At 70.4% G+C, this 57,159-nt stretch carries 53 protein-coding genes and 1 pseudogene (1 of these 54 running past the window's edge); 24 read left to right on the top strand and 30 right to left on the bottom strand.

Features of this window, described 5'->3' with window-relative positions:
* From BQ9890_RS03070 to glgA, 6 genes are all read right to left on the bottom strand, one after another.
* Positions 1-168, bottom strand: partial view of a bifunctional [glutamine synthetase] adenylyltransferase/[glutamine synthetase]-adenylyl-L-tyrosine phosphorylase gene (locus tag BQ9890_RS03070; RefSeq protein ID WP_075889272.1) — the beginning only. Its footprint begins 2,793 nt before the window's first position; 168 of the gene's 2,961 nt are visible here — the first part of the coding sequence; its start codon is at positions 166-168; the stop codon falls past the left edge of the window.
* Complete coding sequence (locus BQ9890_RS03065; RefSeq protein ID WP_075889270.1) at positions 168-1,502, bottom strand: glutamine synthetase family protein; 1,335 nt, start codon at positions 1,500-1,502, stop codon at positions 168-170. Before BQ9890_RS03065 ends, BQ9890_RS03070 begins: the two co-directional genes overlap by 1 nt.
* 73 nt (positions 1,503-1,575) lie before the next feature.
* Positions 1,576-2,475, bottom strand: a complete 900-nt coding sequence (locus tag BQ9890_RS03060) for an SPFH domain-containing protein (RefSeq protein WP_075889268.1) — start codon at positions 2,473-2,475, stop codon at positions 1,576-1,578.
* Between the two features lie 53 nt (positions 2,476-2,528).
* Entirely contained in the window at positions 2,529-2,990 is a 462-nt protein-coding gene (locus tag BQ9890_RS03055; RefSeq protein ID WP_230297790.1) for an NfeD family protein, read from the bottom strand.
* Positions 2,991-3,045: 55 nt separating this feature from the next.
* Entirely contained in the window at positions 3,046-3,873 is an 828-nt protein-coding gene (locus BQ9890_RS03050; protein WP_075892629.1) for an ABC transporter ATP-binding protein, read from the bottom strand.
* An 82-nt stretch (positions 3,874-3,955) separates the two neighbouring features.
* Complete coding sequence (glgA, locus tag BQ9890_RS03045) at positions 3,956-5,185, bottom strand: glycogen synthase (RefSeq protein WP_075889266.1); 1,230 nt, start codon at positions 5,183-5,185, stop codon at positions 3,956-3,958.
* 177 nt (positions 5,186-5,362) lie between these two features.
* On the opposite strand from glgA, the gene BQ9890_RS03040 reads away from it, so the two are divergent.
* Together BQ9890_RS03040 and serB are read left to right on the top strand one after the other, a co-directional pair.
* Positions 5,363-6,601 (top strand): glucose-1-phosphate adenylyltransferase, encoded by a 1,239-nt coding sequence (locus BQ9890_RS03040; RefSeq protein WP_075889264.1) that lies wholly within the window; start codon positions 5,363-5,365, stop codon positions 6,599-6,601.
* 224 nt (positions 6,602-6,825) lie between these two features.
* Positions 6,826-7,515: a phosphoserine phosphatase SerB gene (gene serB, locus BQ9890_RS03035; protein WP_075892627.1), complete on the top strand. Its 690-nt coding sequence runs from the start codon at positions 6,826-6,828 to the stop codon at positions 7,513-7,515.
* Between the two features lie 25 nt (positions 7,516-7,540).
* Here the strand turns inward: serB and BQ9890_RS03030 are convergent, their stop codons facing one another.
* Positions 7,541-8,044 carry a SixA phosphatase family protein gene (locus BQ9890_RS03030; protein ID WP_075889262.1) on the bottom strand — a complete coding sequence of 168 codons (504 nt, stop codon included), beginning with the start codon at positions 8,042-8,044 and terminating at the stop codon, positions 7,541-7,543.
* Positions 8,045-8,084: 40 nt separating this feature from the next.
* On the opposite strand from BQ9890_RS03030, the gene BQ9890_RS03025 reads away from it, so the two are divergent.
* The gene (locus BQ9890_RS03025) at positions 8,085-8,312 is read left to right on the top strand and encodes a hypothetical protein (RefSeq protein WP_075889260.1); all 228 of its coding nucleotides are present in this window, start codon (positions 8,085-8,087) and stop codon (positions 8,310-8,312) included.
* Between the two features lie 3 nt (positions 8,313-8,315).
* On the opposite strand, the gene BQ9890_RS03020 is transcribed toward BQ9890_RS03025, so the two are convergent.
* Entirely contained in the window at positions 8,316-8,966 is a 651-nt protein-coding gene (locus tag BQ9890_RS03020; RefSeq protein ID WP_075889258.1) for a GNAT family N-acetyltransferase, read from the bottom strand.
* 84 nt (positions 8,967-9,050) lie between these two features.
* Positions 9,051-10,661 carry an ABC-F family ATP-binding cassette domain-containing protein gene (locus tag BQ9890_RS03015; RefSeq protein WP_075889256.1) on the bottom strand — a complete coding sequence of 537 codons (1,611 nt, stop codon included), beginning with the start codon at positions 10,659-10,661 and terminating at the stop codon, positions 9,051-9,053.
* 122 nt (positions 10,662-10,783) lie between these two features.
* Between BQ9890_RS03015 and BQ9890_RS03010 the strand changes: the two genes are divergently transcribed.
* The 5 genes and pseudogenes from BQ9890_RS03010 to BQ9890_RS02990 all read left to right on the top strand — a co-directional run.
* On the top strand, positions 10,784-11,479 hold the full coding sequence (locus tag BQ9890_RS03010; RefSeq protein ID WP_075889254.1) for a queuosine precursor transporter: 696 nt from the start codon (positions 10,784-10,786) through the stop codon (positions 11,477-11,479).
* On the top strand, positions 11,476-12,810 hold the full coding sequence (gene tgt / locus BQ9890_RS03005; RefSeq protein ID WP_078062196.1) for a tRNA guanosine(34) transglycosylase Tgt: 1,335 nt from the start codon (positions 11,476-11,478) through the stop codon (positions 12,808-12,810). The genes BQ9890_RS03010 and tgt overlap by 4 nt, the downstream gene beginning before the upstream one ends.
* Before the next feature lie 25 nt (positions 12,811-12,835).
* Positions 12,836-13,372, top strand: a complete 537-nt coding sequence (locus tag BQ9890_RS03000) for a hypothetical protein (RefSeq protein WP_075889252.1) — start codon at positions 12,836-12,838, stop codon at positions 13,370-13,372.
* Positions 13,373-13,411: 39 nt separating this feature from the next.
* Entirely contained in the window at positions 13,412-14,308 is an 897-nt protein-coding gene (gene ypfJ, locus BQ9890_RS02995; RefSeq protein WP_075889250.1) for a KPN_02809 family neutral zinc metallopeptidase, read from the top strand.
* A 77-nt stretch (positions 14,309-14,385) separates the two neighbouring features.
* Positions 14,386-16,065: pseudogene (locus tag BQ9890_RS02990) on the top strand (AMP-binding protein); the annotation flags it as partial.
* Between the two features lie 644 nt (positions 16,066-16,709).
* Here BQ9890_RS02990 and BQ9890_RS02985 read toward each other — a convergent pair.
* The 16 genes from BQ9890_RS02985 to BQ9890_RS15155 form a co-directional block, all read right to left on the bottom strand.
* On the bottom strand, positions 16,710-17,117 hold the full coding sequence (locus tag BQ9890_RS02985) for a metal-sulfur cluster assembly factor (protein WP_075889248.1): 408 nt from the start codon (positions 17,115-17,117) through the stop codon (positions 16,710-16,712).
* Entirely contained in the window at positions 17,114-17,584 is a 471-nt protein-coding gene (gene sufU, locus BQ9890_RS02980; protein ID WP_075889246.1) for a Fe-S cluster assembly sulfur transfer protein SufU, read from the bottom strand. Before sufU ends, BQ9890_RS02985 begins: the two co-directional genes overlap by 4 nt.
* Positions 17,584-18,879, bottom strand: coding sequence for a SufS family cysteine desulfurase (locus BQ9890_RS02975; RefSeq protein WP_075892623.1), 1,296 nt, complete (start codon positions 18,877-18,879; stop codon positions 17,584-17,586). The genes sufU and BQ9890_RS02975 overlap by 1 nt, the downstream gene beginning before the upstream one ends.
* A gap of 8 nt (positions 18,880-18,887) precedes the next feature.
* Positions 18,888-19,640: a Fe-S cluster assembly ATPase SufC gene (gene sufC / locus BQ9890_RS02970; protein ID WP_075889244.1), complete on the bottom strand. Its 753-nt coding sequence runs from the start codon at positions 19,638-19,640 to the stop codon at positions 18,888-18,890.
* A gap of 71 nt (positions 19,641-19,711) precedes the next feature.
* The gene (gene sufD / locus BQ9890_RS02965; RefSeq protein ID WP_075889242.1) at positions 19,712-20,908 is read right to left on the bottom strand and encodes a Fe-S cluster assembly protein SufD; all 1,197 of its coding nucleotides are present in this window, start codon (positions 20,906-20,908) and stop codon (positions 19,712-19,714) included.
* Position 20,909: 1 nt separating this feature from the next.
* Entirely contained in the window at positions 20,910-22,358 is a 1,449-nt protein-coding gene (gene sufB, locus BQ9890_RS02960; RefSeq protein WP_075889239.1) for a Fe-S cluster assembly protein SufB, read from the bottom strand.
* A gap of 40 nt (positions 22,359-22,398) precedes the next feature.
* Positions 22,399-23,094, bottom strand: coding sequence for a helix-turn-helix transcriptional regulator (locus tag BQ9890_RS02955; protein ID WP_075892621.1), 696 nt, complete (start codon positions 23,092-23,094; stop codon positions 22,399-22,401).
* Between the two features lie 135 nt (positions 23,095-23,229).
* Positions 23,230-23,871, bottom strand: a complete 642-nt coding sequence (locus tag BQ9890_RS02950; protein WP_075889237.1) for an NUDIX domain-containing protein — start codon at positions 23,869-23,871, stop codon at positions 23,230-23,232.
* On the bottom strand, positions 23,871-25,634 hold the full coding sequence (locus BQ9890_RS02945; RefSeq protein WP_075889235.1) for a CTP synthase: 1,764 nt from the start codon (positions 25,632-25,634) through the stop codon (positions 23,871-23,873). Before BQ9890_RS02945 ends, BQ9890_RS02950 begins: the two co-directional genes overlap by 1 nt.
* Before the next feature lie 96 nt (positions 25,635-25,730).
* A complete protein-coding gene (locus BQ9890_RS02940) occupies positions 25,731-26,666 on the bottom strand; it encodes a copper transporter (protein ID WP_075889233.1) in 936 nt (311 codons plus the stop codon).
* Between the two features lie 9 nt (positions 26,667-26,675).
* Positions 26,676-27,869 (bottom strand): putative cytokinetic ring protein SteA, encoded by a 1,194-nt coding sequence (gene steA / locus BQ9890_RS02935; protein WP_230297789.1) that lies wholly within the window; start codon positions 27,867-27,869, stop codon positions 26,676-26,678.
* Positions 27,866-29,539 (bottom strand): DNA repair protein RecN, encoded by a 1,674-nt coding sequence (gene recN, locus BQ9890_RS02930; protein WP_075889231.1) that lies wholly within the window; start codon positions 29,537-29,539, stop codon positions 27,866-27,868. The genes steA and recN overlap by 4 nt, the downstream gene beginning before the upstream one ends.
* The gene (locus BQ9890_RS02925) at positions 29,536-30,393 is read right to left on the bottom strand and encodes an NAD kinase (RefSeq protein ID WP_075889229.1); all 858 of its coding nucleotides are present in this window, start codon (positions 30,391-30,393) and stop codon (positions 29,536-29,538) included. The genes recN and BQ9890_RS02925 overlap by 4 nt, the downstream gene beginning before the upstream one ends.
* Complete coding sequence (locus BQ9890_RS02920; protein ID WP_075889227.1) at positions 30,390-31,229, bottom strand: TlyA family RNA methyltransferase; 840 nt, start codon at positions 31,227-31,229, stop codon at positions 30,390-30,392. Before BQ9890_RS02920 ends, BQ9890_RS02925 begins: the two co-directional genes overlap by 4 nt.
* A gap of 1 nt (position 31,230) precedes the next feature.
* Positions 31,231-31,404, bottom strand: coding sequence for a hypothetical protein (locus BQ9890_RS15610; protein ID WP_154671898.1), 174 nt, complete (start codon positions 31,402-31,404; stop codon positions 31,231-31,233).
* Positions 31,401-34,304 (bottom strand): HAD-IIA family hydrolase, encoded by a 2,904-nt coding sequence (locus tag BQ9890_RS15155; protein ID WP_075889225.1) that lies wholly within the window; start codon positions 34,302-34,304, stop codon positions 31,401-31,403. Before BQ9890_RS15155 ends, BQ9890_RS15610 begins: the two co-directional genes overlap by 4 nt.
* A gap of 1,088 nt (positions 34,305-35,392) precedes the next feature.
* On the opposite strand from BQ9890_RS15155, the gene BQ9890_RS02910 reads away from it, so the two are divergent.
* From BQ9890_RS02910 to arfB, 7 genes are all read left to right on the top strand, one after another.
* On the top strand, positions 35,393-36,094 hold the full coding sequence (locus tag BQ9890_RS02910; RefSeq protein WP_143226217.1) for a hypothetical protein: 702 nt from the start codon (positions 35,393-35,395) through the stop codon (positions 36,092-36,094).
* A gap of 225 nt (positions 36,095-36,319) precedes the next feature.
* Entirely contained in the window at positions 36,320-36,610 is a 291-nt protein-coding gene (locus BQ9890_RS15770) for a hypothetical protein (protein WP_195907611.1), read from the top strand.
* Positions 36,579-37,256, top strand: a complete 678-nt coding sequence (locus tag BQ9890_RS02895) for a response regulator (protein WP_075889217.1) — start codon at positions 36,579-36,581, stop codon at positions 37,254-37,256. The genes BQ9890_RS15770 and BQ9890_RS02895 overlap by 32 nt, the downstream gene beginning before the upstream one ends.
* A 266-nt stretch (positions 37,257-37,522) precedes the next feature.
* Entirely contained in the window at positions 37,523-38,314 is a 792-nt protein-coding gene (locus tag BQ9890_RS02890; protein WP_195907610.1) for an ATP-binding cassette domain-containing protein, read from the top strand.
* The gene (locus BQ9890_RS02885) at positions 38,311-39,633 is read left to right on the top strand and encodes a DUF7224 domain-containing protein (RefSeq protein ID WP_143226216.1); all 1,323 of its coding nucleotides are present in this window, start codon (positions 38,311-38,313) and stop codon (positions 39,631-39,633) included. The genes BQ9890_RS02890 and BQ9890_RS02885 overlap by 4 nt, the downstream gene beginning before the upstream one ends.
* 29 nt (positions 39,634-39,662) lie before the next feature.
* Complete coding sequence (locus BQ9890_RS02880) at positions 39,663-40,214, top strand: hypothetical protein (protein ID WP_075889213.1); 552 nt, start codon at positions 39,663-39,665, stop codon at positions 40,212-40,214.
* A 55-nt stretch (positions 40,215-40,269) separates the two neighbouring features.
* Positions 40,270-40,707: an alternative ribosome rescue aminoacyl-tRNA hydrolase ArfB gene (gene arfB, locus BQ9890_RS02875; protein ID WP_075889211.1), complete on the top strand. Its 438-nt coding sequence runs from the start codon at positions 40,270-40,272 to the stop codon at positions 40,705-40,707.
* 119 nt (positions 40,708-40,826) lie between these two features.
* Here the strand turns inward: arfB and BQ9890_RS02870 are convergent, their stop codons facing one another.
* Positions 40,827-41,264: an AAA family ATPase gene (locus tag BQ9890_RS02870; RefSeq protein ID WP_043534315.1), complete on the bottom strand. Its 438-nt coding sequence runs from the start codon at positions 41,262-41,264 to the stop codon at positions 40,827-40,829.
* Positions 41,265-41,509: 245 nt separating this feature from the next.
* Between BQ9890_RS02870 and BQ9890_RS02865 the strand changes: the two genes are divergently transcribed.
* Both BQ9890_RS02865 and BQ9890_RS02860 read left to right on the top strand, forming a co-directional pair.
* Positions 41,510-43,579: an ABC transporter ATP-binding protein gene (locus BQ9890_RS02865; RefSeq protein ID WP_078062193.1), complete on the top strand. Its 2,070-nt coding sequence runs from the start codon at positions 41,510-41,512 to the stop codon at positions 43,577-43,579.
* The gene (locus tag BQ9890_RS02860; RefSeq protein ID WP_075889209.1) at positions 43,576-45,309 is read left to right on the top strand and encodes an ABC transporter ATP-binding protein; all 1,734 of its coding nucleotides are present in this window, start codon (positions 43,576-43,578) and stop codon (positions 45,307-45,309) included. The genes BQ9890_RS02865 and BQ9890_RS02860 overlap by 4 nt, the downstream gene beginning before the upstream one ends.
* Before the next feature lie 167 nt (positions 45,310-45,476).
* Here the strand turns inward: BQ9890_RS02860 and BQ9890_RS02855 are convergent, their stop codons facing one another.
* The 3 genes from BQ9890_RS02855 to BQ9890_RS02845 form a co-directional block, all read right to left on the bottom strand.
* Positions 45,477-46,025, bottom strand: a complete 549-nt coding sequence (locus tag BQ9890_RS02855; RefSeq protein WP_075889207.1) for an HXXEE domain-containing protein — start codon at positions 46,023-46,025, stop codon at positions 45,477-45,479.
* 69 nt (positions 46,026-46,094) lie between these two features.
* On the bottom strand, positions 46,095-46,496 hold the full coding sequence (locus BQ9890_RS02850) for a hypothetical protein (protein WP_075889205.1): 402 nt from the start codon (positions 46,494-46,496) through the stop codon (positions 46,095-46,097).
* The gene (locus BQ9890_RS02845) at positions 46,493-47,275 is read right to left on the bottom strand and encodes a TetR/AcrR family transcriptional regulator C-terminal domain-containing protein (RefSeq protein ID WP_230297788.1); all 783 of its coding nucleotides are present in this window, start codon (positions 47,273-47,275) and stop codon (positions 46,493-46,495) included. Before BQ9890_RS02845 ends, BQ9890_RS02850 begins: the two co-directional genes overlap by 4 nt.
* A 108-nt stretch (positions 47,276-47,383) precedes the next feature.
* Here BQ9890_RS02845 and BQ9890_RS02840 point away from each other — a divergent pair, with 108 nt between their 5' ends.
* Positions 47,384-47,989, top strand: a complete 606-nt coding sequence (locus BQ9890_RS02840; RefSeq protein ID WP_075889203.1) for a biotin transporter BioY — start codon at positions 47,384-47,386, stop codon at positions 47,987-47,989.
* Positions 47,990-48,116: 127 nt separating this feature from the next.
* Here the strand turns inward: BQ9890_RS02840 and BQ9890_RS02835 are convergent, their stop codons facing one another.
* Positions 48,117-49,472 (bottom strand): hypothetical protein, encoded by a 1,356-nt coding sequence (locus BQ9890_RS02835; RefSeq protein WP_075892613.1) that lies wholly within the window; start codon positions 49,470-49,472, stop codon positions 48,117-48,119.
* 207 nt (positions 49,473-49,679) lie between these two features.
* Here BQ9890_RS02835 and guaA point away from each other — a divergent pair, with 207 nt between their 5' ends.
* The 6 genes from guaA to ispE all read left to right on the top strand — a co-directional run.
* A complete protein-coding gene (gene guaA, locus BQ9890_RS02830) occupies positions 49,680-51,257 on the top strand; it encodes a glutamine-hydrolyzing GMP synthase (RefSeq protein ID WP_075889201.1) in 1,578 nt (525 codons plus the stop codon).
* A gap of 7 nt (positions 51,258-51,264) precedes the next feature.
* Positions 51,265-52,176 (top strand): TatD family hydrolase, encoded by a 912-nt coding sequence (locus BQ9890_RS02825; RefSeq protein ID WP_075889199.1) that lies wholly within the window; start codon positions 51,265-51,267, stop codon positions 52,174-52,176.
* A gap of 166 nt (positions 52,177-52,342) precedes the next feature.
* Positions 52,343-53,509 (top strand): transglycosylase family protein, encoded by a 1,167-nt coding sequence (locus tag BQ9890_RS02820; protein ID WP_326844906.1) that lies wholly within the window; start codon positions 52,343-52,345, stop codon positions 53,507-53,509.
* Between the two features lie 182 nt (positions 53,510-53,691).
* On the top strand, positions 53,692-55,080 hold the full coding sequence (locus tag BQ9890_RS02815; RefSeq protein ID WP_078062191.1) for an aggregation-promoting factor C-terminal-like domain-containing protein: 1,389 nt from the start codon (positions 53,692-53,694) through the stop codon (positions 55,078-55,080).
* Between the two features lie 112 nt (positions 55,081-55,192).
* Positions 55,193-56,203, top strand: coding sequence for a 16S rRNA (adenine(1518)-N(6)/adenine(1519)-N(6))-dimethyltransferase RsmA (gene rsmA / locus BQ9890_RS02810; protein ID WP_075889197.1), 1,011 nt, complete (start codon positions 55,193-55,195; stop codon positions 56,201-56,203).
* On the top strand, positions 56,196-57,159 hold a 964-nt coding region (gene ispE, locus BQ9890_RS02805), incomplete at its 3' end, for a 4-(cytidine 5'-diphospho)-2-C-methyl-D-erythritol kinase (RefSeq protein WP_075889195.1). The genes rsmA and ispE, both read left to right, overlap by 8 nt.

The following is a 57,159-nucleotide window of genomic DNA, read 5'->3' as shown; positions in this document are numbered from 1 at the left end:
GCGGACCGCCTGGAGGAGTGCCAGGTCGGGGTCCGCGCAGCGCGTGAGCACCCCCAGCCAACGACGCGGGTCACCGGGCAGGTCGCGCAGCAGGCCGATGGCCCGCTCGGGCTCGACGAATCCTCCCGAACGGAGGCCACTGGCGGTGGGACGGGACCCGTCGGACATCAGTTGACCTTGATGAACTGTCGGATCTCCTGCGGGGTGATCTGGTTGCGGTACTCCCGCCACTCGTTCTCCTTGTTGCGCAGCACGTAGTCGAAGACCTCCTCGCCCAGCGTGCGCGCCACCAGGTCGGACCCCCGCATGAGTCCCACGGCCGATTTCAGTGACGTCGGCAGGGACTCGATGCCGAGCACCTGGCGTTCGCGTTCGGACAGGTCCCAGACGTTGTCCTCCGCCTCCGGGACCAATTCGGTGCGCTGCTCGATGCCGTCCAGGCCCGCGGCGATGAGCACCGCGAGACCCAGGTAGGGGTTCGCCGCCGGGTCGATGCCGCGGTACTCGATGCGCGCCGACTGCTTCTTGGCGGGTTTGTAGAGCGGGACGCGGACCAGGGCCGAGCGGTTGTTGTGACCCCAGCACACGAAGCTGGGGGCCTCGCCACCTCCCCACAGGCGCTTGTAGGAGTTCACGTACTGGTTCGTCACCGCGCACACCTCGCGGGCGTGGGCGAGCAGACCCGCGATGAAGTGGCGGCCGGTGGCGGAGAGCTGGTACTCGCCCGACGGGTCGTAGAAGGCGTTGAGCTCGCCCTCGAAGAGGGAGATGTGGGTGTGCATCCCGGAGCCGGGCTGGTCGATGAAGGGCTTGGGCATGAAGGAGGCGACCATGTCCTCCCGCAGTGCGACCTCCTCGATCACCGTGCGTGCCGTCATGATGTTGTCGGCCGCAGCCACCGCGTCCACGGCGCGCAGGTCGATCTCGTTCTGGCCCGGCCCGCCCTCGTGGTGGGAGAACTCCACGGAGATGCCCATGTCCTCCAGCATCCGCACCGCGCGGCGCCGGAAGTCGTTGGAGTCCCCACGCGCCACGTGGTCGAAGTAGCCGGCGTTGTCGATGGGGACCAGGTGGTCGACCGTGACGGGCTTGCGGAGCAGGTAGAACTCGATCTCGGGATGGACCATGACGGTGAAGCCCATGTCCCGGGCACGTTCGACCGTGCGCTCGAGTGCCCCGCGCGGGTCCGAGCGGGCCTGGTTCCCGTCGGGGGTGAGCACGTCGCAGAACATCCTCGCCACCTGGTCGTCCGCCCCCCGCCAGGGGAGCACCTGGAAGGTGGAGGCGTCGGGCAGCAGGAGCATGTCGGACTCGTGCACGCGTGTGAGTCCCTCGATGGCCGAACCGTCGAAGCCGATGCCCTCACTGAAGGCGTCCTCCAGCTCGCCCGGATCGATGGCGACGGACTTCAACACCCCCGCCACGTCCGTGAACCAGAGTCTGATGAAGCGGATCCCCCGCTCGGCGATCTCCTGGAGCACACGCTCCTGCTGACGGTCCATGCCCTTGCCTCCTGTGTGCGTACGAGGGCGGCGCCCCGGGGAGTCCGACCCTTCCCCGGGCGCCACCGGTGTGTCAGGCCTTCGTTCCGCCGTCGTCCCCGACACCGAATCCCTTCGAGATCGAGTTGAGTGCGGCGGTGAGCTCGGTGGGGACGACCCAGATCTTGGACGCATTGCCCTGGGCGATCTGGGGCAGTGTCTGCAGGTACTGGTAGCTGAGCAGGTCGGGGGTGGGGTCGCCCTCGTGGATGGCGGTGAAGACGGTCTCGATGGCCTCGGCGTCGCCCTTGGCGCGGGTGACCGCCGCCTGGGCAGCGCCCTCGGCGCGCAGGATCTGGGACTGCTTCTCGCCCTCCGCCTGGAGGATCTGGGACTGGCGCACGCCTTCGGCCGTGAGGATCGTGGCACGCTTGTCGCGCTCGGCGCGCAGCTGCTGCTCCATGGCCTGCTGGATGGTGGGCGGCGGGTCGATGGCCTTGAGCTCGACGCGGTTGACGCGGATGCCCCAGCGCCCCGTGGCCTCGTCGAGGACCCCGCGCAGCTGACCGTTGATCTGGTCACGGCTGGTGAGGGTCTGCTCCAGGTCCATGGAGCCGATGACGTTCCTCAGTGTGGTCACCGTGAGCTGCTCGATGGCCTGGATGAAGTTGGCGATCTCGTAGGTCGCGTGCATGGGGTCGTTGACCTGGTAGTAGATCACCGAGTCGATGGACACCACGACGTTGTCAGCGGTGATGACGGGCTGGGGCGGGAAGCTGGTGACCTGCTCGCGCAGGTCCACACGGGAGGCGATGCGGTCGACGAAGGGGATCACCAGGTGCAGCCCGGCGAACATGACGGAGTGGAACTTCCCGAGGCGCTCGACGACGAGGGCTCGGGACTGTGGGACGACCTGGATGGCACGGGCGATGACGACGATGACGAAGAGGACGACGAGCGCCAGGATGACGGTGCCGACGATGGACTGCTCCATGCGGGACTCCTTCCGGGAGTGTCTGGGAACGGCGGGGGCAGGTTCTGCTCAGGTCAGGTCTGGTCGGGGGGCGGCTCCACGATCGTCTGCAGCGGGCCGACCACGGCGGTGGCCCCGTCGATGCGCACCACCCGCACATGGGTGCCCGCTGGCACCTCTGCGCGGTCCTCGGTGCGGGCACTCCAGGTCTCCCCCGCCAGGCGCACGCGCCCCTCCACGCCGGTGAGGCGGGTGAGTGCCACGGCCTCGCGACCGATGAGGCTCTGGGCGTTGGTGCGGATGTCGGGGGTGGCGCGCGCCAGGTGACGCCGCGCCCAGGGACGCACGAGCAGCAACAGGACCACGGCGGACACCGTGAAGACGGCCACCTGTCCGACCAGGGGAACCCCGAGGGCTGCGGCACCGGCGGCCAGGACGGCCGAGATGGCGAGCATGAGGAAGATCAGGTCCACGGTGACGACCTCGACGATGCCGAGGACCAGACCGGCGGCGAGCCACCAGACGAAAACCATCATTCCTCACTCCCCGGGCGCACTGCGCCCTCTCGGTGCCCACCCGGTCGGGTGGTCATCAGCCCGCAGCACCCCCACGGGTCCCCGAACCCCTGTTCTCGCGGCTCGGGGCATGGGCCCACCACCGCCCGTCCGTGCGTCCTGCGCTGAGCGGGAGGTGGAAGGCCCGCGAGAGGGTGACCCCCGTGATCGTGTCCTCCACAGGACCGGCCGCGAGAATGCGCCCCTCCGTCATGACGGCGGCGTGGGTGAAGCCCTCGGCGATCTCCTCGATCTGGTGCGTGACGAGGATGAGCTGTGGGGAGGCCGGGTCCGAGGTCAGCTCCTGCAGGGCCCCCACGAGCAGCTCACGTGCCCCCAGGTCGAGACCGGCGGTGGGCTCGTCGAGGATCAGCACCTCGGGGTCGGCCATGAGTGCGCGGGCCAGGAGGACGCGCTGGCGCTCCCCCTCCGACAGTGTCCCGAAACGCCGATCGGCCAGGGCCCCGATGCCGAAGACGGCCATGAGGTCCCCTGCGCGGTCCGTGTCGACCTCGTCGTAGGACTCGCGGAAGCTCACCGACTGACCCCAGGAAGCCGTGAGGACCACACTGCGCACGTGTTCGGACCCGGGAATCCTCTGGGCCACGCTCTGGGAGGAGAGACCGACGCGGGTGGCGAGCTCGCGGGGGTCCGTCGCCCCGATGCGTTCCCCCAGGACGGTGGCCGTCCCGGTGGTGGGGGTCTCCCGCCCGGCGACGACCCGCACGAGGGAGGTCTTCCCCGCGCCGTTGGGTCCGAGCACCACCCAGTGCTCCCCCACCCGGGTGGTCCACGAGACGGAGTTGAGGATGCGCGTCCCTCCGCGCACGAGTGTGACCTCCGAGAGGTCGACGACGGTCTCCATGTTCACAGCCTATCCGCCCCGGTGGGCCCCCACCTGCCGACACGAGCGCGGTCCGAGCACGCGCCCCGCCTCCTCCCGCCCGTCAGGAGGAGAGCAGTGACTCGTAGAGTTCGACGGTCTGGCGTCCGATCGTCTCCCAGGAGAAGTCCGTGCGCGCACGCTCCAGCCCGAGTTGGCCCATCCGGCGGGCGCCGTCGGGGTCGTCGATGACCTTCATGATCCTCTCGGCCATGTCGGCCTCGAACTGGCGGGGGTGGATGGGGGTGCCGGTGCCGTCCTGCTTCTGCTCGACGGGGACGAGGTATCCCGTCTCCCCGTCCACGATGACGTCGGGGATCCCTCCGGTGGCGGTGCCCACCACCGGCAGGCCCATGGCCATGGCCTCCAGGTTGACGATGCCCAGGGGCTCGTAGACGGATGGGGTGATGAACACGTCCGCCGCGGCCAGGATCGAGGTGATCTCCTCGTGCGGGAGCATCTCCTGGATGAGGACCACGCCGGTGCGGGTCTCCTGGAGGGTGCGGACCAGTCCGTCGACCTCGACGGCGATCTCCTTCGTGTCGGGCGCACCGGCGCAGAGGACCACCTGGACGTCCGGCGAGAGCCCGCGCACGGCGCGCAGGAAGTAGGGCAGCCCCTTCTGACGGGTGATACGGCCGACGAAGACGACGGTGGGACGGGAGGCGTCGATCCCGAACTTCTCCAGGGTCGCCTGCTGGAAGGACTTCTCCTCCGGGGTGGAGGGCACGTGCCACTCGTCGAGGTCGATGCCGTTGTGGATGACGTGGACCCGATCGGGGTCCACCGAGGGGTAGCACCGCAGGATGTCGTCGCGCATGCCGCGTGAGACCGCGACGACGGCGGCGGCGCCCTCGTACGCGGTCCTCTCCACGAAGGAGGAGAGTCGGTACCCGCCCCCCAGCTGCTCGGCCTTCCAGGGGCGCAGTGGTTCCAGGGAGTGCGCGGTGACGACGTGGGGGACGTCCTGGAGCAGGGAGGAGACGTGTCCGGCGAAGTTCGCGTACCAGGTGTGGGAATGGACGAGGTCGGCGCCCTCGGTCCCCACGACCATCTCCAGGTCGACACCCAGGGTCCGCAACGCGGCATTCGCACCCTCCAGCTCGGAGAGTTCGGAGTAGCCGGTCACACCCGGACCGGCACCCGCCGAGCCCGCGTCCCGGGGACCGTCGAAGGCGTGGACCCTCAGGTCCGCGACCAGTCCGCGCAGGACGCGTGCAAGCTCTGTGACATGGACCCCGGCACCGCCGTAGACGTGGGGCGGGTACTCACGGGTGAGCAGATCGACGCGCATGTGGTCCTCCTGGCTGACGTGATCGGGCGCACCACCGAGCCTAGCGGCTGGCCGCACGGGCCACGTCCGCTTGGCCGGTGTTGTGGAGGTGGCGGGGTGTCAACCGCCACGTCCCCGCAGGAGGACTCCCCGACCGAACGCGCCCGCGCACGCGCGGCGCATGCCTAGTCTGGAGCCATGGCGCACAATCATGTCCTTGCAATCGTCCTGGCCGGTGGTGAGGGGAAGCGGCTCATGCCCCTGACCGCGGACCGGGCCAAGCCCGCAGTGCCCTTCGGGGGACACTACCGACTCATCGACTTCGCCCTGTCGAACATGGTGAACTCCGGCTACATGAAGGTCGTGGTGCTCACCCAGTACAAGTCCCACTCCCTGGACCGCCACGTCACCAAGACCTGGTACATGTCCCCCCTCCTGGGCAACTTCATCGCCCCGGTGCCCGCCCAGCAACGCCGGGGACCCCACTGGTACCTGGGCAGTGCGGACGCCATCTACCAGTCCCTCAACATCGTCGACGACGAGAAGCCCGACTACATCGTCATCATCGGCGCGGACAACATCTACCGCATGGACTTCTCCCAGATGGTGGCCCACCACATCGCCTCGGGACTCCCGGCCACGGTGGCGGGCATCCGCCAGCCAGTGGAGCTCGCCCCGGCACTGGGCATCATCGACGGCAAGGACGGGGTGGTCCAGGACTTCCTGGAGAAGCCCAAGCACGCCCAGGGTCTGCCCGACGACCCGACCAAGGTGCTGGCCTCCATGGGCAACTACGTGTTCACCACGAAGGACCTCATCGCCGCACTGCGCGAGGACGCCTCCGATGACGACTCCCGCCACGACATGGGGGGCGACATCATCCCCTGGTTCGTCAAGCGGGGTGGCTGCGGGGTCTACGACTTCAAGGACAACGAGGTCCCCGGGTCCACGGAGCGTGACCGCAACTACTGGCGTGACGTCGGCACCCTGGACGCCTACTACGAGGCCAACATGGACCTCATCAGCGTCCACCCCGTCTTCAACCTCTACAACAGGGACTGGCCGACCATGACGCTGCTGGACGGCTCCCTCCCGCCCGCGAAGTTCGTCTACGGGGACGAGCACTCCCGCATGGGCCACGCGGTGGACTCCTTCGTCTCGCCCGGGGCCATCATCTCCGGGGGCGAGGTCTACCACTCGATCATGTCCCCGGGCACCTACGTGCACTCCTGGGCCCTGGTCACGGACTCGGTCGTCATGGACGACACGCGCATCGGGCGTCACGCCATCGTCTCGAAGTCGATCCTCGACAAGTCCGTGGTGGTGGAGGAGGGTGCCGTCGTGGGCGTCGACCTCGAGCACGACCGCGAACGCGGCTTCACCGTCACGGAGTCCGGCATCACCGTCGTCCCCAAGGGAATGGTCGTCTCCAAGTGACGCAGGCGCGCCCGGTCGCCGTCGCCGTGCTGGCGCCGGCCCCGATCGTGTGCCCCCCCGACCTCCCCGCGCGCCTCGGGATCCCCGGTGGTCAGGTGTCGCTCGTGCGCTCGCCCGCGCGTGGGGGCGGCCCGGCCTGGCACGTGCTGCACATCAGCGGCACCGCCGGGAGCACCTTCGATGGCGCACGCGCCCGCGAGGTGCTGCGACCCCTCGGTACCGACGTGGTGGTGGTCCCGGGGCCCTTGGTCGCAGCCGCTCCCGGACTGGTGGTCACCGACGTGGACTCGACGCTCATCACCCAGGAGGTCATCGAGGAGCTCGCCGGCCACGCCGGGACCCGGGAGCAGGTCGCGGAGGTCACCGCCCGGGCCATGGACGGAGAGCTCGACTTCGCGGAGTCCCTGCGCCTGCGCGTCGCGACGCTCGCCGGTGTGCCCGCCACGGTCTTCGGTGAGGTCCTCGCCGCCATCGTCCCGACGCCCGGCGCCGGTGACCTGGTGGAGACGGTGCACGCCAGCGGTGGGGCATTCGGGGTCGTCTCGGGAGGGTTCGAGGAGGTCGTGGCCCCCCTGTGCCGAGGCATGGGGATCGACCACTGGGTCGCCAACCACCTGGAGGTCCGCGACGGGTACCTCACGGGGCGCGTGAGCGGGGAGATCGTCACCTCCGCCACCAAGGTGTGGAAGCTGCGGGAGTGGGCGGCGGAGCACGACGTGCCCCTGGAGCTGACCGTGGCCATGGGCGACGGCGCCAATGACGTGCCCATGATGCACACGGCGGGTCTCGGCGTCGCGTTCTGCGCGAAGCCCACCGTGCGTGCCGCGGTCCCCGACACCATCTCCGTGCAGCGCCTGGACGCCCTGGCCGGGATCCTTGCGCTGCCCGGCACGCCGGGCCGGTCCGCGCACTGAGCCCCGACCCGTCCGGGGAGCCCCGTCACCGGGAGGGATGCAACGGCGCGTGCAGCAGCCGCAGCGTGCAGGCCCCCTCGTCCAGGTCCGCCCACTCCCCCTCGAATCCGAGGATGACGGCCGTCGCAGTCGGCACGCCCAGCCCGACCTCGTCGCGGTCCTCCCGTGTGGCGGCCAGCACGGTCGCGGCACTGGAGATCGTGGGCTCGTGGCCCACCAGGACGGCCGTGTCACCTGTGAGGGACCGCGCGATCTCCACGACCGCCTCGACCCCGGCCAGGTAGAGCGAGTCGTCCACCCACTGCCGCCGCAGGTCCACCGCGTCCGCGATCTGCTCGAGGGTCTCCCGGGCCCGCTCCGCGGGGGACACCACGGCCGTGTCGATCCGCGGCAGTACCTCCGCCAGTTCGAGTCCGAGACGCCGCGCCTGGTCGCGGCCCTCCGGGGTGAGGTGGCGGCCCCGGTCCCCCGACGTGGATGAACCCTGGGCCTTGGCGTGGCGGACGAGGACGAGCGTGCGCGTGGTCATGTCGCCTAGGGTAGTGGGGCACCGCACATGAGGAGGCACGATGGCACTGGCACACGGGCCCGAGGACCTGGTCTGCTCGGCCCGGGAGTGCGAGGAACCCGCCACCGTCGCCGTCCTGTGGTCCAACCCGAGGATCCACACGGGTCGCCACAAGACGTGGCTGTCCTGCGAGGCGCACCGGCAGTTCCTCGTCGACTACGTGGGTCGCCGGGACTTCCCGGTCGAGGTCGTCACCTTGGAGGAGCTCGCCGCCCGCGAGGGGGAGTGACCCTCACAGGGTCCGGTTGCGCGCCGCCAGCAGGTCGGGGTCCAGGGGCCTGTCGGCGAAGACGAGACGCGTGCAGGCCTCCCCGCCCGGCACCGGTGGCCGGTGCATCCGTACCCGCAGTGCCTCCCCCGTCACGCCCTGCCAGACCAGGTCCAGGCCGAGGCGTCGGCAGACCCGCTCGGAGGCGGGGTTGGTGGAGAGGACCGCGGCGGTGACCGCCAGGTCGGGCACCCGCTCGGCCAGCAGGTCCAGCACCGCCCGTGCGGCCTCGGTGGCGTAGCCGCGGCCCCAGACGTCGGGGCGCAGGCGCCACCCGATGTTCACCAGTGCGCCCGTGGGCACCAGGTCCTGTGGCGCCGTGGTGTCGGTGACGATCCGCATGGGGGTGTCGCCCTCGTGGGCGAGGACGAATGCCCCCGTGCTCCCGATGACCCGGCCTTTCCCCCGCCGGCGCACGGCGAACTGCCCGATCCCGAGTCGTCGGAACGACGCCCGGGAGGACGTGACGAAGGACCGCGACTGCCGGGGGTCCGACCATCTCCCCATGGGGAAGTGCCCCCATGTGGCCGGGTCGGTGTAGAGGGAATGGAGGGCCGGGGCGTCCTCCTCCACGAGGGGACGCAGCTCCAACCTCTCGGTGGTCAGGACGGGCATGCGCCCCAGCCTAGGCCGCGCGGCGGCGGCCCCGGGCCGACGCGACGTTCGCTGCGGCCCGGGGCCCGGGTCACAGCGGCGGGCTCAGGTGAGGGTGACGAGGTCCAGGTAGGAGGGGTCCCAGAGGTCCTCGTCCGCGTCCGGCAGGACCAGGACCCGGTCCGGCTCCAGGGCCTCCACGGCACCCGGGTCGTGGGTGACCAGGACGACGGCGCCCTCGTAGGTGCGCAGCGCGTTGAGGATCTCCTCACGTGAGGCGGGGTCGAGGTTGTTGGTCGGCTCGTCCAGGAGGAGGACGTTGGCGGCGGAGACCACCAGGGTCGCCAGGGCCAGTCGCGTCATCTCGCCTCCGGAGAGCACCGAGGCGGGCTTGTCGACGTCGTCCCCGGAGAAGAGGAACTGTCCGAGCACGTTGCGCACGTGCGTGGTGTCCAGACCGGGGGCGGCGTGGGCCATGTTCTCGTAGACGGTGGCCCCCAGGTCCAGGGTCTCGTGCTCCTGGGCGTAGTAGCCGAGCCTGAGCCCGTGACCGTCCACGACCCGGCCGGTGTCGGGCTGCTCGATACCGGCGAGGATGCGCAGCAGGGTCGTCTTGCCGGCACCGTTGAGTCCCAGGACCACGACCTTCGCCCCGCGGTCGATCGCCAGGTCGACACCCGTGAAGACCTCGAGTGACCCGTAGGACTTGGAGAGCCCCTCCGCCGAGAGCGGCACGCGGCCGCAGGGGGCGGGCTCGGGGAAGCGCAGGCGGGCGACCTTCTCCTGCTGGCGTTCCTCACCGACGGAGGAGAGCAGGTCCTCCGCCCGGCGCAGCATCTGCTGGGCGGCGACGGCCTTGGTCGCCTTCGCGCGCATCTTCTCACCCTGGGAACGCAGCTGTTCGGCCTTCTTCACGGCGTTGGCCCGCTCGCGCCGACGCCTGCGCTCGTCCTCCTCGCGCTGCTTGAGGTAGGCCGACCACCCCAGGTGGTAGATGTCCACCTCGGCGCGGTTGGCGTCGAGGTAGAAGACCTGGTTGACGGTCTCGTCGAGGAGTTTGACGTCGTGGCTGATCACCAGGAAGCCGCCGGGGAACCCGCGCAGCCAGTCACGCAACCAGATGATCGAGTCGTGGTCCAGGTGGTTGGTCGGCTCGTCGAGCAGCAGCACGTCGGCATCGGAGAAGAGGACCCGGGCCAGCTCCACGCGGCGCCGCTGGCCGCCGGAGAGGGTGTCCAGGGTCTGGTCGAGGACTCGGTCCTCCAGGCCCAGCGCGTGGGCGATCTGGGCGGCCTCGGCATTGGCGGCCCAGCCCCCGGCATTGGTGAACTGCTGGTCCAGGCGCACGTAGCGCTCCATGGCTTTGACCTGACGGTCCCCCTCCAGGGTGGACATGTCGTGCTCGGCCCGGCGGATCTTGGCGATGAGGGTGTCGATGCCACGCACGGAGATGATGCGGTCGCGGGCGAGCTGCGACTGGTCACCGACGTGGGTGTCCTGGGCGAGGTATCCCACGGTCCCGGTGCGGGTGATCGTGCCCGTGTGCTCGGCGGTGCCACGGTCGGCCTCCCCGGCCAGGAGGCGCATGGTCGTCGTCTTGCCGGCACCGTTGCGGCCCACCAAGCCGATGCGCATCCCCTTGTCGATGCGGAAGGAGACGTTGCGCACGAGCTCGCGGGCGCCGATGCGCAGCGAGAAGTCCTGGACGTTGATCACCCGCGGCAGTCTAGTCGGTGCCCCCCACGCCCTGTCCCGCCCGGGTTCCACCAGCCAGGAGCAGTGCGCGCCCCCGACGGTGCACAATGGGAGGCACCCCGGACCCATCCCCAGGAGGAAACGTGCCCGAACACGACGTCACCCGCCCGTTGCGGGCCTTCGACGTCATCGCCGTGCTCTTCGTCGCGTTCCTGCTCATCTCGAACATCGCTGCGACGAAGCTCATCGCCCTGGACTTCGGTGTGCTCCCCACGCCCCTGATCTTCGACGGGGGCGCGGTCCTGTTCCCCCTCACCTACGTCCTCGGTGATGTGCTCTCGGAGGTCTACGGCTTCCGCAGGGCGCGTCGCGTCATCGTCCTGGGCTTCGCGGTCTCGATCCTGGCGTCCCTGATCTTCTGGCTCGTCCAGATCGCTCCTCCCGGTCCCGGCTACGGGAACCAGGCGGCGTTCGAGGCCGTGCTGGGATTCGTCCCCCGCATCGTGGCGGCCTCCCTGGCGGGCTACCTCGTGGGGCAACTGCTCAACTCCTGGGTGTTGGTGTGGATCAAGCGGACCTGGGGTGAGGAACGTCTCTGGGTGCGACTGATCGGCTCCACCCTGGTCGGCGAGGCGGTGGACACCCTCGTCTTCTGCACGATCGCCTTCTACGGGGTGATCACCGGGGCCGACTTCCTCAACTACGTCCTCGTCGGCTACGTGTACAAGGTCTCCGTCGAGGTCCTCATGCTGCCCGTCACCTACCCGGTGATCGGGTGGGTCAAACGGATCGAGGGCCAGCACCACGACGGGGTCCGCGAGTCCGAGGGCGTCGCATGAGTACCGACGCCACGTGGCTGGCGGGAGCCGCGTCGCCCTCGTCCCCTGCCGCGCTGCCCGCGCACGAGGGCGGACCCGCCCTTCCCGGACCGGGTCCCGAAGCTGCCGGCTTCGCCGTCGATACCCGCCTGGACCACGGTGCCGGGCTGGGACGCACCGGCACCATCCACACCCCCCACGGTGACATCCGCACCCCCGCCTTCATCCCGGTGGGCACCAAGGCCGACGTCAAGGGCCTGGTCCCGGAGATGCTGCGCGACCTGGGGGCACAGGCCGTCCTCGCCAATGCCTACCACCTCTACCTCCAGCCGGGTGCTGACCTGGTCGACGAGGCCGGGGGTCTCGGGCGCTTCATGAACTGGCCCGGCCCCACCTACACCGACTCCGGCGGCTTCCAGGTCCTCTCCCTGGGGGCCGGTTTCAAGAAGGTGCTCTCCGAGGAGTTCTCCGGGTCGGGGGACACCACGGACCCGCAGCTGCGCATGCAGGCCGTCAAGGCCTCGCGCGCCGTCGTCGACGAGGACGGTGTCGACTTCCACAGCCACATCGACGGCACGGTGCACCGCTTCACTCCCGAGGTGTCGATGGGCATCCAACACCAGCTGGGCTCCGACATCATGTTCGCCTTCGACGAGCTCACCTCCCTGCTGCACCCCCGCGACTACCAGGAGGAGTCCCTGGCGCGGACCCACGCCTGGGCGGCACGCTGCCTGGCCGAGCACCGCCGCCTCACCGAGGCACGTGCCTCCCGTCCCGGCCAGCAGCTCTGGGGCGTGGTCCAGGGCGCCCAGTACGAGGACCTGCGCCGCGAGGCGGCACGTACCCTGGCCGACATGGAGGTCGGGGGACAGCGCTTCGACGGCTTCGGGGTGGGAGGTGCCCTGGAGAAGGAGAACCTCGGGCGCATCGTCTCCTGGGTCTGCGAGGAGCTCCCCGAGGACCGCCCCCGTCACCTCCTGGGGATCTCGGAGCCCGACGACTTCTTCGCGGCCGTGGAGGCAGGGGCTGACACCTTCGACTGCGTGACGCCCTCCCGGGTCGCCCGCAACGCCGCGATCTACGGCCCCGACGGCCGCTTCAACATCACCAACGCGCGGTTCAGGCGCGACCTGACGCCCTTGGTGGAGGGATGTGGCTGCTACACCTGCACCCACTACTCCCGCGCCTACGTGCGCCACCTCTTCAAGGCCAAGGAGATCCTCGCCGCCACCCTGGCCACCATCCACAACGAGTGGTTCACCGTGCACCTGGTGGACGGCATCCGCGCCTCCATCGAGCAGGGAACCTACCCGTCCTTCAAGGCTGACGTCCTCGGACGCTTCTATGCCTGACACCATCCGAGGAGCATCGACACCCATGCCGGACACGCACTCCCATTCCACGCCCGGACCGATCGACGCGGCCCGGCAGCCCCGCGCGCCCCTGGGTCCCGGCCAGTCACTGCCCGAGCACGCCCCACGCGAACGCGTCACCTACGACCCGGGCACCGACGCCACCTTCATCAACGTCACCGCCCAGTTCCCCGTCGAGGAGCTGCCGGTCTCCACCGTCGACTGGACGGAGTACCACGCCGAGCTCCTCGGGCTGCTCGTCCACCTGGTGGGCGGCCGCATCGGCGTCGTCGAGGTGATCGGGTGCCACCAGCTGCTCGGAGACGACTTCTGCCGCCGTGCCGTGACGGGCGCCGGGGCCGACCTCGTCCGCGTCCTCGAGGAGGGCCCGGTGACCCGACTCGCCTTCGCCACCGATCCCCGCGCGACGGTCTCCCCCGTCGCGGAGGTGGCACAGGGAGGGTCGGCGCGACCCGACCACCTGGACTCCCCAGAGGTCAGCGCGGACCTGGAGTACCACCCCAACGGGACCCTGCGCACACTCTTCCTCACCGTGCACTGACACCCGCGCAGGTCGTGCCCCCTCGGATACGCTCGGACCATGAGCTTCAACGAGGGTGTGCAGTCCGATCCGGGCCGGGTCCGTTCGAGGGGCGGGCGTCGCGCTGCGGGAGTGGGTGGCGGCTCCGTGGTGGCGCTGCTCGCGGTCTTCCTCATCGCGCAGTTCACCGGCGTCGACGTCTCGGGCCTGCTCGGTGACCAGGACTCCTCCGCGGACGGGACGACGACAGGGGGTGTCGACCTCTCCCACTGCCGCACGGGGGCGGACGCGAACGCCCACACCGAGTGCCGGATGGTGACCACCGCCGACTCCCTGGACGTCGTCTGGACGGCGGAACTGGCGGCCCAGGACTCCGGGGTCACCTACGAGCCCCCGGACTTCGTCGTCTTCCAGGACTCCGTGTCCACCGGGTGCGGGTCGGCGACCTCCGCGACCGGTCCCTTCTACTGCCCCGCTGACTCCACGGTCTACCTCGACCTCGGGTTCTTCCAGCAGATGGAGTCCGCCTTCGGGGCCTCCGACGCCCCGCTGGCCCAGGAGTACGTGGTCGCGCACGAGTGGGGACACCACATCCAGAACCTCATGGGGACCTTCTCCGCGCACGACTCCCAGGAGCAGGGTGACCAGGGCGCGGGCGTGCGCATGGAACTGCAGGCCGACTGCTACGCCGGCATCTGGATGAACCGGGCGTCGAGCACCGCGGACCCCGACTCCGGGGAGGTGTTCCTGCAGAGACCGGACCAGGACGAGATCGCCCAGGCCCTGCAGACGGCGGCTGCCATCGGTGACGACCGCATCCAGGAGCGCTACCAGGGCCGGTCGGACTCCGACACGTGGACTCACGGCTCCGCCGAGCAGCGCCAGCACTGGCTGACGACCGGCCTGGAGTCCGGCTCGATCACCCAGTGCGACACCTTCTCCGCCGACCGCGTCTGAGCGCGACCACCCCTCTACCTACGCTTGCGTAGGTGTAGGCTGGAAGGACCGGCCCGGAACCCGAGAGAGCGAGCAGCATGTCCACCAGCATCGTCGAGCAGGCCCACGCCCAGTACGCCCTCGGAGTGCCCTTCGAGGTCCCCGTGGCCGACACCCCGCTCTTCGAGTTGCTCGCCACCTCCGCCCGCCTCCACCCCGAGCGCATCGCCCTGGACTACCTGGGGGCGACCACCACCTACGCGGAGGTCCTCTACCAGGCCGAGCGCGGCGCGCAGGTGCTCCTCGACGCCGGTGTGCGCCGCGGCGACACTGTGGCCATCGCCCTGCCCAACTGCCCCCAGGCCTTCGTCGCCTTCTACGCCTGCCAGCGCATCGGGGCGGTGGCCTCCGAGCACAACCCCCTGGCCCCGGCCACCGAGATCGCCCGGCAGCTCGCCCGCAACCGTGCCCGGGTCGCGGTGGTGTGGGAGAAGAGTGCCGGGGCCTATCCCACGGACGGGTCCACCGAGCTGCGTCGGGTCCTCACCGTGGACATCTCCGCGGGTCTGCCCCGCACCCAGCGCCTGCTGCTGTCCCTGCCCATTGCCCCCGCCCGTGAGAAGCGACGCGAGATGCGCGCCACCGCCCCCGAGGGGACGCGCTCGTGGGACCGTTCGGTGGCCCGCGCGACCCGCGTCGCGGACACCGTCCCCCTGCCTGGGGTTGGGGACACCGCCGTGATCCTGCACACCGGCGGCACCAACGGCGTGCCGAAGTCGGTGCCCCTGACCCACCGCAACATCGCCACCAATGTCGACCAGTGCCTCTTCTGGGTGTGGATGCTGCACGAGGCGGGTGAGACGTTCTACAGTCTCCTCCCCTACTTCCACGCCTTCGGCCTGACCTTCTTCCTGTGCGCCGCCACCAAGCTCGCGGCCACGCAGGTGCTGCTCCCCAAGTTCGATGCCGGGATGGCCCTGGAGGCCCACCGACGTCGCCCCGTCACCTTCTTCGTCGGCGTCCCGCCCATGTTCGAGCGCATCCTGGACCGGGCGCTGGAGGAGGACACCGACCTCACGTCCATCCGCTACGGCGTGGCGGGTGCCATGCCCCTGTCGGGTGAGCTCGCCCGTCGTTGGGAGCAGGCGACCGGGGGCATCATCGTGGAGGGCTACGGACTCTCCGAGACCTCCCCGGTCATCTCGGGGGCGCCCCTGTCCCCCGCCCGGCGCCACGGCGTCCTCGGTCTTCCCTTCCCCTCGACCCAGCTGCGCCTGGTCGACCTGGAGGACCCCAGCCACGATGTCGAGGACGGCCAGCCCGGGGAGATCATCGTCAAGGGGCCCCAGGTGTTCTCCGGTTACCTCGGGATGCCCGAGGAGACGGAGCGCGTCTTCACCGAGGACGGGTGGTTCCGGACCGGGGACATCGGGGTCAACCACGAGGGCTACATCACCATGGCGGACCGGAAGAAGGAACTGATCCTCTCCGGCGGCTTCAACGTCTACCCCAGCCAGGTCGAGGACGCCATCCGCTCGATGCCGGGCGTGCGCGACGTCGCCGTGGTCGGTCTGCCCTCCGGGGAGGACCGGGAGGAGGTGACGGCAGCGCTCATCCTCGACGAGGGCGTCACCGGGATCACCCTGGAGGACGTCCGGGCCTGGGCGGAGAAGTCGCTGGCCCACTACGCGCTCCCCCGCCGCCTGGCGATCATCCCCGAGATCCCGCGCAACCAGCTCGGCAAGGTCATGCGACGCGCGGTGAAGGCACAGCTGCTCGACCCCGCCTCACGACTGTGGGACCAGACCTCCCACGCCGTCGGCGGCGCGATCGCACCGGTGATCGACCGCGTCGGCCCCCTCGCCCAGACCATCGGACAGGGAGTCGGCGAGGCGGTCGCGAGTGCCTCCGGGGCCGTCGTGAGTGCCTCCGGGGCGGTCGGGGAGGCCGTGGCCTCCGCATCGGAGGCCGTGCGGGACCGGGTGTCAGGTCCGTCCTCGTCGACGTCCCCTCACGAGGGCGCGACCGGCGCGCAGGACGCCTCCGGACACGAGGCCGCTGCCGGACACGTGGAGCCGGCGGCCATCGAGGACCCCACCGCACAGGACGCGGGGACGGAGGAGCCTGCCCGTCCGGACGGGTCGGCCACGGACGAGTCCTGACGGGCGCCGTCCGGCACCGTCGGGCTGTGGATGTTCCCAGCAGGGACACACAGCCACGCCGGCGGGGAGGTCCCCCGCTCTCCCACGCGGGGCGTCCCGGCACAGGCGCTGCACGCCAGAGCGGACTTCGAGCCCCGAACAGAGCGGACCTCAGTGCCCGAACTGAGCGGACCTCATGGCCGAAACTGAGCGGACCTCAGTGCCCGAACAGAGCGGACTTCGAGCCCCGAACAGAGCGGACTTCGGCGTGGGGCGAGGGGTCAGACGTTGAAGCCGATGGCACGCAGCTGCTCGCGGCCGTCGGGGGTGATGCGGTCCGGACCCCAGGCGGGCATCCACACCCAGTTCACCGTCACGGAGTTCGCGAGACCCTCCAGGACCATGTCCGTCTGGCGCTCGATGACGTCGGTGAGCGGGCAGGCCGCTGAGGTCAGCGTCATGTCCAACTGGACGTTGTCCTCGGCGTCGATGGTGATGCCGTAGAGCAGCCCGAGGTCCACGATGTTGATCCCCAGCTCGGGATCGATGACGTCCTTGAGTGCCTCGGCCACGTCCGCACCGGCCAGGGACCCGTTCTCGACGAGGTCGGGCCCGTCGGAGGGCTCAGGTGGTGCGGCGGGCGCGAAACGCTGCTCCACGGGTTCCGACTGTGCCATGGGGTTGCTCATCGGGTGCCTCCTGCGATGTCGGTTCCGAGCTTGGCCAGCGCGTCACGCAGGGCGTACCACCCCAGGAGTGCGCACTTGATGCGGTTGGGGAACTGCGAGGTGCCCTCCAGTGCGGCGGCGTCCCCGAGCAGGTCCAGGGTCTCCTCGGGCACCCCGTGCCCGCGAGAGTGCATCATCTGCTCCATCGCCGCGTACTGCTGGGCGACCTCCGAGGTCGGCTGCCCCTGGACGAGGTCGGTGAGCATCGACAGTGACGCCTGGGAGATGGAGCAGCCGTCCCCGTCCCAGACGAGGGAGGAGATCCGGCCCTCCCCGTCCAGGCAGACCCCCAGGGTGACCTCGTCACCGCAGGTGGGGTTGACCTGGTGGGAGGTCGCGCCGACGCCCTCGACCAGCACTCCCGCACCGTGGCGTTCGCGCGAGTGGTCGAGGATCACCTGCTGGTAGAGCTGCTCGAGGCTGGACATCAATTCCCTCCGAAGTAGGAACGCACGTGCGAGAGCGCGTCGACCAACCGGTCGACCTCCTCCAGCGTAGTCGTCGGCGCGGCGGAGGCGCGTGCCGAGGCACGCACACCGAAGAACGTGTGCAGTGGGATGGCGCAGTGGTGGCCGACGCGCACGGCCACGTCCTCCGCGTCCAGCACCTGGCCGACGTCGTGGGGGTGGACGCCCTCGACCGCGAAGGCGACGACGCCGATGCGCTCGACGGCCTCGGAGGGCCCCAGCACCCGCACCCCGGGTACGGAGGAGATCCCCTCGAGCATGGCGTGCGTGATGACGTCCTCATGGGCGGCGAGGCGGTCCATCCCGAGCTCGGAGAGGTAGTCGAGGGCCACCGACCACCCGGCGATCTGGGCAATGGGCTGGGAGCCCGCCTCGAAGCGCTCCGGTGGCGGCATGTACTCCGCGCCCTCCATGGAGACCGTGGCGATCATGGACCCACCGGTGAGCACCGGGGGCATCGCCTCCAACAGCTCCCGCCTGCCCCACAGCGCCCCCACGCCCGTCGGGCCGAGCATCTTGTGGGAGGAGAACACGGCGAAGTCCACACCGAGTCGGCCCACGTCGATGGGGAGGTGGGCACTGGACTGGCAGGTGTCGAGCAGGACCAGGGCACCCACGTTGCGCGCCGCCGCGACGATCGGCCCGACCGGTGAGATCGCGCCGGTCACGTTGGACACGTGGGTGAAGGCCACCACCTTCGTGTTCGGCGTGATCACCGACAGGGTGTCGAGGTCGATCCGCCCGTCAGGGGTCAGGTCCAGCCAGGCCAGCTCCGCGCCCGTGCGGGCGCACAGCTCCTGCCAGGGCACCAGGTTCGCGTGGTGCTCCGCGCGGGTGACGACGATGCGGTCACCCGCACCGATGCGCAGGCGCTCCGCACCGGCCCCCCCGCGTCCCGCGGAGGCGTTGCCGATGGCGTAGGCCACCAGGTTGATCCCCTCGGTCGCGTTCTTCGTCCACACGATCTCGTCGGGAGCCGCGCCGACGAAGGAGGCCAGGCGTGCACGGGCGTCCTCGTACACGGCGGTGGCCTCGTCCCCGAGCAGGTGGGTGCCCCTGTGGACCGCGGCGTTGTGCCGTTGGTAGAACTCGAGCTCCGCGGCGATGACGACCTCGGGCTTCTGCGAGGTGGCGGAGGAGTCGAGGTAGGCGATGGGCCCACCTCCACGTCCGGTGCGTCCCAGGATCGGGAAGTCCCGTCTGATGGCGTCCAGCTCCGCAGCGGTGAAGTCCCCTGCCGACCCGTGTGCCGTCATCGCCGTGCTCACAGCCCGAGGTACTTGTCGTAGCCCTCTTCCTCGAGCTGGTCAGCCAGCTCGGGACCGCCCTGCGCGGCGACGTGGCCGTCGACGAAGACGTGGACGTGGCTGGGGTGGATGTAGCGCAGGATGCGCGTGTAGTGGGTGATGAGCATGACGCCGCAGTCCGTCTGGTCGTGGACACGGTTCACGCCCTCCGACACGATGCGCAGTGCGTCGACGTCGAGGCCGGAGTCCGTCTCGTCCAGGATCGCGAAGGAGGGCTTGAGCAGCTCCATCTGCAGGATCTCCAGGCGCTTCTTCTCACCACCGGAGAAACCGACGTTGACGTCACGCTCGGCGAACTCGGGATCCATGCGGAGGTTCTCCATGGAGGAACGCACGTCCTTGACCCAGGAACGGATCTGGGGGGCGTGACCGTCCACGGCCGTCTTGGCGGTGCGCAGGAAGTTCGACACCGACACCCCGGCCACCTCCACCGGGTACTGCATGGCGAGGAACAGGCCGGCCTTCGCCCGCTCGTCGACCGTCATGTCCAGGACGTTGCGACCGTCGAGGAGGGCCTCGCCGCCGGTCACCTCGTAGGCGGGGTGCCCGGCCAGGGCGTAGGCCATGGTGGACTTGCCCGAGCCGTTGGGGCCCATGATGGCGTGGATCTCTCCGGAGTTGATCGTCAGGTTGACGCCCTTGAGGATCTCCTTCGGCCCGTCGGAGGTCTCGACACTGACGTGCAGGTCCTTGATGTTCAGGGTGGACATTGTGCTCTTTCTCTCCACACCGGCGTAGAGCCGGACTGGTCGTTCAGGGATGGCGCGCGGGGCGCCGGGGTTCAGCGGACTGCTGCGGCCTCGTGGTCACGGCGGGACTGCGCGGCGAGCTCGGTCTCGATGGCCTCCATGAGGTGCGACTCGACCTCGGGGACACCGATCTGCTCGATGAGCTCAGCGAAGAAGCCGCGCACGACGAGTCGACGCGCATCCGCCTCGGAGATCCCGCGGCTCATGAGGTAGAAGAGCTGCTCGTCGTCGAAACGACCGGTGGCCGAGGCGTGCCCGGCGCCCTTGATCTCCCCGTTCTCGATCTCCAGGTTGGGGACGGAGTCGGCCTTGGCACCCTCGCTGAGGACCAGGTTCCTGTTCAGCTCATAGGTGTCGGTGTTGTCGGCGTCCTGCCCGATCAGGCAGTCCCCGATCCACACCGAGTGGGCGTTCTTCCCCTCGAGCGCACCCTTGTAGGTCACGCGTGAGTAGCAGTCGGGCTTCGAGTGGTCGACGAAGACACGGTGCTCCAGGTGCTGCCCGGCGTCGACGAAGTAGAGGCCCAGCATGGTCAGCTGTCCGCCGGGTGCCCGGAAGTCGGTGTCGGCCGAGAGACGCACGAGGTCACCACCCAGGGAGACGACGATGTGGCGCAGCACGGCGTCGCGACCCAGCGACATGCGCTGGTTGGAGGCGTGGAGCGCGTCGTCGTCCCATTCCTGCAGGGAGACCACGGTGAGGTGGGCGCCGTCCCCGGCGGAGATCTCGACCGTCTGGTTGAGGGCTCCACCGCCGCGGTGACTGAGGATCACGGTGGCCTCGGAGAGCTCCCCCGCAGTGATCAGCAGGTGCTGGGCGCGCACGCCCTCCACCTCGTCGACGGTGAGGAAGACGGGGCGCTCCAGGACTGCCCGGTCGGGGACGGAGACGACCGTGGAGGTCCGGAAGCGGTCCCACGCCACGACCGCCGTGCGGTCCCCGGGCTCGAGGACCGTGCCGAGCCGGACGTCGTCACGCCCCACCTGCTCGACGGTGACGCCCTCGGGGGCGTCCACACGCACGGGTGCGTCGCCCTCGTCGTAGTCGGCGGGGTCGAAGAGACGCTCGATGCGACGGATGGGCGTGAAGCGCCAGTCCTCCTCGCGCCCACGGGGGACGGGGATGTCCTCGGGGTCGAAGGAGGTGGGTCGGTCCGCGCGGGAGGAGTGCGAGGTCGTCTCGACCGCACCGTGGGAATGGGGGCTTGCCATGGATTCGGCGATGCTCATGTCAGCCGACAGATCCTTCCATCTGGAGTTCGATGAGGCGGTTGAGCTCGAGGGCGTACTCCATGGGGAGTTCCTTCGCGATCGGCTCGACGAAACCGCGCACGATGGTCGCCATGGCCTCGTTCTCGTCGAGACCACGGCTCATCAGGTAGAACAACTGGTCCTCGGACACCTTGGAGACGGTGGCCTCGTGCCCCATCTCGACGTCGTCGGTGCGCACGTCGACATAGGGATAGGTGTCCGTGCGCGACATCCGGTCCACGAGCAGTGCGTCGCAGAGCACGTTGGACTTGGAGTGGCGGGCACGGGTGTTCACCTGGACCAGGCCTCGGTAGGAGGTGCGCCCACCACCGCGCGACACGGACTTCGAGACGATCGAGGACGAGGTGTGCGGAGCCATGTGCACCATCTTGGCGCCCGTGTCCTGGTGCTGGCCGGGGCCGGCGAAACCGATGGACAGGGTCTCCCCGCGGGCGTGGTCACCCATGAGGTAGCAGGCGGGGTACTTCATGGTGATGGCGGAGCCCATGTTGCCGTCGATCCACTCCATGGTGCCCCCCTCCTCCACGATGGAGCGCTGGGTCACCAGGTTGAGGACGTTGGTCGACCAGTTCTGGATCGTCGTGTAGCGCACGCGGGCGTCCTTGCGCACGAAGATCTCCACGACCGCCGCGTGCAGCGAGTTCGTGTCGTAGATCGGGGCGGTGCAGCCCTCGACGTAGTGGACGTAGGAACCCTCGTCGGCGACGATCAGCGTGCGCTCGAACTGGCCCATGGCCTCGGTGTTGATCCGGAAGTACGCCTGCAGGGGGATCTCGACGTGGACGCCCTTGGGGACGTAGACGAAGGAGCCACCCGACCAGGCCGCGGTGTTCAGCGCGGCGAACTTGTTGTCCCCGGCGGGCACGGACTTGCCGAAGTACTCCTCGAAGATCTCCGGGTACTCCTTGAGGCCGGTGTCGGTGTCGAGGAAGACGACACCCTGGCGCTCCAGGTCCTCCTGGATCTGCTGGTAGACGACCTCGGACTCGTACTGCGCGGCCACGCCGGCCACGAGGCGGTTCTTCTCGGCCTCCGGGATCCCCAGGCGGTCGTAGGTCTCACGGATGTCGGAGGGCAGGTCCTGCCAGTCCTTGACCTGGTGGTCGGTGGGGCTGACGTAGTACTTGAAGGCGTCGAAGTCGATGCCGGAGAGATCAGGACCCCAGGTCGGCATGGGCTTGCGCTCGAAGATCTCGAGCGCCTTCAGGCGACGGGCCAGCATCCACTCCGGCTCGTGCTTGCGCGCGGAGATCTGGCGGACGACGTCCTCGTTGATCCCCGTGGGGATGTCCCGCGAGTAGTCGTCGTTGTCGTGCCACCCGAACTCGTAGGCGCCGATCGACTCGATGATCTCGTCATCGGCTCGTCGACGGTCCTCCGTGGTGGGCACCGGCGGTGACTGGGTCATGGTTTCCTTTCCTCCGAACTCGGGCGCTCGGCGCGGGACACTACTTGCGCAGCGCGGCCCGCGCAGCCGGACGGATGACGGGCGCGCCCACAGGGATGTGGGTCGTGCACACGTGCTCCCCACCCGCGAGGGTGGCGAGCCTCTGGACGTGGACTCCGAGGAGTCTGGAGAAGGCCTGGGTCTCCGCATCGCACAACTGGGGGAAGTCCTCCGCGACCTGCTGCACGGGACAGTGTCCCTGGCACAGCTGGATCGCGATCTTCCCTCCCCCGATGTCGCGCACCGTGGCGGAGTACCCGTCCTGGGTGAGGGCATCTGCCAGGGCCTGGGCGCGGACCCGCAGGTCCGTCCCCGCCTCGCGCACGACAGGAGCATAGCGGCGTTCGATCTCACGGGAGCGCGCGGCCGCGAAGGACTCCACGGCTGCGCCTCCACCGACCTGACCGAGGTAGCCCAGCGCCTTGATGGCGAGTTCGGAGTACCCCTCCGGCAGCAGCTGGTGGGCTCCCTGCCCCGCGACGTAGTGGCGGGCGGGACGCCCGCGACCGCGTTTGCCGATCAGTCCCGGCTCGTGCTCGATGATCTCCCCGGACTCCTCCAGGGAGGTGATGTGGCGACGCACTGCCGCAGTCGTCAACCCGAGCTGCCGGGCGATGACGCTGGCAGTCACCGGCCCCTTCTCCACGATGAGGTCGAGCACCTGGGTACGGGTGCCGACATCGACGTTCTCCCCCATGGCACCCCCTCCGGTCTCGTCCGACTCGTTGTCAGCCAACAGTCTACGACCTTTTGGCAACAGCGGGCTTTCCGAAATGCAGAGGTGTCCCACCTCGCACTCCCGCAGGTGTGGGGATATCGCCGGACAGCTGGCTCAGCGCAGCCAGGGGGCGTCGAGGGGACGCAGGGGTTCCCAGTCCCGGGCACGCGCCGCGGCGGTCGCCAGGATCCCCGCGACCGCGGAGGGGTTGTGGAGGCGCCCCGCCAGGACTGCCTCCACCGCGCGGTCCAGGTCGACCCAGGTCTCCAACATGTCCGCCTCCTCCGCCTCGCGTGGGAAGGGTGTGGGGACGGCGTGCACGTCCCGGGCGAGGTAGATCCTGATCGACTCCGACGAACCCCCGGGGGAGGTGAAGTAGTCGACGAGGACGTCCCAACGCTCCGCCTCCAGGTCCGTCTCCTCGCGCAGCTCCCGCTGGGCGGCCACCAGGTGGTCCTCACCCGCGATGTCGAGCAGACCCGCCGGGATCTCCCACAGTTCCGCACCGACGGGGTGACGGTACTGGCGCTCCAGCAGCACCTCCTCGGCCCCCGGCTCCCCCCGCAGGGCCACGATGCCGACCGCTCCGGGGTGGGCGAGGTACTGGCGGACGACGGCGGGCTGTCCGTCGACCACCCGGACGACGTCCTCGTCGAGGCCGAAGACCCGTCCCTGCCAGATGTGCTCGTGGGAGAGGACCTCGCGTGGGGACCTGCGGTCCACGATCTCGGACGGGTCCACCTGCCTGCGTGTCATCATTCTGCGTCTGCCTCCGTGAAGCGGACCTCGGGTCCCTCCTCCTCCGCACCCTCGCCACGCAGGGCGAGACCCGCGGCGAGACGCTCGGCCTGGATGGCCAGGGCCGCCCCGACCAGACCCGCGAAGAGTGGGTGGGGCCGGGTGGGACGCGACTTGAACTCCGGGTGGGCCTGCGTGGCCACGTAGTAGGGGTGCAGGGAGCGGTCCAGCTCGACGAACTCGACGAGGCTCCCGTCGGGCGAGGTCCCACTCACGTGCATCCCGACGTCTTCCAGGGCGCCGGCATAGGCCTGGTTCACCTCGAAGCGGTGGCGGTGGCGCTCCGAGACCTCGGTGGTGCCGTAGGCCTCGGCCACGACTGATCCTTCGGTCAGGACCGCGGGGTAGGCGCCCAGACGCATGGTGCCGCCCAGGTCGCCCTTGCCGGCGATGATCTGGCGCTGGGAGTCCATCGTGGCGACGACCGGGTCTGAGGTGGTCGGGTTGAACTCGGTCGAGGAGGCGTCCGGGAGGCCGACCAGGTCCCGGGCGGCCTCGATGACCATGCACTGCAGGCCCAGGCAGATGCCCAGGGTGGGCACGCGGTTCTCCCGCGCCCAGCGCAGCGCACCGACCTTCCCCTCGATGCCACGCACCCCGAAGCCCCCGGGGACCAGGATGGCGTCAACCCCGCCCAGTGCCCGGCCCGCACCGTCCTGGGTCTCGCAGGTGTCGGCGGGCACCCACCGGATCTTCACCCGGGCGCGGTGGGCGAAGCCCCCGGCCTTGAGCGCCTCGGAGACGGAGAGGTAGGCATCGTGCAGGTCGATGTACTTGCCGACCAGCGCGACCTCGACCTCGCTGCGTGGCTCGCGCACGCGCTCCAGCAGTCCGTCCCAACGGGTCCAGTCGACGTCGTGGAAGGGGACGGAGAGTCGGCGCACCAGGAAGGCGTCCAGGCCCTCGGCGTGGAGCACACGGGGGATCTCGTAGATGGAGCTCGCGTCACGGCAGACGACGACGGCCTCCCGGTCGACGTCGCACATGAGGGCGACCTTCTTCTTGACCGGCTCGGGCACCTCGTGCTCACTGCGCAGCACCAGCGCATCGGGCTGGATGCCGATGGAACGCAGCGAGGCCACCGAGTGCTGCGTGGGCTTGGTCTTGAGCTCGCCCGCGGCAGCGAGGTAGGGCAGCAGGGAGACGTGCACGAAGCAGCAGTTCTCCCGTCCGATCTGCTGGCGGACCTGACGTGCCGCCTCCAGGAAGGGCGTGGACTCGATGTCGCCGACCGTACCGCCGATCTCGGTGATGATGACGTCGGGCGGGGTCGACCCGTCGGTGGGGTCCGCCTGGGCACGCATGCGCCGCATGATCTCGTTGGTGATGTGGGGAATCACCTGGACGGTGTCACCCAGGTACTCCCCGCGGCGCTCCTTGGCGAGGACGGTGGAGTAGACCTGCCCGGTGGTCGCATTGGCGGCCCCCGACAGGAAGACGTCGAGGAAACGCTCGTAGTGGCCGATGTCCAGGTCCGTCTCGGTGCCGTCCTCCGTGACGAAGACCTCACCGTGCTGGAAGGGGTTCATGGTGCCCGGGTCCACGTTGATGTAGGGATCGAGCTTCTGCATGACGACCTTCAGGCCGCGGGCCCTCAGGAGCATTCCGAGTGAGGAGGCGGTCAGTCCCTTGCCGAGGGAGGACACGACACCACCGGTGACGAAGATGTGCTTGGGGATCGACTGTTCCGCACCCGTGGTGCGCGAATCAAAGTTCACCATGGAACTTCACCCTATCAGCCCGGGACCCCGCCCCCGCCCCGCGTCCGGGCGCTGCACGCACGCGGGGCGCGCGCCCCACCGGAGCGGGGCGACCGGTCATTCGTCGCTGTCGGGGAAGGGGGGAAGCACGTCCTCGGCTCCTTCACCCACGCCGAAGGAGCGCTGCCCGGACCCCGCGTCGCGCAGCGCCAGGACCGCGGAGAGGCTGCCCATCCGGGTCCCGACGGGATCCACGGTGGTCACGGACACCCCCTGGGTGCGCACCTGGGAGAGCATCGAGTCAGGTCGGGAGGCGTCGCCGAGGACCACTCCCCCTGCGGGCGCGCTGGCCACTGCACGTGCCAGTCCGGCCCATGCGGAGACGGAAGGGTTCGCGGCACCGCTCTGGGTGGTGTCCCCGTCGGTGCTGGTCCCCGCGTCCCGCGGACCGACCACGACGATGGCCTGAGCCTTGCCCTGGGGATCCTGGTCGACGCTGAGGATCGGCGTGGTGGCGTCGGTGAGCATGTCGGAGAGCAGGTCCTGTTCCGAGCCCGTGGACGTCAGGACGTCGACGAGGGCGTAGCCGATGACGGCATCCGAGGTGGCATCCGTCGGCGGTGGTGAACTCAGGTGGGAGGCGATCGGTGTGGCCAGCGTGTCCCGGTACTGGGACATGTCCTGGGACTGCCAGTTCTCGGTCAGGGACACGGCGCCGACCAGGTCGGCGCCCGCGGCTGCGAGGTCCTCCCCCACGGACTTGACGTCGGCGGTGTCAGCGCCGGGAAGCGCCACGGTCACGGTCGCCACACCCTCCAGGGTGGAGGGGAGCACCCGGTCAGCCACCGCCTGGACCATGTCGTCCTGTGCAGCGAGATCACGCTTGGCGCTCGCGAGCTGCTCCGACTGGTCCTGGGTCCCTCCCCCGGAGTCGGAGGACGAGAACGCGTCACCCAGACGTGCCTGGAGTGGGCCGGCACCCAGGACGACACCGATGGCCAGGGCGGCGAAGACCGCGATCAATGACACCAGGTGGTAACGGAAGTTGACCATGGGTACCTCTCAGCCTGCGTTCCCGCCCGACGAGGAGCGGATCCAATTGACGAAGTCGGTGAACAGGGTGGTGACCGGAGTGAGCAGGTCGTGACCCCAGGGCGTGGACCAGAGGGCAGCCCCCAGTGCCGCGAGCAGCACGAGCGCCAACAGCACCAGCAAGCCGGTGCGCACGCGGGGACGATGGATGGCGGCCACCGCGTCGGCGGAGACCAGGCGGTCCTCCGCGCGCAGCCGGGTGAGGAACCCGGCGGCCATTCCTGCGCGGCCCCGGTCCAGGAAGTCGTCCAGCCCCCCGTGGGACCCGACGGTGACGATCACCGAGGCACCGGCGAGATGGGCGAGGAGGACTGCGGCGTCCTCCGAACTGCCGGAGGTCATGAAGGAGACATGGGCCAGACCCTTGCGGTCGAGACGGTCGCGCCCCCCCGCCGTGCCGTCATGGGCCTCGTGGAGGACGAGCTCCGCGCCTCCCGTGAGGGCCGCCTCCGAGACGGTGTCCAGGTCACCGACGACCAGGTCGGGCCTGGTGCGGTTCTCCGTGGCCACGTCCGCCCCGGCATCGACACCGATGACCACGGGGTCGACGTCGCGCATCCAGGACCGCAGGGCACGCAGTTGGCGGGGGGTGTCGGGATCCGCCATCACCACCACGACGGGGCGCCCCGCGATCCGTGTGCGCAGGTCGGGAAGTCCTTCGCCCTCGACGAGCGTGCCGGAGTCCCGCTCCAGGTACTCCCCCACCGCCACGGCGAACGCCTCGACCTGGGCGGAGACGCCCGTGCGGGCCTCCTCCACTGCACGGTGGTCGTCCTCGGCAGTACGACGTCGGCCCGTGGCGACCAACTCGCCCTTCCGGAACACCGTGCCACCGGACACCTCCACGGTGTCGCCCTCCCGCAGGGCCATGACATCCGCACCGAGATCGTCCACCAGGATGATCCCGGCGTCGAGCAGGACGCCGGGTCCCAGGTTGGGATAGCGCCCGGTGGTCGAGGGAGCGGCGTTCAGGACGGCTGAGGGGCGCGCGGCCACCAGCTGCTGGGCCGTCACGCGGTCCAGGTCGGGCTGGTCGATGACTGCGACCTCGCCGGCCTCCAACCGCGTGGCGAGCTTCCTCGCGCGTTCGTCGACGCGCACGCGGGCGCTGACGTCCGGTTCCGGTGGGGGTGGAGCCTGGGTGGGTCGGTCGGAGGAGGTCACGATTCCGATTGTTGCACGCCCGCACCGTCGAGGAGCTCGAGGGCGTGGCGGCGCGCCGCTTCGGAACCGGGGTCACCGCCCATCATGCGCGCGAGTTCGAGGACCCGGGACGCGTCCCGGACGGGACGCACCGTGGTGGTGGCCCCCTCCTTGTCCACCACCAGGTGGACATCCGCGAAGGCGGCCACCTGCGGCAGGTGGGTGACGACGACCACCTGGTGGGAGCGTGCCAGACGAGCCAGCCTCGACCCGACCTCGGTCGCGGTCCTCCCACCGATGCCCGCGTCGACCTCGTCGAAGACGAAGGTGCGCGAGTCCGCCCGGGCCCCGGTGACGACCTCCAGCGCGAGCATGACGCGGGAGAGCTCCCCGCCCGAGGCTCCCTGGCCGAGTGGCCGTTCAGGAGCATCGGGATGCGGACGCAGCAGGAACTCGACGTCCTCACGCCCGTGGGGTCCGGGTTTGTGCGCAGCGAGGCGGATCCCCAGGTGTGCGCCCCTCATGGCCAGGCCGCGCAGTTCGACGTCGACGGCACGGGAGAGCTCGCGGGCGAGTGCATCCCGGGAGGCCGTGAGCTGCGCACCTGCGGCGAGCACCCGTTCCTGGGCCTCGTGGAGCTGCTGTTCCAGGGCCTCGGGGTCCGCAGCCGGTGCCGTCAGTTCCTGGAGCCGGTCCCGGGCAGCAGCCTGCCAGGCGAGCAGCCCCGTGGCGTCGACCGCACGTCCGACCAGGAGCTCCTTGAGCGCGGCACGGCGTTCGTGCGCAGCGGCCAGACGTTCCGGATCCGTGGCGAGCCCGCCCTCGTAGGCCCCCAGGTCGTCACAGAGGGAGTCCAGCTCCAGCAGGCAGCTGCCGAGACGGGCCGCTGGTCCCCCGAGGTCCTGGTCGAAGCTGCTCCCGTCACGCAGGGCGTCCTGGGCGCCACGCACGAGATCGAGGGCACCGGGGGCGTCCTCCGCACCGAGCAGTGCTGAGCGGGCGCGTCCCACCGCGAGGCGCAGGTCCTCCACATTGGTCAGGCGTTCCGTCTCGGCGCGCAGTTCGTCGTCCTCGCCCTCGTGGACGTCGAGGGCAGCGATCGCCTGCGTGGCCTCCTCCAGGGAACGGATCTCCGCCTCGCGGACCTGTGCGGACTCCCTGGCGACGTCCCGCCGCCGCCTGGCCTCCACGGCGGCGTCCCAGGCACTCGAGTAGGAGTCCACGAGGGCGGTGTGGTCGGGCCCCCCGAAGGCGTCGAGGACCTCACGCTGGGCGGAGGAACGGCGCAGGCGCATCTGGTCGGACTGTCCGTGGATCGTGACGAGCTCCTCGCCCAGCTCCGCCAGGGTGGAGACCGGGACGGGCCTGCCGCCGAGACGGGCCCGGGACCGCCCGCGCTGGGCCACGGTGCGCGAGACGATGAGCTCCCCGTCCTCGACTTCGATGCCGAGTTCCTCCGCAGTGGAGGCCGCCGCACCTCCGACCTCGAACACGCCGTCGACCTCGGCGCGCTCGGCGCCCGTGCGCACCACGGCAGGGTCCGCCCGGCCACCGAGGAGGAGTTGGAGAGAGGTGAGCACCATGGTCTTGCCGGCGCCGGTCTCCCCGGTGAGGACGGTGAGGCCGTGGCCGAACTCCAGGTCCGCCGCCGCGATCACCCCCAGCGAGCGGATGCGCAGCGTCTCGATCATTCCGGGGACCCCGCGGTGCCGGCGGAGCGGCTGCGCCATCCACGTACGGGGAGGTCGAACTTGCGGACGAGGCGTGTCGCGAAGGGTGTGTCGTCGAGACGCGCGAGCCTGAGCGGGTGACGTCCCACCCGGGCGACGACGGAGGTGCCGTTCGGTGCGGTGGTCCGACGCAGGCCGTCGCACCAGACCTCGGGCGCCGTCCAGAGGTTGTCCAGGACCACGACCTCCAGCACCGAGGAGGGGCCCACCACCAGTGGGCGGGTGAAGAGTCCGTGGGCTGCCAGTGGCGCCATGACGATGGCCTCGGTGTCGGGCCAGACCACAGGTCCACCGGCGGAGAAGGAGTAGGCCGTCGAGCCGGTGGGGGTGGCGAGGATGATCCCGTCGGCGCCGTAGGTCGAGACGTCCTGGCCGTCGACGACGAGTGCGAGGTGGACGGGGTGGGCGACGTTGGTGTGCATGATGACGGCCTCGTTGAGTGCCCAGTCGCTGACCTCGGTCCCGTCCGGGAAGCGCATGGTGACGTCCAGGGTCATGCGGCTCTCGACGTGGAAGTCGTGGCGGGCGATGCGCTCGACGACGGCGGGGATGCCGTCGGCGGAGACCTCGGCGAGGAAGCCCATGTGTCCCATGTTGACGCCGAGGAGGGGCACGTCATGGCGGCGCGCGTGCTCCGCGGCGGCGAGGATGGTGCCATCCCCGCCCAGGGCGAGCACCAGGTCGATGCGACCGGCGTCGGCCTCGTCGAGGACGACTTCCAGGCCACGTGCCTCGATCTCGCGTCGGGCGACCTCTGCAGCGGCGATCGCCGCGGGTCGGTTGACGTGACGCACGAGCATGATGCGTTCGCTCATGGTGTGGCCTTCCTGGTGTCCGGTGCCGGGCCCCTGCGCACCGCGTCGACGATCCTCCCGTGCAGGTCCCCGGGGGCGATGCGGTCCGGATGGCCCGCCCTCATCGCCAGGAAGTACTCTACGTTGCCTGCCGGTCCGGGCAGGGGGGAGGCCTCCACGGCATGGATGTCCAATCCGAGGTCGAGGGCGGTGCGCGCCACCGTCTCGACGGTCTCGACGTGCTGGGCGGGGTCGCGCACGACGCCTCCGTGGCCGAGACGATCACGCCCGATCTCGAACTGCGGCTTGACCATCAGCAGGAAGTCCGCCTCCGGGCGGGCCACGCGTACCAGGGGCGGCAGCACCAGTGACAGCGAGATGAAGGACAGGTCCCCGACGACCAGCTCGGGGGCGGGGGCGACGTCCTGTGGTTCCAGGGTGCGCACATTGGTGCGGTCGTGCACCTCGACGCGTGGATCGGAACGCAGGCTCCACGCGAGCTGCCCGTAGCCGACGTCAACGGCCACCACGGTGGCCGCACCTCGCCGCAGGAGCACGTCCGTGAAACCGCCCGTGGAGGCGCCGGCATCCAGACAGCGCCTTCCCCGGATGAGGGGTGCGGAGTCGCCCAGTGCGTCCAGTGCGCCGGCGAGCTTCCGCGCACCGCGGGAGACGTACTCGTCCTCGGGCTGCTCCTCCAGGACGATCGCCTGGGCGGGGTCCATCTGACGGGCAGGCTTCGTGACGACTTCCCCGTCCAGTCGGACCCGCCCGGCCTCGATGAGCTCCCTGGCCTGCGTGCGGGAACGGGTGAGGCCGCGACGGACAAGCTCGGAGTCGATGCGCCGCAGCCTCACCTCAACTCCTCGCGGTCTCGAGGGCGGAGCGCAGGTCGGCCTCGACTGCGGCGAGCGTGCGCACCTGGAGGTCGAGGGGCAGTTCCTCGAAACCCTCCAGTCGCGCATCCACGGCCTGGAGCTGGGACGCGAGGGCCGAGGAGTCCGGAACGGGAAGGGGAGCTCCAGGTGTCACCGTTCCTCCCCGTCCTCACCCGGCCCGGCCACTTCCTCGGATCCTGAGGCATCGGTAGTCGCTTCCCCGTCCGTGTCGGCGAGGAGAGCCTCCAACTCCTCCTCACCCGGCAGGAATGCGGGCGTGTCCTCGGCATCGGCGAGCTCCTCGGCATCCGCGCCGAGCGCCAGGTCCGCATCGGTGAACGCCGAGCCTCCCTCCGCCGCCCCGGTGTCCGGCACGTCAGTCGATTCCTCGACAGGTCCGGGGTCAGGAGCCTCGACGATCCCCGCGGGATCGTCATTGTCGACAACGGCGATCTCCGGGCAGGCGACCTGGGTTCCTTCGTCGGCTGCGTCCCACGCGGCGGCGGCCAGCGCCCGGTAGGAGTCCAGGGTGACGGTGGTGGGACCCGAGAGCTCGACATCGTCGAGGCTCAGCGTCCCGCTGCGCAGGACCCGGGCCACCTGGGAGACCCCGCAGGTCCAGGAGTTGTCCAGGTGGTGCTTCGGCCGCGGGTGCTCCTCGACGAGGCCACGCAGGTCGCGGGCGAGGAAGGCCGGGCGTTGACCGCGACGGGCGGTGATCACGTCCCGCGCCTGGTGGACGCCGGTGAGCACGTGCATGGCGGGCATGCCTGCGATGACCGCCCCGGCCACGTCCGTCTCGAGCCGGTCGCCGACGGCGACCGGGTTCGTCGCCCCCACGAGCGCCGCAGCACGGGTGTAGATACCCGGTTCCGGCTTGCCGGCGGCGATGGGACGACGGTCGGTCGCGTTCTGCACGGCGCGCACGAGGGAGCCGTTCCCGAGAGCGAACCCACGTTCCGTCGGCAGGGTCGCGTCCAGGTTCGTCGCGAAGAACATCGCTCCCGCGTGGATCGCGTACACGGCCTCGCTCAGCTGGGCCCAACCGACGCCGGGGTCGAACCCCTGGACCACGGCCGCCGGGGACTCCTCCGCGGAGTCGACGACGGTGTAGCCGCCCGCGGTGACCGCGTCGCGCAGCCCTTCGCCGCCCACCACCAGGACCGGGGCCCCGTCCTCGATGTTCTCCTTCATGTAGGCGACGACGTCCATCGCGGAGGTCATGATCATCCCCGGATCGACCTGGAACCCGAGCTCGTTGAGCTGCTCCGCCACACTGCGCGGCGAGCGGGAGGCATTGTTGGTCAGGAATGCGGTCCTCATCCCGGCCGCGCGCGCAGCGACGACCGAGTCAGCGGCATGCTCCACGGGGTCCGCCCCGTGGTAGGCGACACCGTCGAGGTCCATGAGGACCCCGTCGAAGGTCTGGTCCAGCGGCGCGTCCGTACCGCGCAGGGGTGTGGGCCTGCGGTCGACATCGGCGTCCGCGATCAGTTCGACATCGAGGATCTCGGGGTCCTCGACCTCCTCGGGCATGGACGCCACGACCTCGTCTGCCTCGTCGTCCCGACCCAGCTCGCGCAGGCGGTCGGCCTTCACGCTCATGAGGCGCCTGACGAGCTCCGGGTCCACGTCCTCCGGCAGCGCGGCCAGTGCGTCGTCGACGAGGACGAGGCCGACCTCGTTCTGCCCGAGGTCCGCGCGTGCGCCGGAGGAGACGAGGACCAACTCCACCTGGTCGGCCAGATCCATGCCCTTGGTGTCAGTGGCGTCGATGATCTCCACGGCCTTCTCCGGGCGACCGAGGCCGCGCTCCGAGTCCGCCTCAACGGCGCGCAGGGAGTCGTCCCCCCGCATCCGCCGCACAGCCCGGACCTCACGCAGCGCCTCCTCGTACCGTCCGGAGGCGTAGGCCGTCAGCGCGGCAGCCTCCCGCACCATGTCGACGCGACCTGCGCGGTTGGACGCAGCCTGGGCATGCTGGTAGGCACGCTCAGGGTCGAGATCGATGAGCTGGCCGGCCATGACGAGGTGACGTGCGACGATGTCCCTGTTCGGGCCGGAGAGGGTGTTGAGCGCACGCAGGACGTCCTTGTCGAGTTCATCCGCCGACACGCCGGCAGGAATCGTCGGCTCGTCCGCATTCGGGGACACGTACTCATCCGTGCTGGAGTACCGCTCCTGACGGTCGTCCCGGCGTGCCCCTCCCCGCTGGCCCCCGCGCTCGTCCCGCCGGGGTCCTCCCCGGCGGTCCTCACGGTTGCCGGAGGAACGCCGATCACCACGGTCGTCCCTGCGGTACCCGCCGCGACGGTCGTCGCGGTCCCCGTAGGAACGGCGCTCACCGCGGTTGTCGTCACGCTTGCCGTAGGAACCCCGCTCGCCGCCGCGACGGCCATCGCGATCCCCGTAGGAACGACGCTCACCACGGTTGTCGTCACGCTTGCCGTAGGAGCGGCGGTCGTCACGGTCCCCGTAGGAACGACGCTCACCACGGTCGTCCCTGCTGTACCCGCCCCGGCGGTCGTCACGGTCCCCGTAGGAACGACGCTCACCACGGTTGTCGTCACGCTTGCCGTAGGAGCGACGGTCGTCACGGTCCCCGTAGGAGCGCCGTTCACCACGGTCGTCCCTGCGGTACCCACCGCGCCGGTCGTCACGGTCGCCGTAGGAACGACGCTCACCACGATTGTCGTCACGGTCCCCATAGGAACCGCGCTCGCCACGGTCGTCCCTGCGGTAACCACCGCGCCGGTCATCCCGATCACCGTAGGAACGACGCTCACCACGGTCGTCCTTGCTGTACCCGCCCCGGCGGTCGTCACGGTCCGCGTGGGAGCGATGCCCACCGCGGGTGTCGTCGCGCTTGCCGTACGAGCCACGCTCACTCCCACGGCGGTCGTCGCGGCCACCGTGCGAACCTCGCTCGCCTCCACGATCACGCCCCTGGGAGCCGGAGTCACGTCCCCGCCAGGACCTGTCCCCCGACTCCCGCCACTGATGACCTGAACCCGAGTCCCCGTGCCCGCCCCGAGAATCCCTGTCATCTGCCATGGTGTGCTCCAATTCCCGCGCCTACCGCGCATCCACCCCACCGGAAAGGCCCGGTGGTACATCACGCTGCGCACCCTGCCTGGGACACACACGCTCTACCGATGTTGTCTTGTCCGGACCATGATAGCCCGGCGCCGTCGCCGCACCCGTGAGGTGTGGTGTGGGCTGCGTCCGTGTGTTCGCGTCTGGGCGGCAGGCGCAGCTGGTGGGCACTGGCTTCTGGATGCTTGCTTGTGTGGGTGTGTGTCTGTGGGGGGCAGGTCGGGGACGGGGGCCCTCTGTGCCAACCTTGAGTAAGACACCCGGACAGTCCGGATCGGTGTCGTAGAGGGCGGGGAGGAGTTCCCCAGGATGAGTACGACGATGACGGCGCCCGCTGGGGCGGGGCAGGCTGTAGGCACTGACCCGCGCATACGGCGCCCACCCCGAGCGCTTCGTCCACCACCCGCCCGTCCCGCTGACACTGCCAGAGACGGCGTGGATCAACCAACCCCCCAAGGAGACGACCAACTCAACGATCCAGCACAGTCACTGACCCACCCAGGTTGACAGGTTCCGGAGTGCCAACACTCCAACGGTTGCGAGTGTGGCAAGTGTCCTCTTCGTGTTCATGTCGATCAATCCCTCTCATTCGAGACAATCACTCGGCCCCGTCGGGATGACTGGGACCCGCCCGTCCTTACGAGTGCACTTCCGGGATTCACGCCTCGTCACCGGGCACCTCGAGGATGCAGCTCACTTGCGTTCAAGGTGAACACTGATGTTTGTCCATGTCTTCGGGACGGTCTTCGATGAGATACTTCATCTCAGGGCTGGCCTCGGTGGGGACCGGGGGGTTATTGGGAGTCGAGCTATGCGCAGAACAATTCAGGCAGGGGACGTCAAGATGCGGGTTGGATGGCAGTCGTCATTGGTGTACTCGCTGGTCATGGTTCTCTGCGTCTCGGCTCCTCTGGTTGCACATGCGGACTCACTTGCTTCTTCCGACAGATCCGGTCTGGCGACTTCGGGAGCTGTAGCAGTCGAAGTGGCCTCCGGAGAGCCTTGGTACTGCAAGGCCTTCCCCTCTTGGCCGGGATGCAAGTGAGATGAAGCATGCGGATGCGTTCCACCAACGTCCTGTAGACGTGGGACTCGCGCGGCGAACGGCGATCGTCGTGTGTGCCGGTGTCGTTCTTGTCCTGCAAGTTCTCTCCGGCGCACTCTCCTCGGGCGTGGTCGGGAACTGGGTCTGGACAGTCCTCAGCTGCGTGGCGCTCGCCTTGGTCGGGTGGTTCCCTGCGGTGGGTGGGGCGATCTTCGCACTCATCATCTTCACAGGCATCTTGCTCCCCCCAGAGATCGTCGTCGTCTCGGTTCCGTTCATCGGCATCTATGTGGTTGCCGCCGATTGGATCTCCCGTCGTTGGTACATCGCCGCAGCGATCATGCTCGTCGCCCTTGAAGGCGCAGAGATCTTCCAGTCCGATGCCCCGACAGGTGACTTCCTCGGCCTGATCCTCGGCGTGGGCTTCGCAATCCTTGCGGGCGCCGGGTTGCGGTGGAACCACGTGCGCGTCGAGGCGTTGGAGGAGCAGAGGCAGCGGGCTGCGTCGGAGGCCGAGACCTCGGTGCGTCACAAGCTCGCTGCCACCCTCCACGACACGGTGGCCTCGGACCTGGTCAGGGTCATCGTCGCCAGCCAGTCCATCGCCCAACACACGCAGGAGCCCGATACCGCCGCGGAGCTGGAAGCCCTGGGCGACACGGCGCCGGGAGGCCATGTGGCACCTGCGCGTGCTCATGGATGAGGCCGGAGTCACGCGCAACGATCCCCAGGATCCCCTGGCCGAGGTCCTCGGGAAGTGCCGGACCATGCTCGCGGGTCGCCACATCACGGTGAATGCCGACGTGGCCGATGGCGTCGATGTCGCGTGCACGTCCGGACAGCGCTCCGTCCTCGCCCTCGCCCTGCGTGAAGGGGGGCCACCAACGTCCTCAAGTACGCGCCCTCCGGATCGACGGTGAACCTCACGGTGGAGACACTGCCCGGAGGTGGGATCTCCCTGGCGATGGCCAATGACGTCGACCCGGCAGCATGCGATGCGGACGGGGCACTGTCCGGTGGCTTCGGCCTGGTCTCCCTGGCGGAGAGGGCTGCCCGGGAGGGTGGGACCGCACGCTACGGCTGCGCCGGTGGCACGTGGCTGCTCACGGTGGAGCTGCCCGGACGTCCGATGGTGCAGGAGCCCACCGGGCGAGAGACCTCTGAGGCGGAGGGAGGTGTCGTCGCGCATGGACCCGCTGAGGTTGCTGCTGGCAGATGACGATCCGGCGCTGCGGGAGTCGCTCGCCTCGCTGCTGGGGAGCCGGGAGGACATCGACCTGGTCGACTCCGTCCCGGATGGCGCCGCGGCACTGGGTGTGCTGGAGGAGCGCTGCGTGGACGTCGCGCTGCTCGACGTCGACATGCCCGTCCTCGACGGCATCGACACCACACGCAGGATCGTGGCACGCCACCCCGACGTCACGGTCGTCATGCTCACCTCCTTCGCCCAGGACGACTTCCTGGATCGGGCGTTGGCGGCAGGGGCGAACGGGTTCCTCACCAAGGACCTCCCCATCGCCAGCCTCGCCCGCCTGCTGCACGCGGCAGTGGCCGGTGAGACCGTCATGGGTCCTCGCCCCACGGCCATGCTCGCGGAGTCCTACCGTTCACGGGTCATCCAACGCGAGGAGGACCCGGAGTTCGTCGCCGCCATCGACGCACTGCCCACGCAACTCCGGGAGGTGCTGGGTCTGCTCACCCGCGCGGCGTCCAATCGCACCATCGCGAAGACCCTGGGCCTGCGCGAGAAGACCGCCCAAGCCTACGTCTCGGACATCCTCCGGCGCACCGGCTGCCAGTCCCGCGCGGAGGTGGCCGTCCGGGCGCTGGCCATCGGAGCGGGCCCGGTGCGGCACACGGGTTGACGCCGCTCGGCGGGAGCCTCGTGGGAGCGTCCCCATGAGGGTCGTGCAGAGAGCGGGCACTGCGCGCGTCACAGTTCCGTCAGTGGATGTCGAGACACGTGTTGGACCTGCGCACTCGCGTGGACGTTGCCGTGAGCCGTTGGATCGGTCCTCTGTACTGGAGAAACATCCAGCTTCTCCTCGGGGAGTGAGGTTCGTATCCACGAAGGCACCAGAGGCTCCGAAGGGTCACAGCAGATGGGTGTCGGCACTGTGAGGATGACGTGGTGAGCGCCCCGACCACCGGGGCAGCCGGGACAGGACGCAGCGTCGGCGATGACCTGGTGCTGTCAAAGGTCTCGTTCTCCTACCGACGCCGCGGGCTCCGTGTCCTGGCGGATCTGTCTGTCGGGTTCCCGTGCGGGTCCACGGCGCTGCTCGGCGTGAACGGCGCGGGGAAGTCGACGCTCATGGGTGTCGCTGCGACCCTGCTGGTACCACAGTCGGGCGTGGTGTCCGTGGGTGGCGATCGTGCCCACGGTCACACGATGGCAGCGTACCGACGTCGGCTCGGTTGGATGCCGCAGGTGATCCGCCCGATCGGGCGGTTCAGTGCGCGTGAGTCGGTGGCCTATGCCGGATGGCTGGCAGGGATGGACAGGACGCAGGCGTGGGAGGATGCCCCGCGCGCCCTGGGCAGGGTGTCCCTCCAGGAGCAGGAGGGGACCAGGGCGTCCGAGCTGTCCGGTGGGCAACTGCGCAGACTCGGGATTGCCCAGGCCCTCATCCACGGCTCCGACTGGCTGCTGCTCGACGAGCCTGCGGCGGGTCTCGACCCGCTCCAGAGGTCCTCGGTCCGCGACCTCTTCCGGGAACTGCGCGATGAGGTCAATCTGGTGGTGTCCACCCACGTCACTGCGGACGTGATCGGAGGGGCCTTCGACCATGTGGTCGTGCTGCACCGGGGCGCGGTGCTGTGGCAGGGCAGTACGGAGGCGTTCGTCGACCTGGCTCCGCCTACAGGAGGACAGGGCGAGCGCGGTGACGTGGCCTTCACGCGTCTCCTGGAGGGATCGTGAGCAGGATCAGGGCGAGGTGGTGGGGGCCGGAGCGCAGGAGCATGGCCCTGGTGGGTGGCCCTCTCATCCTCCTCATGGTCATCCTGGATGTCCTGGTCCAGCCCCAGACGCTGCGCGCCGCCGCTGAGGGCTACTGGAACTCGGTTGCCGAGACCGCCAACTCGACGATCTGGCTGGTGTGCCCGCTGGCTGCGGCGGTCGCCGCATGGGACATCGCGACGCTGCGGGTGGCAGGTGTGCTCCGACATCCCTCCACGCGCCCTGCCACCGCGATCATGGGCCGCAGCCTCGTGTCGGCGTTGGTCAGTGGTCTGCTCGGTCTGGCCCTGTCCTGGGTCCTCGTCCTTCCCCGGGCAGTCGGGGGACCCACCGGGGTCGACCTCGTGATCCTGGCAGTGGCACCGCTCATCGTCGCCGCCTCCGTCCTGGTCGGGGGTGCTCTGTCGCTGGTCCTTCCGGCCCGACTCGCACCGCCGGTGGTCATGATCGGCACGTGGTGCTGGTTCGCGATGCCCCAGTCCTTCCAGCCCTTCTGGCTGCGACACCTCAACGGGTACGAGGGCGGGTGCTGCGACGCAGGTTCACAGGTCACCCTGCCAGCGGCGCTGGCTCCGGGCCTGGTCGCTGTGGGTCTGGGAGCTTGGGCCGTCACCCTCGCCGCGTCCCGGATCGCCCTGTGGCATCGGGCCCCGACCGTGGTGGCGGTGGGCGCCCTCGTCACAGGGGTGCTGTGTGCGGGGGTGGGTCTGGGAGTTGCTGTCGCGATGGTCCAGGACTACGGGAACTACCCGGTGGTCGCCCGGACGGGCGCAACTGTGTGCTCGACGGACAGCGAGGTCAGGGTGTGCGTGTGGCCGGAGCACGCACAAGACCTCCCCGCCATGCAGGAGGCGGTTCTGACCGCCAGGAACCGGCTCGCTGCGGTGGGCTACCGGGTTCCGGACACGGCCTCCGAGTCCTCCCGTGACGGGACCCTCTGGAGGATCGTCGCATCCGCCGGGGCGACGGAGGACAGGGACCTCGCCCTCAACTCGGCCGTGTCCGGTCTGGCGAACACCTGGGTGGGGGAGGGTCTGCTCCAGGACTGCGACAGCCCCGAGGTCCAGGATGCGTGGCCGGACCACTTCGTGGCCGCCGACTGGCTGGCGACCGCAGTCGGGCTCCCCACCGAGCCGACGGGAGAGGACCCCACCGTGTCGGCCGCTGCCCGCGCCCTGGCTGGCCTCCCGACCGACCAGCAGGCCACGTGGGTCGCCACTGCGATCACACGCATGCAGGCGGCATGCTCTGCTTCGGCCACGGTGTCCGGCGCGCCGTGACCCATTTGTGGTGGTGGCGCACCCGAGGAATGTGGCTGCAGCTGGTCCTGCTGACCGGTTGCTTCCTCCTGGTACTCGTCGTCCGCTCCGCGCGCGTGCAGGTACCGGGACTGTCTCCCATCGGGGCGAACCTGCCGATCGCCGCACTCGGGCCACTGCCCCTGGTCGAGGTGATGGCCACCCGCATGGGGGCGACCGCGCACCAGGAGGTGACGGCCGTGCGTCGCATGTGGCGCTACGACCTCACGGCGTTCGCACTCATCGCGGCGATCTCGGCCGCGGCAGGCGCCCTGATGATCCCTCTGGTCGGGGGCGTGGGTCTGGAGACGGCCAGGACCCTGGTCGGACTCGGAGCCCTGGGGGTCCTCGCCTCCCGCCTCGCCGGGCGCCGGGTGGGTGCCGTTGCGCCCGTCCTCCACCTCTTCATCAGTCTCGCGGCGGGAGGGCCGGAGAGCTGGTGGCAGTTCCCCCTGGCGGGAGCGCACTCGATCGGCGCGACCCTGCTGGTCGGGGCCCTGTGTCTCGCCCTCGCACTCTCGCACGTGTCGCAGCACGTGCGTGCTCACGGGGGTGACGCGTAGCGCCAGGAGCATCCGGCTCCGGGAACCGCCAGCACCACTCGGGCATGATGGACCCATGTCCGACGCCCCCACCGCAGACCTGCGGGTCACCGCTGCACTGACCGTGCCCGCGGCGGAGCTGTCGTGGCGGTTCTCGCGGTCCTCGGGTCCCGGAGGCCAGGGAGTCAACACCACCGACTCCCGCGTGGAACTCATCTGGGACATCGCGTCCTCCCATGTCCTCAGCGAGTCGCAGCGCTCACGCCTCCTGGAGCGCCTCGATGCCCGCCTGGTGAACGGGGTGGTCACCGTGGTGGCCTCCGAGCACCGCGCCCACCTCCACAACCGGGAGGCCGCGCGCGCCAGGCTCGCAGACCTCCTCGCCCAGGCCTTGGCTCCACCTCCCCGCAAGAGGCGTGCGACCAGACCGACACGAGGATCGAAGGAACGTCGGCTCGGAGCGAAGAAGCGCCGCGCCGACGTCAAGCGGATGAGACGTCGGCCCACCGACTGACTGTGCGGCCGGGCAGATCTCCTGTGTGTTCCCCTGCAGGACAGGTTCTCTGATCCTGGGTGGCTCCCGGCTGGGGTCGGGGCCATGTTCTGCGCGTCCCCGCTGACTCCACTCCCGACTCAGTCCAGCCCCTCGATGCTGTCGGCCAACTCGGTGACGGGACGGCACCCGTCCAGCTCGACGTCCGCGCCCCGACGCAGCAGGGGCTCGACCTCCGCGGTGTGGCGGCGGATCTCCGCGCGTTCATGCGGCGCGCGTCCGTAGGGATTGCCCGTGCGTGTCGCGACGCGCTCCAGCAGGACGTCGAGGGGTGCACTCAGCAGCACCACATGGTCGAACCGCGGGTAGAAGCGGCCCTGGTTCTCGACCGTCCCCGAGACGACGAGATCGTCGTGGTGAGTGAGGAGCTCACCCATCCGCGCCTCGTCCCAGAGGCCGTCGGGCAGCGTCCAGTCGTCATGGTCCGTGTCGACGGTGCAGCGCCCGCGGCGGGCGAGCTCCGCCAGGAGCGTCGACTTGCCGGCCCCCGACATGCCGGTCACGAGGATTCGCGCCATGGCAGGATCCTATGCGCCAGGATCCCGTGCGCCGACTTGAGTCCTCTGCGCGCACACTGGTAGGGTCACGACCATGTTCGGACTGCACTGATGAAGGGGGTGCCGACATGTTCCAGATCGTGAGTGCTGAGTATTCCCGACCTACGGGGATCACTGTCGTGCACCCCGCCAGGTGAGCGTCTCCCCGCATCCGGGTCGAGACCACCCCCACACCATCCTGTCTGTCCTTCATCCAGTGAGGTTCCATGTCCTTCCTGCGTCGACGCGCCGGCGCGTCCGCGTCCACCGCCGTCCCTGATCCCGAGGTCCGCGACTTCCTCCGCCAGCGTGCGGACGAGGTCGGGACCGACCTGCCCGACCTCGGGCTCACCCCCCGTCACTGGTGGGGCCCCTGGCGCGCCCCCCAGGGTCCCGCAGCGCCCCTCCCGGCCGCCAACGGGCCCTTCCTGTGGGCACTGGTGCGCGGCGTGTGGCCGGTGCTGCTGCTCGCGGTGGTCCTCACCACCGTCAACTACGTGACCTCCGCCCTGATCCCCTGGGCCATGGGCAGCCTGCTCGATGCCGGCCTCGACCTCGGCTTCGGGAGGCATCTGCTGGTTCCCTCACTGGTCTTCGTCGCGATGGTGGCGCTCATGGCGATCACCAACGGCATCAACCAGATGACCGAGATCGGCCTGTGGATGGGTTCCGCCATGGGTGCGGCGCGCAATGTCGGCCACCGCGTGGCCCGCTCGGGACGCGCGGTGAAGAAGGAGATGCCCGCCGGTGACGTCGTCACCGTCCTGATGACCGACGCGGACTACGTCGGGGGCGCGTTCGCGTGGTTCCCCGAGATCGTCGCCGCCATCGTCTCCACGGCGGTCGTCGCGGTCATCATGCTGCGCGTCTCGGTGCCGCTGGGGCTGCTGGTCCTCATCGGGCTGCCGATCGTCATCGCCCTGATGACGCTGCTCATCAAGCCCCTCCAGGCCAAGCAGGCGGTGGCGCGCGAGGAACAGGGCAAGCTCACCACCATCTCCACCGACGCGGTGGCGGGCCTGCGGGTCCTGCGTGGCATCGGCGGGGAGGACGTCTACAACGCGAACTACGTCACCCAGTCCGCGCGGGTGCGCGACGCCGGGATCCGCGTGGCCTCGAGCTCCGCGATGCTGTCCATGCTGCGCTCCTCCGCGCCCCTGGTATTCACGGCGCTGGTGGTCGGCTACGGCGCGCTGCTCACCTTCGACGGGCGCATCACGGTGGGCCAGTTGGTCGCCTTCTTCGGGTACACGTCCTTCCTGCGCAACCCGATCTCCGTGGCGTCGAACTCGATCCAGCAGTACACGCGCGCCTGGGTGGGCGTGAAGAAGATGACCCGCGTCCTCGGGATCGACCCGCTGGTCGACGACTCCCACGTCCCGGGGGCCTCCGCAGGCACCCCCGTGGACACCTCCGGCGACGAGGGCGGCGCGGTGGCCCGTCCGACGGGGCGGCCCGGCGACGGGGTCGACTGGTCCGACGCGACCCTGTTCGACCACCGCAGCGGTGTCGCCATCCACCCCCACCGCATGACGGCCCTGGTCAGCCAGGACCCGGACGTGACGGCGGCCATCGCGCGGCGTCTGGGACGGGTCGAGGACACGGAGGACCCCACCCTGGAGGTCGACGCCGACGGTACCGACCTGCGTGAGGTACCCGTGGACGAGGTCCGTCGCGCCGTCTTCCTCTCCGAGGCGGAGGCCCAGCTCTTCGCGGGCTCGCTGCGCGAGGAGGTCGACGGACCCGATGCCGAGCCACGGCGTGCCCGCGGTGTCACCGAGCTGATCCACCGCGAGGTCATCGAGGCCTCCACACGTCGCGAGGGCGTCCTCTTCCGGCCCGAGCACGGCGCGGACGACCCGCAGGTACGCCGGGCCCTGCACGTGGCCGACGCCCACGACGTCGTCTCCTCCCTGCAGGGGGGACTCGACGGGGAACTGGCGGAGAAGGGACGCAACCTCTCCGGGGGCCAGCGCCAGCGCGTGGCACTGGCACGCGCCGTACACTCCGAGGCACCCGTACTGGTGCTCGTGGAGCCCACCTCCGCGGTGGACTCCCACACGGAGGCACGCATCGCCCAGCGCCTGGCGAGCGAGCGTCGGGGACGCACGACCGTGGTCGTCTCCGCCTCGACGCTGGTCCTGGAGCACTGCGACGAGGTCGTCCTCGTCTCCCCCGAGGGGACGGAGATCACCCGGGGCACGCACGACTCGCTGCGCCGCGCAGCGGAGCAGGGTGATGGTCCGGCACTGGAGTACCGGGCCGTGGTCAACAGGGAAGCAGGTGAGCAGGAATGAAGCTGCCGATCGCCAACGGCGCCGTGGTGCGCCACCGCGTGGGTGGGCTGCTGGCTGCCCACCGCAGCGAGATCGCCGTCGTCCTGGTCCTCCAACTGGGGTCCGCGCTCGCCGCGATCGCCCTGCCCTGGGCCATGGGGCACGCGGTGGACCGCATCCAGCAGGGCACCAGCCTCGACTGGGTGCGCACCGTGATGCTCGCGGCCATCGGGGCCGTGGTGGTGGGGGCCGTGCTCAGCTACTTCGCCGAGTACCGGGCCCGCGTGCTGGGGGAGAAGGTCTTCGCGCAGCTGCGCGAGGACCTGGTCCGCACCGTCACCCACCTGCCGCTGTCCACCGTGGAGAGTGCGGGGACCGGTGACCTGGTGGGGCGCACCACCCACGACATCGATCGCGTGCAGTTCACCGTGCGCCAGGGGATCTCCTCCATGCTGGTCCTGGCCACCACCATCGTCGTCACCGTCGTGGCCGCTGTGGCGACCTCGCCCCTGCTCTCCCTGGTGCTCCTGCTGGAGGTGCCCGCGGTGTGGGTGCTCATGAAGTGGTACCTGCCGCGCACGATCCCCGCCTACCGGGCGAGTGCCGCGTCCTGGGCGGGCCTGTCCGGCACCGTCAACGAGACGATCGAACAGGCGGAGACCGTGGATGCCGCCCGCCTGGTCCCCCAGCGCATCACGCGCCTGGACACGGCCGTGGGTGAGGTGTGGCGCCTGGAGCGTTACGCCGCGTGGATGCGTGTCTTCCTCATCGCGGGCCTGGGCTTCGTCTCACTGATGCCCGTGCTCGGGATGGTCCTGGTCGGTGCATGGGCCGTGCCCGCAGGGGCCGTGACGCTGGGGCAGGTCACCACTGCCGCGCTGTACGCCTACCAGCTGCGCGGACCCGTGTGGGAGGCGACGTTCTGGATCGACCAGATCCAGTACACCCAGGCCTCCCTGTCGCGCATCTTCGGCGTCGACCTGGTGGAGCCGGACCGTGAGGCCAGCGGCGAGCTGCCCCACGACCGCCACATCAGCGCCCACGACGTCCACTACGCCTACCGGGCCGGGGAGGACGTCCTCCACGGTGTCGACCTGGACCTGCGTCCCGGGGAGACCCTGGCCATGGTGGGGCCCTCGGGCGCCGGCAAGTCCACCTTCGGGCGCATGCTCGCCGGCATCCACCCCCCGACCTCCGGGTCGGTGGCCGTGGGGGGCGTCGAGCTGGTCGACCTGGAGGAGGACGTCCTGCAGGGTCAGGTCGTCCTGGTCACCCAGGAGCACCACGTCTTCGTGGGCACCATCGCCGACAACCTGCGCCTGGCCCGCTCGGACGCCACCGATGCGCAGGTCCACTCCGCGCTCGCGGCCGTCGAGGCCGATGAGTGGGTGGACCGCCTGGGGGAGGGGATGGACACGCGGGTGGGTGCGGGTGGCCTGACCCTGAGCCCCGCCCAGGCCCAGCAGCTGGCGCTGGCCCGCATCGTCCTCATGGACCCGCACACGCTGGTCCTGGACGAGGCGACGTCACTGATGGACCCGACCGCGGCGCGTTCCCTGGAGCGCTCGTTGTCCAAGGTCCTCCAGGGACGCACGGTGGTCGCCATCGCGCACCGCCTCTACACGGCCCACGACGCGGACCGCGTGGCGGTCATGATGGACGGCAACATCGTGGAGCTGGGACCGCACGAGCAGCTGGTCGCAGCGGGCGGGGAGTACGCCTCCCTGTGGGAGTCCTGGCAGAAGGACTGACCCAGGAGTACCACCACCCACCCCCTCGCCGAAGTCCGCTCTGTTCCAGGCGCGAAGTCCGCTCTGTTCCAGGCGCGAAGTCCGCTCAGTTCTGGGGTCGAGGTCCGCTCCGGAACGGGGCGGGGGACCGTCCGGGACCGTGGCCCCGAGCCGCATCCGGCGCCGGGTCAGACTCCCGGCTCGGCGCCGGACGTCGGCAGGGGCCCCAGTGCCCGGTGTCCCAGCACCGAGCAGCTGAGCAGGTGGGCGGCGACCGTCAGGGGCACGCCCGCGAGGGCGACCCCGACCGCCGGGCCGTCACACTCAGTCAGCCCATGCCTGCCCAGAACCCGGCGGGCGTGCAGCCAGTAGGGGAGCACGACCAGCGGCGCAGTGGCGACCCCGGTGGTGTACCCGCGCGTGCCGATCGAGGCGGCCAGGTGACCCACGCCGTGCAGGCCGAAGGCCAGGACGGCGCCCCGGAAGAGAGGGGAGCGCCCTCGTGTGCGCAACCCCGCCAGCGAGGCGCCAGTCATGACGGCTCCCACGGAAGCGATGGCGAGGGCGACCTCGCGTTGCGACAACCCCCGGTCCCGGAACCCCTCCGGCAGGGGCACCCACTGCGGCATCCGGTCCATGACCCGCCGGGACTTGCGCGGCATCGTCGCCAGCTCCTCCAGGTCGTGCACGGTCCAGGCGACCAGCAGGGCCACACAGGCACGGTCGAGGTCATCCACGGTGCCTCCGCTCCCCTCGGTCGTCCTCGCCCGTCCCGGATCCCTCGCCCTGCCCCCTCCTCCCGACCCTCATGTCACGAGGGCGACCCCGCCGCCGATGCCCACCGACACCACCAACCAGACCACGGCCCACCACGGCGACCAGGACCGTGCCGAGCGAAAGGTCATCCTCGCCGCCAGCAGCGCGAGCCCGCCTGCGATCCCGATGAGCGCGCCCGCAGCAAGTGCGTACGACGGGGAGCTCGCAATGCCGCCGACGAACACCACCCCGATGAGGCCCAGGAACACTGCCGCGCCCCAGAGCAGGGCCTTCGTGCGGAAGCTCCAGTACCCGACGTCTGCCAGGACGGACCTCCTGCCGGAGCCCCCCGACCTCGCATCCCGGGACGCGGCACCGGTCACGTCTGCGCCCGCGGACGCCTTGTCGTCCCCGTCGGTGTCTGGGGTCCCGACCCCTCCACCCAGGCTCATCCCCGGTCCATCCCGATGAGGACCGCGGTACCGGCCACCAGCAGATCGACGCCGGCCGCGAAGGAGTCACCGGGAGCGCCCTCGTCGTCGACCGCCGGAGCACTCTCGATCCCGACCTCGCGGGCCGTGACGCGTTGCTGCTCGTGGAATGTGTGCCCGATGACGAAGTGTCCCAGTGTCTGCGCGACGACCGCCACCGTGCGCGCCGAGGCACCCGCGTCGCCCAGTGGCGCGTGCAGCGAGTCGGCCAGGGGGAGCTCGACGAGTCCCAGGGCCAGGGAGCTGGAGACCAACTCCGCGCCGTCACGGTGCGCCACCAGGGCGTCCCGCAGGTGGGTGGCCGCCGTCCGTACCGCGTCCTCCCAGCGGATTGACGAGGGCGGCCCCGCCTCGTCCCGAGGACCGTCGTGTCCGGGGGAGGCCTCGGCGGCGGGCAGGAGGATGCGGCGGGAGAGGGCGGCGAGGAGGCTCTGCTTGTCGGCGAAGTGCCAGTAGAGGGCGGAGGGTTGGAGGCCGAGTTCCTGGGCGATGCGGCGCATGGACAGGGAGGGGAGCCCCGCCCGGTCCAGCAGGTCCAGTGCCGTGTCCACGACATCGGAGGCCGAGCGTCGACCCCGGGACGGGGCCGTCTGCCCATGTCCGCCCCCGTCCGGGGCAGGGAGTGCCTGCCTGACCCCGGCCACAGGGGCGTTCCCGTCCCCGGTGGGGGCGCTGGTCGCCTGGGCGCGTGGCCCGCCGGTGGTGTGTCCGTGCTCCGGACGGGGGTGGACGGCATTCACACCGCCACTATAGTGAACACCGTTCACCTGAACGCCGTTCAGGTGAACGGTGTTCAGGGTCCTGTGGCACGTCCGCCATCGGACCGACAGTCGACTGAGGAGATCCCCATGTCCGCCACCACCGCCACCACCGGGTCCGCGGGACCGCGCGCCACCCGCCACGTCCGCGTCCTCGCTGACCTGGTCCCCGGAACCCGCACCCGTGACCTCGTCCTCGTCCTCGCGGCGACCGTGCTGCTCGTCATCGCCGGGCGCATCGCCATCCCCCTGCCCTTCACACCCGTGCCGATCTCCCTGGCCACGCTCGGCGTGGTGCTGACCGGTGCCGTGCTGGGCCCCGTGCGCGCCCTGGTCTCCAGTGGTCTCTACCTGGTGCTCGGCGTGCTCGGTGCCCCCGTCTTCGCCGACGGCGGGGCGGGCTGGGCATTCGCGTCCTTCGGCTACATCATCGGGTACGTGCTCGCCGCCGCCCTGGTCGGGTGGCTCGCCTCGCGTGGGTGGGACCGGTCCGTGTGGCGCATGGCGCTGGCCACGGTGCTCGGCACCGCTGTGGTCTACGCGGCGGGCCTGGCCTGGTTGGTGCCCTTCCTCGGGGTGGGTCTGCGCCAGGGCCTGGCCCTGGGCGTCGTCCCCTTCCTCATCGGTGACGCGCTCAAGACCCTCGTCGCTGCGACATGCCTGCCCCTGGCGTGGAAGATGGTGCAGCGCGGCTGACGTGGTCGGTTCGGCCGTGTCCGCAACTTCCGTGAGTCACGGCTCCAGCGCTGCACCGAGTCCCAAGGCGCGGAGGCGTGCTTCAGTGGTCCTGGGAGGCGTGCCTCGGCGGGGATGGGTGGTGGGGTCAGGACAGGCCCGCATCCGGGTGCTCGGGGATCCGCGGCACGACACCGGGGATGTGGCTGTGGGCCGTGAGCGGGTTCGTCGGGATCTCGAAGGCGTCCCCCAGGAAGGGGCGCACCAGGTCCGCCAGGTCCGAGGGCTCCCCGTCGGAGACGAACACGACGGAGGGGTGCAGCTTCGCTGACTCCACGAGGTCCAGGATCGGGCGGGCGTCGTCCCACTCCGACTCCACCCAGTACACGCTCCAGTCCGGACCGAGGGGCCCCCGCGCACTGACGACCATGCGTCGCACCCGGCACCCCGGGGGAAGTGCAGTGACGACGTCCTCGTCGAGGTCGATCATGACACCGGGCCCACCCACCGCAGTGAGCAGCTCCGTGGGCACGCCGCGTGGGTCCGGGGCGTCGACCCAGGAAGGGGGGTCGTCATAGGCGCGGGTCCGGTAGGCGTGCCCGAGGTGGCCGACGCGGTCCAGGAGCCTCCAGGAGGCCAGCTCCGGGCGGACGTCGAGGGCTTCGGGGACCTCCCAGCGGAACTGGCACACGGCGAGGAACCACTCCAGGTCCTCCACGGGATTGAGCAGGAGCCCCTCGCGCAGGTAGAGGGCTCGGTGCATGATCCGGTCCCGCACCGGGTCGGCGCCCGCCCGGCGTGCGGCGCGCAGGCGACGGTGGAACCGCTTCTGGGCCGAGGCGTAGTCGTCCCCGGAGTCCCACTGGTCCCCGGGCCAGTTGTGCAGGCGCACCACCTCCTCACGCAGCGAGAAGCGCTCGCCCACGTGCCCGCGGCGTTCGAGCAGTTCCTCCCAGTCCTCGACCATGTCCAGTGCACGCTGGAACTCGGCGGGGATGCGCAGCTGGGGGATGACGCCCAGATCCATGGCGGAGAGCTCGTCACGCCAGTCGCGGAACTGCGCCAGCGAGACGGGCTCCCCCTCGATTCGGCGCCAGTCCCTGTGGCGGCGCCGCTCCCGCATCGTGTCGTACCAGGTGTCCAGCGCGGCGGCGAGCTTCCGGCGCGGAGCGGATCGCGGACGCCCCTCGTACCGGGACTCCAGGAAGGCGACCGCACGGTGGAGGAGGTCACGCTCGGGGAGTTTCGGGCTCCTGCGCCGTACGAGGTCGAGAGGACTGAGGAACTGGCCGATCAGCCACGCGACATCGGGGGAGCGGGCGGCATCGCCCACCGCGCGCGCGTCGAGGAGGGCCTGCTGGTTGATGCCGGCCATGACAGGGATGCCCTCGAGCTCAGCTCGGGTGAGCTTGCGCCCATCGGGAGCCCGTCGGTCCTTCCCACGCAGGGCGAGGTCGGCCAACGCAGCACGTCGAGTCGCGCGTCGTCGGTCTTTCGCACCCATGACGTCATTGTGGTCCATCGGCATCGCGGTCGGCACACCATTGTGGCGTGCCGCCACGTCCGCCCGCGCCTGGCCGCTTGGGCCCGCCCGTCCCGTGGTGGTCCATCCATCCCGCCGGCATCGACGGCGGCGCCCCGGGAGCGTGGGGCAGGGAAGGTGGCACGGAGCACTCCCGGTTCCCCCCGGGAGCGCGGGTAGCATGGGCGCGTGAGCACCCCTGCCCCCCGCCCTGTCCTGGTCGTCGACTTCGGAGCCCAGTACGCGCAGCTCATTGCTCGTCGCGTGCGCGAAGCCTCCGTCTACTCCGAGATCGTCCCGCACACGATGCCCGTCGAGGAGATCCTGGCCAAGGATCCGGCCGCCGTCATCCTCTCCGGTGGCCCCTCCTCCGTCTACGCCGAGGGTGCCCCCGGCATGGACCCGGCGATCTTCTCCGCAGGGGTGCCGGTCCTCGGCATCTGCTACGGCTTCCAGGTCATGGCCCAGGCGCTGGGGGGCCGGGTGGGGCGCACGGGGACCCGCGAGTACGGGCACACCGAGGTCCGCATCGACGAGGGCGCCCACTCCCGCCTGCTCTCCGGAGGGCCCGCGGCCCAGACGGTGTGGATGAGCCACGGTGATGCGGTGGAGCAGGCCCCCGAGGGCTTCACGGTCACCGCCTCCACCGACCAGACCCCCGTCGCCGCCTTCGAGGACCCCTCCCGGAGCCTCTACGGGGTGCAGTGGCACCCGGAGGTCCACCACTCCGAGTTCGGGCAGCTGCTGCTGGAGACCTTCCTCCACCGGTGCGCCGGCATCGGGACGGACTGGACGCCCGGCTCCATCATCGATGACCAGGTCGCCCGCATCCGCGCCCAGGTGGGCGACGCCCGGGTCATCTGCGGGCTGTCCGGCGGGGTCGACTCCTCCGTCGCCGCCGCCCTCGTCCACCGGGCCGTCGGGGACCAGCTGACCTGTGTGTTCGTCGACCACGGGCTGCTGCGCTCCGGCGAGCGCGAGCAGGTCGAGCAGGACTACGCCACGACCATGGGCATCAGGGTCGTCACCGTCGACGAGTCCGAGCGCTTCCTCACGGCCCTGGCGGGAGTCTCCGATCCCGAGGGCAAGCGCAAGATCATCGGCCGCGAGTTCATCCGCTCCTTCGAGGACGCCCAGCGCGCCCTCGTCGCGGAGGCGGGCAGTGAGGGCGCGGAGGTCCGTTTCCTCGTCCAGGGAACTCTCTACCCCGACGTCGTCGAGTCCGGTGGCGGCGAGGGCGCGGCCAACATCAAGAGCCACCACAACGTGGGTGGACTGCCGGAGGACCTCGACTTCGAACTCGTGGAGCCCCTGCGTGCCCTGTTCAAGGACGAGGTCCGTGCCATCGGCCTGGAGTTGGGCGTGCCCGAGAAGATCGTGTGGCGCCAGCCCTTCCCGGGCCCGGGACTGGGCATCCGCATCATCGGCGAGGTCACACGTGAGCGCCTCGACATCCTGCGCGCCGCCGACCTCATCGCGCGCGAGGAACTGACCGCGGCGGGACTGGACCGCGAGATCTGGCAGTGCCCGGTGGTCCTGCTGGCCGACGTGCACTCCGTGGGCGTCCAGGGGGACGGGCGGACCTACGGGATGCCCGTGGTCCTGCGTCCCGTCTCCTCCGAGGACGCGATGACGGCGGACTGGTCACGCGTCCCCTTCGACGTCTTGGCGCGCATCTCGACGAGGATCACGAATGCCGTCCCCGAGGTCACACGCGTCGTGCTCGACGTGACCTCCAAGCCGCCGGCCACCATCGAATGGGAGTGACCCGCCGGTGAGTCGGCACAGGCCCCGCACCTGGCCCGCACTGCCACAGCGCCTGGCGGGCGGGGTGACGGACAACCACACCCACCTCCCCCTGCGCGAGGAGGAGATCCCGCGCGCGGACGGGGTGCGCATGTCGCTCACCGAGCAGCTGACCCGTGCCACCGAGGTGGGGGTGGACCGGATCATCACCTCCGCCTGCGAGGTGCCCGACTTCGACCCTGCCCTCGAGCTGGCGCGCGCCCACTCCGGAGTCCGAGTGGCACTGGCCGTCCACCCCAATGAGGCGGCGCTGCACGCCGGCATCACGACACCCTCGCCGGACGGCCTCGAACCCGAGCTGCGCGACCACCACGTGCCCCTCGTCGAGGCCCTGGAGATGGTGGCCTGCAGGTTGGCCGACCCCATGGTGGTGGCGGTGGGGGAGACGGGCCTGGACCACTTCCGCACGGCACCCGACGGATGGGACGCCCAGGAGGAGTCCTTCCGCGCCCACCTGGAGATGGCCCGTCTCCACGACCTGCCCCTCCAGGTCCACGACCGCGATGCCCACGACGACACCCTGGGCGTGCTCGCCCAGTCGGCGACACACGGCCAGCGCATCGTCTTCCACTGCTACTCCGGGGACCGGGCCATGGCCCACGTCCTCGCCGACAACAGGTGGTACGCCTCCTTCGCCGGCAACGTCACCTATCCCTCCAACGGTGCGTTGAGGGAGGCCCTGGAGGAGCTTCCCCGCGAGCTCGTGCTCGTGGAGACGGATGCTCCGTACCTCACACCCGTGCCGGAGCGCGGCAACCCGAATGCCTCCTACGTGATGGCACACACGGTGCGGGCGATCGCGGGGTCGTGGCAGGTCAGCGAGGACGAGGCCTGTCGACAGCTGGCCGAGAACTCGCGCCGTGTCTACGGGGAGTGGTGACAGGGGGAGGCACGGGCCAGGTGTGACGTGGGTCATCATCGCTCGCGTGACGGATCACGGTTCGGTTACGGTGGCGAGGTCATTCCGACGGGGGCCGCCTCCACCGCGAGCAGTTGAGCGCGAACCGGGGCCGTCACCGATGGATCAGATCGTCGCAAGGACCCCTGTGATCACGCTCCACCCCAGTCGTCGAACCGTCGTCTCCGTCGCTTCCGGCCTCTCCGCCGCGGTGCTCGCCGTGGCAGGCACCGGTGTCGCCCTGGCCCATCATGACGTCACCCTTGAGGTCGACGGCGTGGCCATGCCTGTCTCGGGCTTCAACTCGACGGTCTCCGACGTCCTCGGCTCAGCGGGAGTCGAGCTGGCCGCCCACGACCTGGTCGCTCCGGCCACGGACCAGGCAGTGTCGGACGGTCAGACGATCGTGGTGCGCACCGCCAAGCCCTACACCCTCACCGTCGACGGCAAGCTCGTCCAGGCCTGGTCCACGGGCGACTCCGCCCAGGACGTGCTGGCGGACTCTGCCGACTCCGGCAAGGTGGTGCTCGCCGCGGACCGCTCCTTCTCCCGTGAACCGCTGCCGGTCCTCGGGGCCGGCGGTACGGTGTCCGTCCTCGCGGACGGGGAGAAGTCCGAGGTCGAGGCCGGTGCCGACGACGACGCCGAGGAGATCCTCAAGGCGGCGGGCGTCGAGGTGTCACCCATCGACCGGGTCGCCCTCGAGAGCGATGACTCCGGTGTCACGCTGCGCGTCACCCGTGTGACCCGCGGGGAGCGCACCGTCGAGGAAGCCGTCGCCCACACCAGCGAGAAGCGTGATGACGCCTCGTTGGAGAAGGGCACGACCAAGGTCCTCCAGGAGGGCAAGGACGGCTCCGTGAGGACCACCTACTACGAGGAGACGCGCGACGGGAAGGCCGCCGTGTCGGTGAAGGTCGCCGAGAAGCGAACCGATCCGGTCACCGAGATCGTGGCGGTGGGCACCAAGGAGCCGGTCGTGCAGGCCGCGACGACGACCGCCCCCTCGTCCTCCTCGTCCTCATCCTCCTCTGCAGCGGCATCCTCGTCCGCGGGGACGGCCACCGGATCCGCTCCGGCGGGTGTCTGGGCCGCGCTCGCCCAGTGCGAGTCGGGCGGGAACCCGGCCACGAACACGGGCAACGGCTTCTACGGCCTCTACCAGTTCAGCCTCCCGACCTGGCAGGCGATGGGTGGCAGCGGGCTGCCCTCCGATGCCAGCGCCGCCGAGCAGACTGCCCGTGCCCAGGCCCTGCAGGCCCAGTCCGGGTGGGGACAGTGGCCCGGTTGCTCATCTCGTCTCGGCCTCCGCTGACTCCCGGAGCTGAGCCCGAGGGACCCGGTGCGACGAGCTGATCGTCCACCGGGTCCCTCGCTGTGTGGTGGGTCCGCTCACGATCCTGCAGGTTGTGACGTGGGTCCCTTCCCTGAAGGTCACGGAACGGTTACGGTCGGGGGTAGCCTGTTGAGACAACCGATCCGAGGAGTCCCGTCGAGTTGAGCACCGCCCACGGCACACATCCCTCCCGAGGCAGCCGACACCCCTCCCGCACGATCGTCCACGCGACGGCCTCCGTGGCCGCGGTGGGCCTCCTCGCCACCGCAGGACTCGGCGTGGCGGGTGCGCACTCGGAGCTGACCCTCGAAGTCGACGGTGTCTCGCGCCCGGTCTCGACCTGGCAGCCGACGGTGGGAGCTGCCCTGGAGCAACTGGGAGTCGAGTTGGGCCCCCATGACCTGGTGTCCCCGGGCGTGGACGAGGCCCTCGCTGACGGCTCCACCGTCGTCGTGCGCACCGCGCGGCCCGTGGACCTCGAGATCGACGGCGAGAGGACCACCGTGTGGTCCACCTCGACCTCGGCGGACGGCATCCTCGCAGTGGCGGACGCGATCGGTGGGACTGCGGTGATGGCAGCGGACCGCTCCACCTCGCGCGTGGCGTTGACCCCGCTGGTCTCGCGTGCCCGCACCGTCACGGTGTCCGTGGCCGGCACGGAGAAGCAGGTCACCGCCCTTCCGGGTGAGGACGTGCGCGCCGTGCTCGCCCATGCCGGCATCGACGTCTCACCCATCGACCAGGTCAGGGTCCGCTCCGAGGGTGGCAGCCTCGAGGTCTCCGTCACGAAGGTCCAGCGCGGCGTCGTGGCGCAGTCGACCGAGGTCGCCTACACCACCGAGGAACAGAGGACGGACGACCTCTTCGAGGGCGAGTCCGAGGTCGAGACCGTCGGAGCCGCCGGAACCGAGGTCTCCACCGCCTGGACGGAGAAGCACGACGGGAAGGTCGTCCATTCCTCCGCCCTGGGCCAACAGGTCACCTCCGAGCCCGTGACCCAGGTGGTGCGCATCGGCACGAAGAAGGTCACCCCGGAGGCCCTCGTGGCAGCGGGCATCGATCCCAAGGCGACCCCTGAGGCGCAGGTGGATGCCAACGGTGCGCGATCCGTGCGTTTCCGGGCGGCCCTGGGGTCGATCTCGACCCAGGCGGAGATCGCCGCCATCCGTGGCGAGACCACGACGTCGGCCTCCGGATCGGGATCCGCATCCGCCTCGACGGGTCTCGCCCCGCTCTCCGTCTACTCCGGTGAGGACCCCCGCGCGATCGCCCAGTCGATGGTCGCGGCACGCGGCTGGTCGGACACGGAGTTCCAGTGCCTCGTGAGCCTGTGGGACCGGGAGTCCGGGTGGAACCCCTACGCCGCGAACCCGTCCTCGGGCGCCTATGGGATCCCGCAGGCCCTGCCCGGATCGAAGATGGCCTCCGCAGGTGCCGACTGGCAGACCAATCCGGCCACGCAGATCACCTGGGGACTGGGCTACATCGCGGGACGCTACGGCACACCGTGCGGGGCCTGGGCCCACTCGAACTCCGTCGGCTGGTACTGACACGTCCCCTGCGGGGGCATGCCCCCGTCGCCCACGGCACACTGCGGCGGCCCTCTCCACCACCCCGACACCTGTCGGAGCCGCGCCTCCCTCGCTCAACTAGACTCACCCCGTGACCCGATCCAATCCGCCTGCCCGTAGACGCCCCCATCGCGGTGGGGAGCAGACGGAGCCGGAGCCTCCCGCACCCTCGGAGTCCGGACTGCTCGGTCCCGTCGAGGTGCGCGCCATCGCTGCCGCCCTCGGCATCCGCCCCACCAAGGTACTGGGCCAGAACTTCGTCCACGACGCCGGCACGGTGCGTCGCATCGTGCGCGCAGGAGACGTGGGTCCCGGTGACGAGGTGGTGGAGGTCGGTCCCGGACTCGGCTCGCTCACCCTCGCCCTCCTGGAGGCGGGTGCCCGGGTGCGCGCCGTCGAGATCGACCCCGTCCTGGCCCACGCACTGCCCGAGACGGTGCGCGCCCGGATGCCCGAGGCGGGCGGACGTCTCCACGTGGTGCGGGCGGACGCCCTGGAGATCCGGGGCGAGGGTGACCTCGGCCCCGACTGGCCGGCCCCCACACGCCTGGTCGCCAACCTGCCCTACAACGTCGCCGTGCCCGTGCTGCTGACCATGATGGAGCGTCTCCCCTCACTCACGGACGTCCTGGTCATGGTCCAGGCGGAGGTGGCGGACCGCCTGGCGGCCGGGCCCGGGTCGCGCACCTACGGGGTCCCCTCCGTCAAGGCTGCCTGGTACGGCACCGCGGAGCGGGTGGGGACCATCGGTCGCAGTGTCTTCTGGCCGGCACCCAATGTCGACTCAGCCCTCGTGCGCCTGACCCGCGGCCCTCGTCCACGTGGTGACGAGGCACTGCGCCTGGCCACCTTCGAGGTCGTCGACGTCGCCTTCGGGCAGCGGCGCAAGACGCTGCGTGCGGCCATGAGGTCCTGGGCGGGTTCCGCGGACGCCGCGGAACACCTGCTGCGCTCGGCGGGCATCGACCCCTCGGTGCGTGGGGAGACCCTGGGGATCGAGGAGTTCGTCCGACTGGGCGGAGCCCTCCTGGAGAGCCGGGCACAGGACGCCGCGTCAGGGGCCGTTGCCCCCACCGACCCCGCGGGGGACGCCCATGCGTGAGGCGACCGCCTCGGCACCGGGCAAGGTCAACCTGCTCCTGCGCGCCGGGCGCCCCGATCCCGACGGCTACCACCCGTTGGTCACCGTCTTCGAGTGCCTGGACCTCCGGGAGACCGTCAGCGTCCGCACCAGCCGCACCCCCGGGATCCGGGTGGACACCACCGTGCGCCGGCCCGACGGCAGCACCGACCGGCAGGCCACCGCAGCCCTCGGGGACCTCCCCGTCGAACGCCACCTGGCGGCCCGTGCCGCCCGTCTCCTGCAGCGCCTCGCAGCCACCGGCCCCTGGGCACAGACCGCTTCAGGGATCTCCATCGAGGTCGACAAGCGCGTACCGATCGCCGGGGGCATGGCCGGAGGCTCCGCCGACGCCGCCGCGACACTCGTCGCCTGCAACGATCTGTGGGGCCTGGGCCTGGACGACGCACACCTCCAGGCACTCGGGCGCACCCTCGGGGCCGATGTCCCCGCCTGCCTCGTCGGTGGCATCGCACTGGGCACCGGCCACGGGGACCACATGACGCTGCTGCGAGCGGGGGAGGACCCGGACCCGGCGGCCCACCACTGGGTGCTCGCACTCGCCGCGCACGGCCTGTCCACCCCTGAGGTCTTCGCCGGTCTCGACGCGGTCGGCGGCCCCCCGGGTGGTTGGCGGCCGCTGCCCGATGTCGAGGTGGACCTGGTCGCCCAGCTCACCGGTCCCGCCGACGACCTCGCGGGCGCCCTCGTCAATGACCTGACGGAAGCGGCACTGCAGGTCCGTCCCGGGCTCGCACGGACCATGGACGCGGCACGCGACGCCGGAGCTCTCGACGTCGTGCTCAGCGGCTCGGGGCCGACCGTGGCCGCCCTCGCGCGCGACGCCGGACACGCCCGCGCCCTGGCGGAGGCGTGGCGCGGGACACCGGGGGTCGCCGACGTCCTCACCACCCGCGGACCCGCCGCGGGTGGTGAGG

Origin of the sequence: Actinomyces provencensis (assembly GCF_900155435.1) — a bacterium.
GTDB classification, from domain to species: Bacteria; Actinomycetota; Actinomycetes; order Actinomycetales; family Actinomycetaceae; genus Pauljensenia; species Pauljensenia provencensis.
The sequence above is the reverse complement of the archived record's forward strand: the minus strand, read 5'-3'. Positions and strand labels throughout refer to the sequence as shown.

Coding starts and splice junctions, on each gene's coding strand:
- BQ9890_RS02950 (WP_075889237.1), bottom strand. CDS start 23,871: ATGACACGCAGGCAGGTGGACCCGTCCGAGATCGTGGACCGCAGGTCC.
- BQ9890_RS02955 (WP_075892621.1), bottom strand. CDS start 23,094: ATGGGGGAGAACGTCGATGTCGGCACCCGTACCCAGGTGCTCGACCTC.
- BQ9890_RS02895 (WP_075889217.1), top strand. CDS start 36,579: ATGGACCCGCTGAGGTTGCTGCTGGCAGATGACGATCCGGCGCTGCGG.
- BQ9890_RS02940 (WP_075889233.1), bottom strand. CDS start 26,666: ATGGTCAACTTCCGTTACCACCTGGTGTCATTGATCGCGGTCTTCGCC.
- sufD (WP_075889242.1), bottom strand. CDS start 20,908: ATGAGCATCGCCGAATCCATGGCAAGCCCCCATTCCCACGGTGCGGTC.
- BQ9890_RS03055 (WP_230297790.1), bottom strand. CDS start 2,990: ATGATGGTTTTCGTCTGGTGGCTCGCCGCCGGTCTGGTCCTCGGCATC.
- BQ9890_RS03065 (WP_075889270.1), bottom strand. CDS start 1,502: ATGGACCGTCAGCAGGAGCGTGTGCTCCAGGAGATCGCCGAGCGGGGG.
- BQ9890_RS02910 (WP_143226217.1), top strand. CDS start 35,393: ATGAAGCATGCGGATGCGTTCCACCAACGTCCTGTAGACGTGGGACTC.
- BQ9890_RS02835 (WP_075892613.1), bottom strand. CDS start 49,472: ATGGGTGCGAAAGACCGACGACGCGCGACTCGACGTGCTGCGTTGGCC.
- BQ9890_RS02840 (WP_075889203.1), top strand. CDS start 47,384: ATGTCCGCCACCACCGCCACCACCGGGTCCGCGGGACCGCGCGCCACC.
- BQ9890_RS02925 (WP_075889229.1), bottom strand. CDS start 30,393: ATGAGCGAACGCATCATGCTCGTGCGTCACGTCAACCGACCCGCGGCG.
- BQ9890_RS03025 (WP_075889260.1), top strand. CDS start 8,085: ATGGCACTGGCACACGGGCCCGAGGACCTGGTCTGCTCGGCCCGGGAG.
- BQ9890_RS02975 (WP_075892623.1), bottom strand. CDS start 18,879: ATGACGGCACACGGGTCGGCAGGGGACTTCACCGCTGCGGAGCTGGAC.
- BQ9890_RS02850 (WP_075889205.1), bottom strand. CDS start 46,496: ATGAGCCTGGGTGGAGGGGTCGGGACCCCAGACACCGACGGGGACGAC.
- BQ9890_RS02860 (WP_075889209.1), top strand. CDS start 43,576: ATGAAGCTGCCGATCGCCAACGGCGCCGTGGTGCGCCACCGCGTGGGT.
- BQ9890_RS03050 (WP_075892629.1), bottom strand. CDS start 3,873: ATGGAGACCGTCGTCGACCTCTCGGAGGTCACACTCGTGCGCGGAGGG.
- recN (WP_075889231.1), bottom strand. CDS start 29,539: ATGATCGAGACGCTGCGCATCCGCTCGCTGGGGGTGATCGCGGCGGCG.
- ypfJ (WP_075889250.1), top strand. CDS start 13,412: ATGAGCTTCAACGAGGGTGTGCAGTCCGATCCGGGCCGGGTCCGTTCG.
- sufU (WP_075889246.1), bottom strand. CDS start 17,584: ATGTCCAGCCTCGAGCAGCTCTACCAGCAGGTGATCCTCGACCACTCG.
- BQ9890_RS03040 (WP_075889264.1), top strand. CDS start 5,363: ATGGCGCACAATCATGTCCTTGCAATCGTCCTGGCCGGTGGTGAGGGG.
- BQ9890_RS02880 (WP_075889213.1), top strand. CDS start 39,663: ATGTGGCTGCAGCTGGTCCTGCTGACCGGTTGCTTCCTCCTGGTACTC.
- BQ9890_RS03030 (WP_075889262.1), bottom strand. CDS start 8,044: ATGACCACGCGCACGCTCGTCCTCGTCCGCCACGCCAAGGCCCAGGGT.
- BQ9890_RS03020 (WP_075889258.1), bottom strand. CDS start 8,966: ATGCCCGTCCTGACCACCGAGAGGTTGGAGCTGCGTCCCCTCGTGGAG.
- arfB (WP_075889211.1), top strand. CDS start 40,270: ATGTCCGACGCCCCCACCGCAGACCTGCGGGTCACCGCTGCACTGACC.
- BQ9890_RS02985 (WP_075889248.1), bottom strand. CDS start 17,117: ATGAGCAACCCCATGGCACAGTCGGAACCCGTGGAGCAGCGTTTCGCG.
- tgt (WP_078062196.1), top strand. CDS start 11,476: ATGAGTACCGACGCCACGTGGCTGGCGGGAGCCGCGTCGCCCTCGTCC.
- BQ9890_RS02870 (WP_043534315.1), bottom strand. CDS start 41,264: ATGGCGCGAATCCTCGTGACCGGCATGTCGGGGGCCGGCAAGTCGACG.
- BQ9890_RS02945 (WP_075889235.1), bottom strand. CDS start 25,634: ATGGTGAACTTTGATTCGCGCACCACGGGTGCGGAACAGTCGATCCCC.
- BQ9890_RS03000 (WP_075889252.1), top strand. CDS start 12,836: ATGCCGGACACGCACTCCCATTCCACGCCCGGACCGATCGACGCGGCC.
- BQ9890_RS02865 (WP_078062193.1), top strand. CDS start 41,510: ATGTCCTTCCTGCGTCGACGCGCCGGCGCGTCCGCGTCCACCGCCGTC.
- BQ9890_RS15155 (WP_075889225.1), bottom strand. CDS start 34,304: ATGGCAGATGACAGGGATTCTCGGGGCGGGCACGGGGACTCGGGTTCA.
- sufB (WP_075889239.1), bottom strand. CDS start 22,358: ATGACCCAGTCACCGCCGGTGCCCACCACGGAGGACCGTCGACGAGCC.
- BQ9890_RS03060 (WP_075889268.1), bottom strand. CDS start 2,475: ATGGAGCAGTCCATCGTCGGCACCGTCATCCTGGCGCTCGTCGTCCTC.
- sufC (WP_075889244.1), bottom strand. CDS start 19,640: ATGTCCACCCTGAACATCAAGGACCTGCACGTCAGTGTCGAGACCTCC.
- glgA (WP_075889266.1), bottom strand. CDS start 5,185: ATGCGCGTCGATCTGCTCACCCGTGAGTACCCGCCCCACGTCTACGGC.